The 57,032-nt window shown below is 70.6% G+C and carries 51 protein-coding genes (1 of these 51 cut by a window edge); 27 read left to right on the forward strand and 24 right to left on the reverse strand.

Features of this window, described 5'->3' with window-relative positions; genetic code table 11:
- The 3 genes from ACZ4Z3_RS07435 to ACZ4Z3_RS07445 form a co-directional block, all read right to left on the reverse strand.
- A protein-coding gene (locus ACZ4Z3_RS07435) for a calcium homeostasis/redox stress adaptation protein (protein WP_159767118.1) crosses the window boundary here: on the reverse strand, positions 1-8 show its beginning. It extends 568 nt beyond the left edge of the window; only the first 8 of its 576 coding nucleotides appear in the window; its start codon is at positions 6-8; the stop codon falls past the left edge of the window.
- Between the two features lie 113 nt (positions 9-121).
- Entirely contained in the window at positions 122-580 is a 459-nt protein-coding gene (locus ACZ4Z3_RS07440; protein ID WP_468500101.1) for a peroxiredoxin, read from the reverse strand.
- 189 nt (positions 581-769) lie between these two features.
- Positions 770-1,210 (reverse strand): DUF3052 domain-containing protein, encoded by a 441-nt coding sequence (locus ACZ4Z3_RS07445; protein ID WP_055520217.1) that lies wholly within the window; start codon positions 1,208-1,210, stop codon positions 770-772.
- Between the two features lie 402 nt (positions 1,211-1,612).
- Here ACZ4Z3_RS07445 and aceE point away from each other — a divergent pair, with 402 nt between their 5' ends.
- Together aceE and ACZ4Z3_RS07455 are read left to right on the forward strand one after the other, a co-directional pair.
- Complete coding sequence (gene aceE, locus ACZ4Z3_RS07450; protein WP_468500102.1) at positions 1,613-4,360, forward strand: pyruvate dehydrogenase (acetyl-transferring), homodimeric type; 2,748 nt, start codon at positions 1,613-1,615, stop codon at positions 4,358-4,360.
- 70 nt (positions 4,361-4,430) lie between these two features.
- Positions 4,431-5,195, forward strand: coding sequence for a potassium channel family protein (locus ACZ4Z3_RS07455; RefSeq protein ID WP_468500103.1), 765 nt, complete (start codon positions 4,431-4,433; stop codon positions 5,193-5,195).
- 167 nt (positions 5,196-5,362) lie between these two features.
- Here the strand turns inward: ACZ4Z3_RS07455 and ACZ4Z3_RS07460 are convergent, their stop codons facing one another.
- Together ACZ4Z3_RS07460 and ACZ4Z3_RS07465 are read right to left on the reverse strand one after the other, a co-directional pair.
- Positions 5,363-5,668, reverse strand: a complete 306-nt coding sequence (locus tag ACZ4Z3_RS07460) for a hypothetical protein (protein ID WP_055539647.1) — start codon at positions 5,666-5,668, stop codon at positions 5,363-5,365.
- Positions 5,669-5,949: 281 nt separating this feature from the next.
- Entirely contained in the window at positions 5,950-7,575 is a 1,626-nt protein-coding gene (locus ACZ4Z3_RS07465) for an MFS transporter (protein ID WP_468500104.1), read from the reverse strand.
- A 101-nt stretch (positions 7,576-7,676) separates the two neighbouring features.
- Here ACZ4Z3_RS07465 and ACZ4Z3_RS07470 point away from each other — a divergent pair, with 101 nt between their 5' ends.
- The 3 genes from ACZ4Z3_RS07470 to ACZ4Z3_RS07480 all read left to right on the forward strand — a co-directional run bounded on the left by ACZ4Z3_RS07470 (position 7,677) and on the right by ACZ4Z3_RS07480 (position 10,595).
- Entirely contained in the window at positions 7,677-8,333 is a 657-nt protein-coding gene (locus ACZ4Z3_RS07470; RefSeq protein WP_468500105.1) for a TetR family transcriptional regulator, read from the forward strand.
- Positions 8,334-8,456: 123 nt separating this feature from the next.
- Positions 8,457-9,665: an alpha/beta hydrolase gene (locus ACZ4Z3_RS07475; RefSeq protein ID WP_468500106.1), complete on the forward strand. Its 1,209-nt coding sequence runs from the start codon at positions 8,457-8,459 to the stop codon at positions 9,663-9,665.
- Positions 9,666-9,740: 75 nt separating this feature from the next.
- Entirely contained in the window at positions 9,741-10,595 is an 855-nt protein-coding gene (locus tag ACZ4Z3_RS07480) for a DUF4429 domain-containing protein (protein WP_468500107.1), read from the forward strand.
- 64 nt (positions 10,596-10,659) lie between these two features.
- Here ACZ4Z3_RS07480 and ACZ4Z3_RS07485 read toward each other — a convergent pair whose 3' ends face one another.
- Together ACZ4Z3_RS07485 and ACZ4Z3_RS07490 are read right to left on the reverse strand one after the other, a co-directional pair.
- Positions 10,660-11,691 carry an aldo/keto reductase gene (locus tag ACZ4Z3_RS07485; protein WP_468500108.1) on the reverse strand — a complete coding sequence of 344 codons (1,032 nt, stop codon included), beginning with the start codon at positions 11,689-11,691 and terminating at the stop codon, positions 10,660-10,662.
- On the reverse strand, positions 11,688-12,164 hold the full coding sequence (locus ACZ4Z3_RS07490) for a MerR family transcriptional regulator (protein ID WP_055520201.1): 477 nt from the start codon (positions 12,162-12,164) through the stop codon (positions 11,688-11,690). The genes ACZ4Z3_RS07485 and ACZ4Z3_RS07490 overlap by 4 nt, the downstream gene beginning before the upstream one ends.
- Positions 12,165-12,261: 97 nt before the next feature.
- On the opposite strand from ACZ4Z3_RS07490, the gene ACZ4Z3_RS07495 reads away from it, so the two are divergent.
- From ACZ4Z3_RS07495 to ACZ4Z3_RS07510, 4 genes are all read left to right on the forward strand, one after another.
- On the forward strand, positions 12,262-12,741 hold the full coding sequence (locus ACZ4Z3_RS07495; protein ID WP_468500109.1) for a GNAT family N-acetyltransferase: 480 nt from the start codon (positions 12,262-12,264) through the stop codon (positions 12,739-12,741).
- Positions 12,742-12,750: 9 nt separating this feature from the next.
- Entirely contained in the window at positions 12,751-13,572 is an 822-nt protein-coding gene (locus tag ACZ4Z3_RS07500) for a serine hydrolase domain-containing protein (RefSeq protein WP_468500110.1), read from the forward strand.
- 121 nt (positions 13,573-13,693) lie between these two features.
- Positions 13,694-14,542 carry a helix-turn-helix domain-containing protein gene (locus ACZ4Z3_RS07505; RefSeq protein WP_468500111.1) on the forward strand — a complete coding sequence of 283 codons (849 nt, stop codon included), beginning with the start codon at positions 13,694-13,696 and terminating at the stop codon, positions 14,540-14,542.
- Positions 14,502-14,699: a DUF397 domain-containing protein gene (locus ACZ4Z3_RS07510; protein WP_468500112.1), complete on the forward strand. Its 198-nt coding sequence runs from the start codon at positions 14,502-14,504 to the stop codon at positions 14,697-14,699. Before ACZ4Z3_RS07505 ends, ACZ4Z3_RS07510 begins: the two co-directional genes overlap by 41 nt.
- A gap of 199 nt (positions 14,700-14,898) precedes the next feature.
- Here the strand turns inward: ACZ4Z3_RS07510 and ACZ4Z3_RS07515 are convergent, their stop codons facing one another.
- The gene (locus ACZ4Z3_RS07515; protein WP_468500113.1) at positions 14,899-15,558 is read right to left on the reverse strand and encodes a pirin family protein; all 660 of its coding nucleotides are present in this window, start codon (positions 15,556-15,558) and stop codon (positions 14,899-14,901) included.
- A 63-nt stretch (positions 15,559-15,621) separates the two neighbouring features.
- Between ACZ4Z3_RS07515 and fasR the strand changes: the two genes are divergently transcribed.
- The 5 genes from fasR to ACZ4Z3_RS07540 all read left to right on the forward strand — a co-directional run bounded on the left by fasR (position 15,622) and on the right by ACZ4Z3_RS07540 (position 20,640).
- A complete protein-coding gene (gene fasR / locus ACZ4Z3_RS07520; RefSeq protein WP_055520196.1) occupies positions 15,622-16,824 on the forward strand; it encodes a fatty acid biosynthesis transcriptional regulator FasR in 1,203 nt (400 codons plus the stop codon).
- A gap of 89 nt (positions 16,825-16,913) precedes the next feature.
- Positions 16,914-17,852: an ACP S-malonyltransferase gene (locus ACZ4Z3_RS07525; protein ID WP_468500114.1), complete on the forward strand. Its 939-nt coding sequence runs from the start codon at positions 16,914-16,916 to the stop codon at positions 17,850-17,852.
- A gap of 21 nt (positions 17,853-17,873) precedes the next feature.
- Entirely contained in the window at positions 17,874-18,905 is a 1,032-nt protein-coding gene (locus ACZ4Z3_RS07530; protein ID WP_468500115.1) for a beta-ketoacyl-ACP synthase 3, read from the forward strand.
- 99 nt (positions 18,906-19,004) lie between these two features.
- Positions 19,005-19,253, forward strand: coding sequence for an acyl carrier protein (locus ACZ4Z3_RS07535; RefSeq protein WP_007381745.1), 249 nt, complete (start codon positions 19,005-19,007; stop codon positions 19,251-19,253).
- A 115-nt stretch (positions 19,254-19,368) separates the two neighbouring features.
- Entirely contained in the window at positions 19,369-20,640 is a 1,272-nt protein-coding gene (locus ACZ4Z3_RS07540; protein WP_468500116.1) for a beta-ketoacyl-[acyl-carrier-protein] synthase family protein, read from the forward strand.
- A gap of 95 nt (positions 20,641-20,735) precedes the next feature.
- On the opposite strand, the gene ACZ4Z3_RS07545 is transcribed toward ACZ4Z3_RS07540, so the two are convergent.
- Positions 20,736-21,230: a DUF3145 domain-containing protein gene (locus ACZ4Z3_RS07545; RefSeq protein ID WP_055539650.1), complete on the reverse strand. Its 495-nt coding sequence runs from the start codon at positions 21,228-21,230 to the stop codon at positions 20,736-20,738.
- A gap of 344 nt (positions 21,231-21,574) precedes the next feature.
- On the opposite strand from ACZ4Z3_RS07545, the gene ACZ4Z3_RS07550 reads away from it, so the two are divergent.
- Complete coding sequence (locus ACZ4Z3_RS07550; protein WP_468500117.1) at positions 21,575-22,474, forward strand: SGNH/GDSL hydrolase family protein; 900 nt, start codon at positions 21,575-21,577, stop codon at positions 22,472-22,474.
- A gap of 209 nt (positions 22,475-22,683) precedes the next feature.
- Complete coding sequence (locus ACZ4Z3_RS07555) at positions 22,684-23,928, forward strand: pyroglutamyl-peptidase I (RefSeq protein ID WP_468500118.1); 1,245 nt, start codon at positions 22,684-22,686, stop codon at positions 23,926-23,928.
- 13 nt (positions 23,929-23,941) lie between these two features.
- On the opposite strand, the gene ACZ4Z3_RS07560 is transcribed toward ACZ4Z3_RS07555, so the two are convergent.
- From ACZ4Z3_RS07560 to ACZ4Z3_RS07575, 4 genes are all read right to left on the reverse strand, one after another.
- Positions 23,942-24,805: an EI24 domain-containing protein gene (locus ACZ4Z3_RS07560; protein ID WP_468500119.1), complete on the reverse strand. Its 864-nt coding sequence runs from the start codon at positions 24,803-24,805 to the stop codon at positions 23,942-23,944.
- 53 nt (positions 24,806-24,858) lie between these two features.
- A complete protein-coding gene (locus ACZ4Z3_RS07565; RefSeq protein WP_468500120.1) occupies positions 24,859-26,034 on the reverse strand; it encodes a GDSL-type esterase/lipase family protein in 1,176 nt (391 codons plus the stop codon).
- A gap of 13 nt (positions 26,035-26,047) precedes the next feature.
- Complete coding sequence (locus ACZ4Z3_RS07570) at positions 26,048-26,626, reverse strand: TetR/AcrR family transcriptional regulator (RefSeq protein WP_055515450.1); 579 nt, start codon at positions 26,624-26,626, stop codon at positions 26,048-26,050.
- Between the two features lie 136 nt (positions 26,627-26,762).
- Positions 26,763-27,563, reverse strand: coding sequence for a thioesterase II family protein (locus ACZ4Z3_RS07575; RefSeq protein ID WP_468500121.1), 801 nt, complete (start codon positions 27,561-27,563; stop codon positions 26,763-26,765).
- Positions 27,564-27,908: 345 nt separating this feature from the next.
- Here ACZ4Z3_RS07575 and ACZ4Z3_RS07580 point away from each other — a divergent pair, with 345 nt between their 5' ends.
- Together ACZ4Z3_RS07580 and ACZ4Z3_RS07585 are read left to right on the forward strand one after the other, a co-directional pair.
- On the forward strand, positions 27,909-30,464 hold the full coding sequence (locus ACZ4Z3_RS07580; RefSeq protein ID WP_468500122.1) for a M14 family zinc carboxypeptidase: 2,556 nt from the start codon (positions 27,909-27,911) through the stop codon (positions 30,462-30,464).
- Between the two features lie 91 nt (positions 30,465-30,555).
- Positions 30,556-31,728: a serine hydrolase domain-containing protein gene (locus tag ACZ4Z3_RS07585; protein ID WP_468500123.1), complete on the forward strand. Its 1,173-nt coding sequence runs from the start codon at positions 30,556-30,558 to the stop codon at positions 31,726-31,728.
- Positions 31,729-31,859: 131 nt separating this feature from the next.
- Here the strand turns inward: ACZ4Z3_RS07585 and ACZ4Z3_RS07590 are convergent, their stop codons facing one another.
- A complete protein-coding gene (locus ACZ4Z3_RS07590) occupies positions 31,860-32,882 on the reverse strand; it encodes an NADP-dependent oxidoreductase (protein WP_468500124.1) in 1,023 nt (340 codons plus the stop codon).
- A 137-nt stretch (positions 32,883-33,019) separates the two neighbouring features.
- Here ACZ4Z3_RS07590 and ACZ4Z3_RS07595 point away from each other — a divergent pair, with 137 nt between their 5' ends.
- The gene (locus tag ACZ4Z3_RS07595) at positions 33,020-33,457 is read left to right on the forward strand and encodes a MarR family winged helix-turn-helix transcriptional regulator (RefSeq protein WP_468500125.1); all 438 of its coding nucleotides are present in this window, start codon (positions 33,020-33,022) and stop codon (positions 33,455-33,457) included.
- 83 nt (positions 33,458-33,540) lie between these two features.
- On the opposite strand, the gene yjfF is transcribed toward ACZ4Z3_RS07595, so the two are convergent.
- The 6 genes from yjfF to ACZ4Z3_RS07625 form a co-directional block, all read right to left on the reverse strand.
- Positions 33,541-34,569, reverse strand: a complete 1,029-nt coding sequence (gene yjfF, locus ACZ4Z3_RS07600; protein ID WP_468500126.1) for a galactofuranose ABC transporter, permease protein YjfF — start codon at positions 34,567-34,569, stop codon at positions 33,541-33,543.
- Positions 34,569-35,693, reverse strand: coding sequence for an ABC transporter permease (locus tag ACZ4Z3_RS07605; RefSeq protein ID WP_468500127.1), 1,125 nt, complete (start codon positions 35,691-35,693; stop codon positions 34,569-34,571). The genes yjfF and ACZ4Z3_RS07605 overlap by 1 nt, the downstream gene beginning before the upstream one ends.
- Complete coding sequence (locus ACZ4Z3_RS07610; RefSeq protein ID WP_468500128.1) at positions 35,690-37,228, reverse strand: sugar ABC transporter ATP-binding protein; 1,539 nt, start codon at positions 37,226-37,228, stop codon at positions 35,690-35,692. Before ACZ4Z3_RS07610 ends, ACZ4Z3_RS07605 begins: the two co-directional genes overlap by 4 nt.
- A 92-nt stretch (positions 37,229-37,320) precedes the next feature.
- Positions 37,321-38,331 carry an ABC transporter substrate-binding protein gene (locus tag ACZ4Z3_RS07615; RefSeq protein ID WP_468500129.1) on the reverse strand — a complete coding sequence of 337 codons (1,011 nt, stop codon included), beginning with the start codon at positions 38,329-38,331 and terminating at the stop codon, positions 37,321-37,323.
- A 149-nt stretch (positions 38,332-38,480) separates the two neighbouring features.
- A complete protein-coding gene (locus ACZ4Z3_RS07620) occupies positions 38,481-39,530 on the reverse strand; it encodes a LacI family DNA-binding transcriptional regulator (protein WP_468500130.1) in 1,050 nt (349 codons plus the stop codon).
- 1,389 nt (positions 39,531-40,919) lie between these two features.
- Entirely contained in the window at positions 40,920-41,720 is an 801-nt protein-coding gene (locus ACZ4Z3_RS07625; protein ID WP_468500131.1) for an SCO2400 family protein, read from the reverse strand.
- 249 nt (positions 41,721-41,969) lie between these two features.
- Here ACZ4Z3_RS07625 and ACZ4Z3_RS07630 point away from each other — a divergent pair, with 249 nt between their 5' ends.
- The 8 genes from ACZ4Z3_RS07630 (at position 41,970) to ACZ4Z3_RS07665 (ending at position 52,330) form a co-directional block, all read left to right on the forward strand.
- Complete coding sequence (locus ACZ4Z3_RS07630; RefSeq protein WP_468500132.1) at positions 41,970-43,133, forward strand: mandelate racemase/muconate lactonizing enzyme family protein; 1,164 nt, start codon at positions 41,970-41,972, stop codon at positions 43,131-43,133.
- Entirely contained in the window at positions 43,130-44,152 is a 1,023-nt protein-coding gene (locus ACZ4Z3_RS07635) for a zinc-dependent alcohol dehydrogenase (protein ID WP_468500133.1), read from the forward strand. The genes ACZ4Z3_RS07630 and ACZ4Z3_RS07635 overlap by 4 nt, the downstream gene beginning before the upstream one ends.
- A gap of 122 nt (positions 44,153-44,274) precedes the next feature.
- Positions 44,275-45,243, forward strand: coding sequence for a hypothetical protein (locus tag ACZ4Z3_RS07640; RefSeq protein WP_468500134.1), 969 nt, complete (start codon positions 44,275-44,277; stop codon positions 45,241-45,243).
- 151 nt (positions 45,244-45,394) lie between these two features.
- Positions 45,395-46,507, forward strand: a complete 1,113-nt coding sequence (gene chvE, locus ACZ4Z3_RS07645; RefSeq protein WP_468500135.1) for a multiple monosaccharide ABC transporter substrate-binding protein — start codon at positions 45,395-45,397, stop codon at positions 46,505-46,507.
- A gap of 38 nt (positions 46,508-46,545) precedes the next feature.
- Positions 46,546-48,096, forward strand: a complete 1,551-nt coding sequence (mmsA, locus tag ACZ4Z3_RS07650) for a multiple monosaccharide ABC transporter ATP-binding protein (RefSeq protein ID WP_468500136.1) — start codon at positions 46,546-46,548, stop codon at positions 48,094-48,096.
- Entirely contained in the window at positions 48,093-49,337 is a 1,245-nt protein-coding gene (gene mmsB / locus ACZ4Z3_RS07655; RefSeq protein ID WP_055710840.1) for a multiple monosaccharide ABC transporter permease, read from the forward strand. The genes mmsA and mmsB overlap by 4 nt, the downstream gene beginning before the upstream one ends.
- A complete protein-coding gene (locus tag ACZ4Z3_RS07660) occupies positions 49,334-50,449 on the forward strand; it encodes an aldose epimerase family protein (RefSeq protein ID WP_468500224.1) in 1,116 nt (371 codons plus the stop codon). The genes mmsB and ACZ4Z3_RS07660 overlap by 4 nt, the downstream gene beginning before the upstream one ends.
- 165 nt (positions 50,450-50,614) lie before the next feature.
- The gene (locus tag ACZ4Z3_RS07665) at positions 50,615-52,330 is read left to right on the forward strand and encodes a pyridoxal phosphate-dependent aminotransferase (RefSeq protein ID WP_468500137.1); all 1,716 of its coding nucleotides are present in this window, start codon (positions 50,615-50,617) and stop codon (positions 52,328-52,330) included.
- Positions 52,331-52,462: 132 nt separating this feature from the next.
- Here ACZ4Z3_RS07665 and ACZ4Z3_RS07670 read toward each other — a convergent pair whose 3' ends face one another.
- The 4 genes from ACZ4Z3_RS07670 to arfA all read right to left on the reverse strand — a co-directional run bounded on the left by ACZ4Z3_RS07670 (position 52,463) and on the right by arfA (position 56,979).
- The gene (locus ACZ4Z3_RS07670) at positions 52,463-53,071 is read right to left on the reverse strand and encodes an ATP-binding protein (RefSeq protein ID WP_468500138.1); all 609 of its coding nucleotides are present in this window, start codon (positions 53,069-53,071) and stop codon (positions 52,463-52,465) included.
- A gap of 336 nt (positions 53,072-53,407) precedes the next feature.
- A complete protein-coding gene (locus tag ACZ4Z3_RS07675; RefSeq protein ID WP_468500139.1) occupies positions 53,408-54,676 on the reverse strand; it encodes an ABC transporter substrate-binding protein in 1,269 nt (422 codons plus the stop codon).
- A 244-nt stretch (positions 54,677-54,920) separates the two neighbouring features.
- Complete coding sequence (locus tag ACZ4Z3_RS07680) at positions 54,921-55,379, reverse strand: RrF2 family transcriptional regulator (protein ID WP_468500140.1); 459 nt, start codon at positions 55,377-55,379, stop codon at positions 54,921-54,923.
- 85 nt (positions 55,380-55,464) lie between these two features.
- Positions 55,465-56,979: an arabinosylfuranosidase ArfA gene (arfA, locus tag ACZ4Z3_RS07685; RefSeq protein ID WP_468500141.1), complete on the reverse strand. Its 1,515-nt coding sequence runs from the start codon at positions 56,977-56,979 to the stop codon at positions 55,465-55,467.
- Positions 56,980-57,032 lie beyond the last annotated feature (53 nt).

The raw sequence follows: 57,032 nt of genomic DNA on the forward strand, positions 1-57,032 counted from the left end.
ACTCCCACGAAGTCCTCCCATAGATGTCTGGGGCGGGGAGCCCCGTCGTGCGTTGGTATCGGATCAACGTGTCGATCCTAGTGACGGGTTCCCGAGAACCGCAGGCCTTGGAACCGAAGAATCACAGGGTGTCGAGCGCGGCGACGTACTCGTTCAGGTCACGGGCGTCCGGCAGGGCGTTGACGACCGTCCAGCGGACGACGCCCTCCTTGTCGATGATGAACGTCCCGCGCACCGCGCAGCCCTTGTCCGCGTCGAAGACGCCGTACGCGCGGGAGACCTCGCCGTGCGGCCAGAAGTCCGACAGCAGCGGGTAGTCCAGCCCCTCCTGGTCGGCGAAGACCCGCAGGGTGTGGATGGAGTCGTTCGACACGGCCAGCAGCTGGACGTCGTCGTTGACGAACTTCGGCAGGTTGTCCCGCAGCTCGCACAGCTCACCCGTGCACACCCCGGTGAAGGCGAACGGGTAGAAGAGCAGCACCACGTTCTTCTCGCCGCGGAAGTCCGAGAGCTTCACCGTGGCGCCGTGGTTGTCCTTGAGCTCGAAGTCGGGTGCCTTGTCGCCGACCTGGATCGCCATGATTTCCTGCGTCCCTTCGTGGGGCTGTTCGGGTGACCCAGCCTACGCAGGTGACCGGCCGGGAAAACGGAGCGCCCCTGGACGGGCCCTGGAGGGGCGCCCGTCCAGGGGCGCGGGGAACTGCGCGACCGGCCACGGCGACGCCGCGACCGTCTCGACGCAGAACCCACCGAGTTCTCGGGCGACGCTCTATTTCTTGCCGGACTTCGCCGCCTTCGGCGTCACCAGGCGGCTTCCGCTCCAGTCCTTGCCGACGCTGACGCTCTTCGACGCGGACAACCCCGCGGTCGTCGCGGCTTCCGAGATGTCACTGGGCTCCACATAGCCGTCGCGCCCTGTCTTGGGCGTCAGCAGCAGGATCGAGCCACCCTCCTCGATGTACGTGGTGGCGTCCACCAGCACATCCGTCAGGTCGCCGTCGTCGTCTCGGAACCACAGCACGACGGCATCGGCCACGTCGTCGTAGTCCTCGTCGACGAGATCGCTGCCGATGACTTCCTCGATGGACTCGCGGAGCTCCTGGTCGACATCGTCGTCGTAGCCGATCTCCTGGACCACCTGCTCGGGCTGGAACCCCAGCCTCGCGGCAGGGTTCGTCCGCTCCTCCGCGTGGTCCGCGGTCGCGCTCACGGGTTGCCTCCTGATCATGTTTCGGGTGGGGTCGCCCCCGGGGAATCAGCCACGCGCGTACGCGAAGCGTTGGCCGTAGTCCACACGGGCGGGACGGATCGCGCAAGTACCCAGCCTGCGAGACCGCCGAAACGGTGACGATCCGGGCCGTGTCCACGCAACTCCAGGCATCGAATCCCAGCGCCTCGTGACGCACACCACACCATTCTGTCCGATTTGCGCATTCGGCAACCGCTCGGGGGTACGAGTGCCGCATGCCCTTCCTACTGTGACAGAGCGGATGACCAGCTTGGTTACCTCTCGGTAGAGATGACGTTTGCGCCCGCGAGGTACACGATGGGGGGCGGTGCAGGCACCCACAAGAACCCATGAAGAGTGGCCCTCTGACAGCTAAGGAACAGCGTGGCTTCCGGATCCGATCGCAATCCGATCATCATTGGCGGCCTTCCGAGTCAGGTCCCTGACTTCGATCCCGAGGAGACCCAGGAGTGGCTCGACTCGCTCGACGCCGCCGTGGACCAGCGCGGGCGTGAGCGCGCGCGCTACCTGATGCTCCGGCTCATCGAGCGGGCCCGCGAGAAGCGCGTGGCCGTGCCGGAGATGCGCAGCACGGACTACGTCAACACCATCGCCACCAAGGACGAGCCGTTCTTCCCGGGCAACGAGGAGATCGAGCGGAAGATCCTCAACGCCACACGGTGGAACGCCGCCGTGATGGTGTCCAGGGCCCAGCGCCCGGGCATCGGCGTGGGTGGCCACATCGCGACCTTCGCGTCGTCCGCCTCCCTCTACGACGTGGGCTTCAACCACTTCTTCCGGGGCAAGGAGGAAGGCGACGGCGGCGACCAGATCTTCTTCCAGGGGCACGCCTCCCCCGGTATCTACGCCCGCGCGTTCCTGCTGGACCGGCTCGGCGAGCAGCAGCTCGACGCGTTCCGCCAGGAGAAGTCGAAGGCGCCGTACGGCCTGTCCAGCTATCCGCACCCGCGGCTGATGCCGGACTTCTGGGAGTTCCCGACCGTCTCCATGGGCCTCGGCCCGCTCGGCGCGATCTTCCAGGCGCGGATGAACCGCTACATGGAGGCGCGCGGCATCGCGGACACCTCCAAGTCCCATGTCTGGGCGTTCCTCGGCGACGGCGAGATGGACGAGCCGGAGTCGCTCGGCCAGCTCACGCTCGCCGCCCGCGAGGGCCTCGACAACCTGACCTTCGTCGTCAACTGCAACCTCCAGCGCCTCGACGGCCCGGTGCGCGGCAACGGCAAGGTCATCCAGGAGCTGGAGTCGGTCTTCCGCGGCGCCGGCTGGAACGTGATCAAGCTGGTGTGGGACCGCACCTGGGATCCGCTGCTCGCCCAGGACCGCGACGGTGTGCTCGTCAACAAGATGAACACCACGCCGGACGGCCAGTTCCAGACGTACGCGACCGAGACCGGCGCGTACATCCGCGACCACTTCTTCGGCGGCGACCACCGGCTGCGCGCCATGGTCGAGAACATGTCCGACGACCAGATCCTGCACCTGGGCCGCGGCGGTCACGACCACCGCAAGATCTACGCGGCGTACAAGGCGGCCCACGAGCACAAGGGCCAGCCGACGGTCATCCTGGCCAAGACCATCAAGGGCTGGACGCTGGGGCCGAACTTCGAGGGCCGCAACGCCACGCACCAGATGAAGAAGCTGACCGTCGCCGACCTCAAGGGCTTCCGCGACCGTCTGCACCTGCCGATCTCCGACAAGGAGCTGGAGGGCGGGCTTCCGCCGTACTACCACCCCGGGCGGAACTCGGACGAGATCCAGTACATGCACGACCGCCGCAAGGGGCTCGGCGGGTATGTGCCCACCCGTGTCGTGCGGGCGAAGCCGCTGCCGCTGCCCGAGGACAAGACGTACGCGAGTGTGAAGAAGGGCTCGGGTCAGCAGTCGATCGCCACCACCATGGCGTTCGTACGACTGCTGAAGGACCTCATGCGGGACAAGGAGATCGGCAAGCGGTTCGTGCTGATCGCGCCCGACGAGTACCGCACCTTCGGCATGGACTCATTCTTCCCGAGCGCGAAGATCTACAACCCGCTCGGGCAGCAGTACGAGGCGGTCGACCGGGAACTGCTGCTCGCGTACAAGGAGTCGCCGACGGGGCAGATGCTGCACGACGGCATCTCCGAGGCGGGCTGCACGGCGTCGCTGATCGCGGCCGGTTCGGCGTACGCGACGCACGGCGAGCCGCTGATCCCGGTCTACGTCTTCTACTCGATGTTCGGTTTCCAGCGCACCGGCGACCAGTTCTGGCAGATGTCCGACCAGCTGGCGCGCGGCTTCGTCCTGGGCGCGACCGCGGGGCGTACGACGCTGACCGGTGAGGGTCTCCAGCACGCGGACGGGCACTCGCAGCTGCTGGCCTCCACCAACCCGGGCTGTGTCGCCTACGACCCGGCGTTCGGCTTCGAGATCGCGCACATCGTGAAGGACGGTCTGCGCCGGATGTACGGCGAGACCGCCGACGGCAGGCCCGGCGAGGACGTCTTCTACTACCTCACGGTCTACAACGAGCCGATCCAGCACCCGGCCGAGCCCGCCGACGTCGACGTCGACGGCATCCTCAAGGGCATCTACCGCTTCAAGGCCGGCGAGTCGGGTGCCGTCCCGGCGCAGATCATCGCCTCCGGTGTCGCGGTGCCGTGGGCGGTCGAGGCGCAGCGGATCCTCGCCGCCGAGTGGAACGTCAAGGCGGACGTCTGGTCGGCGACCTCCTGGAACGAGCTGCGCCGTGAGGCGGTCGAGGTGGAGCGGCACAACCTGCTCCACCCGGAGGAGGAGCAGCAGGTTCCGTACGTGACGCGGAAGCTCAGCGTCGCCGAGGGGCCGTTCGTGGCCGTCTCCGACTGGATGCGGTCGGTTCCGGACCAGATCGCGCGGTGGGTGCCCGGCACGTACCAGTCGCTCGGCGCGGACGGCTTCGGCTTCGCGGACACGCGGGGCGCGGCGCGGCGGTACTTCCACATCGACGCCCAGTCGATCGTGGTCGCGGTGCTGACCGAGCTGGCGCGTGAGGGCAAGGTGGACCGTTCGGTGCTCAAGCAGGCCATCGACCGCTACCAGCTGCTGGACGTCTCCGCGGCCGACCCCGGCGCCGCCGGCGGCGACGCATAGCACGGGCGACCCGTCAAGGGGTGGTGAACCTGGGGGTTCACCACCCCTTCACGTTTCCTACGATGCGCCCATGAAGGAGCGAGTCACCTCGGCACAGGTCCGGTGGGAGCACAACACGCAGCGGCCGCTGTTCGGTCTGGCCGCGGTGTTCGCCGTCGCGTACGCCGTGCCGATCGTCCGGCCGGACGCGAGCGCGGACGTGAAGTGGTGGTGCGAGGTCGCCGAGTGGACGGTGTGGGCGGCCTTCGCGCTCGACTACGTGGTAAGGCTCGGCCTCGCCGAGCAGCGGTGGGAGTTCGTGCGGTCGCGCTGGATCGACCTGTGCGCGGTGCTGCTGCCGATGGTCCAGCCGCTGCGGCTGCTGCGGGTGGTGGCGACGCTGCTACTGGTCGGGCAGCGGGCGCGGATGGCCTCGCAGATACGGCTCACGACCTATGTCGGCGGGTCGGTGATCGGGCTGCTGATGTTCGGGTCGCTGGCCGTGCTCTCCGGGGAGCGGGACTCACCGAGCGGGAACATCCACACGCTGGGCGACGCCGTGTGGTGGTCGTTCACGACGATGACGACCGTGGGGTACGGGGACCACGCGCCGACGACCGGGCTCGGGCGGGTGCTGGCCGTGGGGCTGATGCTGTCGGGGATCGCGCTGCTGGGCGTGGTGACCGCGAACATCGCGGCGTGGTTCATAGCGCGGTTCGAGAAGGACGACGCGGAGGAGCGGCGGCAGACCGCGGCGATAGCGGAGCTGACCGAGGAGGTACGGCTGCTGCGGGCCGAGGTGATGGCGCTGCGGTCGGGGAGGGCGGTGCCGGAGCAGCGGCGCGGCTGTTCTTGAGAGCGCCGAGGGCCGTAGGGGTGCCTGTGTCGGGGCGGGTGCGGGTGCGTCGTGGCTGGTCGCGCAGTTCCCCGCGCCCCTGACTCCGCCGTACCTGCGCAACTAGAAAAGGGGCCCTCGGCTTTGGTTGCCGAGGGCCCCTGCCCTTTTCCCCTCACTCCTGTGGGTCAGAAGAGTCCGGCCCCGGGAGTGGCCGTGCCGGCCAGCCAGAGGATGGCCAGGAGTGTGTCTATGGCGCCCAGAACGACCGCGACGAGAGCGGGGACGGAGCGGGTGCCGGACCAGCTGCGGTTCATGGCCAGCCAGCCGCAGACGATCGCGACGGGACCGAGGATGATCCCCAGGACGAAGAATCCCGCGATCGCGCAGATGACTCCGATGATGCCGAGGGTCGCGCGATCCGGCCCGGTCCGTGACCACGTCCGGCCACGTGAGCGGGGGTGCCTGCGCGTACTGTGTCCGAAACCCGCCATCGCCAACAACTCCCTGAACTTCGCCGTCAGTTCGGGTACGAAGTACCGGGTACCCCCCGATGAGGGTTGAAACCACGGGGTGTTGACGGACGTGCCCGAGCGCGCCGCCCCCCTCCGGCAGCGCGACCCGGACCCCACACCCCCCGCCGTCGAACACCCATGCCGTGCGGAGGACTTGACTTACTGTGACCTGTGGCGCGTATCGGGTGGAAGTGATCTTCAGTCTTGTCACCCTGATAGGCGAACGCGGGCGGAAACCCGCGCAGGAGGCACCGGGGGGATCAGATGTGCGCCGCCCCGGCGCCCGCCTCCGCGTTCTCGCCCCGCTTGGTCAGGAACGCGACCAGCACGGCGACGGCGGCCACCCCGGCGGCGACGAGGGACGCCAGCGCCATGCCCGACATGAACGTGTCGTGCGCGACCGTGGCGATCTTGGCGGCGATCTCCGGCGGGGTTCCCGGCGCGACCGGGGGCACACCGACCTGGACGGCCTCGGACGCCTGGTCGAGCTGGGCGCCCTTGAGCGGCGGGAGACCGGCGTCGGCCCAGTTGCCCGGCAGGTCGCCGTCGACCTTGGAGGCCATCACCGCGCCCAGGACGGCCGTACCGAGGCTGCCGCCGATCTGCATGGCGGCCTGCTGGAGACCACCGGCGACACCGGACAGCTCCAGCGGCGCGTTGCCGACGATGACCTCGGTGGCACCGACCATCACCGGGGCGAGGCCGAGGCCGAGCAGCGCGAACCAGAGGGACATCACGGCGCTGCCGGTGTCGGTCTCCAGGGTCGACATGCCGTACATGGCGATCGCGGTGCAGGCCATACCGCCGGCCAGCGGGATACGCGGTCCCGCCTTGGTGATCAGCGCGCCGGCCAGGGGCGAGCCGACGATCATCATGCCGGTGAGCGGCAGCAGGTGCAGACCGGCGTCGATGGGGCTCATCCCGTGCACGTTCTGGAGGTAGAACGTCACGAAGAACAGGCCGCCCATGAAGGCGATGGCCATCAGGACCATCAGGACCACGCCCGCGGAGAGCGGTACGGAGCGGAAGAGGCCCAGCGGGATCAGGGGCTCCTTCACCCTCGTCTCCCAGAGAGCGAACAGGGCGAACAGTGCCAGGGACGCCACGACGAACATCCAGGTCGTACCGGAGCCCCAGCCCCACTCGGGGGCCTTGATGAGCGCCCAGACCAGGCAGAACATGGCCCCGGAGAGCAGGGCTATGCCAAGGACGTCGAAGGAGCGCGGGGCGTTCCCGGCGCGGTGGTCGAGGAGGATCCCCACGCCGAGGGCGACGGCGAGGACGCCGACGGGGACGTTGATCCAGAACACGGACTGCCAGCTGACGTTCTCCACGAGGAAGCCGCCGAGGATCGGGCCGCCCGCGGTGGAGGCGCCGATGACCATGCCCCAGATGCCGATCGCCATGTTGAGCTTCTCGGCGGGGAAGGTGGCGCGGAGCAGACCGAGCGCGGCCGGCATGAGCAGCGCGCCGAACAGGCCCTGGAAGACACGGAAGGTCACCACGAAGGCGACCGAGTTCGACAGGCCGATGGCACCGGAGGCGGCGGCGAAGCCGACGACACCGATGAGGAAGGTCTGGCGGTGGCCGAAGCGGTCGCCGAGCTTGCCCGCGGTGATGAGGGTGACCGCCAGCGCGAGGAAGTACGCGTTGGTGATCCACTGGACCTCGGCGAAGCTCGCCTTGAGGTCGTCCGCGATGGCCGGGTTGGCGATGGCGACGATGGTGCCGTCCAGGGCGACCATCATGACGCCCACGGCCACGGTGAGGAGGGTGAACCACGGGTGGCCGCGCAGGCCCCGCCCCTGGCTCGGTGCCGGGTCCGACGGGGCTCCTGGCGCCTGGCCCCCCGGTCCCGTCTTGTCGACAGTGGTCTGACTAGTCATGCGCGCGAGGCTAGTGTCAGCCACTGACAGTTGACAAATGAGTTCACAAGTCGGTAACTGTCACGTCACTCGGAGCACGGACCGGGTGGAGAAGAGGGTTCATGGAGACGGTGGAGGCGACGGCGGCGGAACGCCCGGGGCTGCGCGAACGGAAGAAGCAGCGCACCCACGACGCGCTGCTGCGGGCCGCCCTGGAGTTGTTCACGACCCAGGGCTACGAGGCGACGACCGTCGACGAGATCGCCGAGGCCGTGGACGTCTCGCAGCGCACCTTCTTCCGCTACTTCGCCGGCAAGGAGGAGGCCGCCCTCGCGGTCATCGACGTCACCCACGAGCACTTCGTCGCGGCGCTGCGGGCCCGGCCCGCGCACGAGGCCCCGCTGGAGGCCCTGCGCAACGCCGTCCTGGAGGGCTGGGACGCCATGGGCGAGGCCGTCGCGCGGATCGTCCCCGTCGACCTCTATCTGCGCGGCTACGGGATGATCGAGTCGACGCCCGCGCTGCTCGCCGCGCATCTGCGCCGCGCGGACGAGGTGGCCCGCGAGATCGAGGCGATCGTCGCCGAGCGCGAGGGACTCGATGTCCGCACGGACCCCCGGCCGCGGGTGGCGGTGGCCGTCTTCGCCGGAGTCATGCGCGTCACCGAACGCCTGTGGGCCATGGGCGGCGACCTGAGCATGGAGGCGATGCGGGAGTTGACCGCCGCCCATCTGGACGCCGTACGGCCCTCACTCGCCGACACGTGGCGAAACGACTGAAATCCCCTCATACACCGCCATCTGCGCGTTCTTTGCGCACCGCATGGAACAGGCGCACTCGAAACGTGATCCCCCTCACTCGGTTAACGCGAGACCCTTCCGTTCTCTTAGTGTGTCCTTTCAGTGACTTCCTTCGACTCCTCCCCGCAACTGAACGTCTGGCGCGCACTGCTGGCGCTGGCCGTCGTTTTCGTGATGCTGGCGACCACCGGCTGGACGGCGATCCGCAGTCATCGAGGGGAGTCACCGCTGCAGGCGTCGCTCTCCGCGTGGCGGCACGGACACCTCGACGGGCGTGAGCTGCCCGACGCGGAATCGGCCCCGCACCGGCTGGCCGCCTTCTTCGCCTCCCTCGACGACCGGCAGCAGCGGCGGCTCGCCCACCGCTACCCGCTCGCGGTCGGGAACATGAACGGCGCCCCCGTCGAGCTGCGCTACCGCGCCAACCGCATCGCGCTCCGGCAGCAGGGCAAGCGCGAACGGGCCCGCACGCACGACGAACGGCTCTCCCCGACCGGCCAGTACGAGGCGACCCGGCGCATGCACCGCTACGCCTCGCTGGCGGACGAGGACCGGCAGATCCTCGCCTTCGACCCCAGTGGCTCGGGCCGGGTCGCCGAGGTCTTCGGCGACCTCGACAAGGCGGAGCGCGTCTCGGTCGTCGTCCCCGGCGTCGACACCGACATCCTCAACTTCCAGCGCACCAACCGCCGGTACTCGGCGCCCGTCGGCATGGCCGAGGCGCTGTACCGGGCGGAGCGCACGGCGAGCACCCGGACGCGTACCGCCGTGATCGCCTGGGCCGACTACACCGCGCCCGACGGCCTCGGCCTGGACTCGGCCACCGCGCTCCGCGCCGAACAGGGCGCGATCCGACTGAACACACTGGTCAGGGCACTGCCCGGCGGGTCCACCGTCGCTCTGGTGTGCCACAGCTACGGCTCGGTGGTGTGCGGGGTCGCCGCGCGCTCCCTGCCGTCTCGGGTGACCGACATCGCCGTCGCCGGCAGCCCCGGCATGCGGACCGAGAAGGTCTCCGCGCTGCGCACGGCGGCCCGGGTGTGGGCCATGCGGGACGCCGACGACTGGGTCCAGGACGTGCCGTACCTGGAGGTCGGCGGGCTCGGCCACGGCACCGACCCGATGTCGGCGGAGTTCGGGGCGCGCCTGCTGTCGGCGTCCAACGCCGAGGGGCACAGCGGCTACTTCGAGCCCGGGACCGTGAGCCTGTACAACTTCGCGGAGATCGGGGTCGGCGCCTACCACCTGGTGGAGTGCGCGCGGAAGAACGACGGGTGCCGGGCGGGTCTACCGGACACCACCGCCGCCTGACGCGCGTAGAGGCCGTAAAAGTGCGGTTCGCCATGGGTCGGGACTTCACCGCCCCGTCCGCATACGATGAGCCGCATGGGTGACGTACTGGCCGGATTTCATGCCGCCTGGGAGTTCGAGTCCGACTCCGTGCTCATCCGCTTCGAACGGGGGATCCGAACACCGAAACTGTTCCAGGCGCTCGGCGAGCGACGCGTCCCCCTGGAGGCGATCGCGGGGGTGACGCTGACACCGGGCAAGCGGGGCACCGTCGTCCTGCGTGCCGCGCCCCGGCCGGGTGCCGACCCGCTGATGGAGGCGGCCGCCGAGCAGCTGAAGGAGGGCTCCGATCCGTACCGGCTGGTGCTGCCGGCCGAGCGGGAGACCCTCGCCGAGTACTACGCGGACGAACTGCGGGCCCGGCTGACCGAGTCGGGACCGGCCGAGCGGTTCCTGGTGGCGGCGCCGGAGGTGCCGTTGCAGTTCAAGGCGTACGACGGGAAGGCGTCGTTCGACGGGCGGTCGGTGTCGTTCCGGTGGTCCTGGACGGGTGCGTCCTCGGCGAAGTGGAAGGCCGGGGACCAGAGTTTCCCGGTGAGCGAGCTGAGCGGCGTCGAGTGGCGGTCGCCGGAGGTCTTCGAGGGGTATCTGCGGCTGCTTCGGCGGGACACCGCCGGTGAGCGCCCGCCCCAGGCGGACCATGATCCGGCCGCCGTGGTGTTCGGGCTGGGGTACGGGCCGGTGCACGAGTCGCTGCCGTTCGCCGCGGCGGTGCTGGCGGCGGCGCGGTCCACGGGCGCCGGGGCCCTGGCTCCGGTCGCGGCCGGGCCCCGACGGGACCCGGCCGACATCGCCGACCGGATCCGGCACCTCGGGGAACTGCACGAGGCGGGGCTGGTCACCGACGAGGAGTTCAGCGCGAAGAAGGCGGAACTCCTCTCGGAACTGTGAGCCTTGACCTGCTCCCCGCCTGTTGCTCCCCGCTGTTGCTCCCCGCTTGTCTCCTACCTGCCCGTTACTCCCTGCCTGCCGACGTGAACCTCATGTCCGGGTAGCGGTCGCCCGCCACCTCGGCCGCTATCGGCTCCAGTACGGCCAGGTCCGCCTCGGTCAGGGCGAGCCTCGTGGCCGCGGCGTTCTCCTCGATCCGGCCCGGCTTGCGGGTGCCCGGGATGGGGACGACCGGGAGGTCGTGCACGGACGCCCGGTGGTGGACCCAGGCGAGGGCGACCTGGCCGAGGGAGGCGCCGTGGGCGTCGGCGACCTGGCGGATCGGCTCCAGCAGGGCCGCGTTCGCGGCGGCGTTGTCGCCGGTGAAGCGGGGCTGATGACGGCGGAAGTCGTCGGCGGTGAGGTCCTCGGCCCTGGCGAAGGAACCGGTGAGGAAGCCCCGGCCGAGCGGGGAGTACGCCACGAGCGCCACGCCGAGGTCGCGGGCCGCGGGGACCACCGTGGCCTCGATGTCCCGGCTGAAGAGGGACCACTCGGACTGGAGGGCGGCGATGGGGTGCACGTCGTGCGCGGCACGGAGTTCCCCGGCCGTGACCTCGCTGAGCCCCAGGTGCTTCACCTTGCCCTCGCGGACCAGTTCGGCCATCACGCCGACGGTCTCCTCGATGGGGACGTCCACGTCCCGGCGGTGCATGTAGTAGAGGTCGATCGCCTCGACGTCGAGTCGGCGCAGACTGCCCTCGACGGACTCGCGGATGTGCGGGGCGTCGTTGCGGATGATCCGCCTGGTCGGGTCGTCCGGGTGCACGGCCAGGCCGAACTTCGTGGCGATGACGACGTCGTCGCGGTGCGCCTTGAGGAACGGGGAGAGGAACCTCTCGTTCTCCCCCGCGCCGTAGGCGTGGGCCGTGTCGTAGAGGGTGACGCCCAGCTCCAGCGCCCGTTCCAGGGTGGCCCGGGACTCCGCCGCGTCCGAGGGGCCGTACGCGAAGCTCATGCCCATGCAGCCGAGGCCCTGTACGCCGACCTCGGGGCCGTGGGCTCCCAGTCGTGCCTTCGCGATCGTGCCGTTCGAGCCGTTCGAGCCGTTCGTCATGAGGCCCTCTCCGACGCCAGGGCCTGCCCGGCGTCCGCGTAGAAATTGATCTTCCGGTCGAGCACGGCCAGGGTGTCCTGGAGCTCGGCGATCCGGGACAGGACGTCGTCCCGGGTCGACTTGAGCAGGTCGAAGCGCTCGGCGTAGGTGTGGTCGCCCTCGCGCACGAGTTCCGCGTACCGGACCATGTCGGCGACCGGCATTCCGGTGAGCCGGAGCTTGCCGACGAGGTCGAGCCAGTCGAGGTCGCGGTTGCGGTAGCGGCGCTGGCCGGTGTGCGAGCGGTCGATGTGCGGCATCAGGCCGATCCGCTCGTACCAGCGCAGGGTGTGCGCTGTCAGACCGGTGAGGGTGACGACCTCGCTGATCGTGTACTTGTCCTGCCCGTCCGGCCGCCGGGGTTGCCGGGGCGGACCCGCACAACTGTCGGTACTGGCAGTGCTGGTGGTACTCGTGGTCTCCATCACCGTCATGCCCTCCACGCTAAAACCTTGGAGTGCGCTCCAAGCAAGCGAATACGGTGAGAAAACATGAGGACGTGACGTGGGCCCGCTGGCTAGCGTGCGGGACATGGGTCTCGTACGACGTGCCACGGACGGGGACGCGGCGGAAGTGCTCCGACTGCGTCAGGTGATGATCGACTCCTTGGCCGGGGCGCCCGGCGCCGCGGACTGGCACGCCGCGTCGCTGCCCACACTGACCGCCGAACTCGCCGAGCCCGGCGGCAGGTTCGCCGCGTTCGTCGTCGACCACCCCGGACGGCCGGGCACGTTGGCCGCGCTGGCGGCGGGGACGCTGGAGTACCGGATCGGGCGGGCCGGCAACCCGCACGGGCTGATCGGGTACGTCTTCAGCGTCGCCACGGACCCGGACGCCCGCCGCAGGGGGTACGCCCGCGCCTGCGTGGAGGAGCTCCTGGACTGGTTCCGGGAACGGGGCGCCGGGTATGTCATGCTCACCGCGTCACCGGACGCGGAGCCGCTGTACGCGTCCATGGGGTTCACCCGCGACACGGACCCCTCGATGCGTCTGCTCCTCGGGCCCGCATAGGCTCGTCGCATGTCCTTGCAGAGCCTCGCCCTGATCGAGAACTGGCCGGTCCCCACGGCCGCCGCGGCCGTCGTCCGGGCGGACGGCACCGTCCTCGGGTCGCACGGCCCCACCGGGCACCGTTTCCCGCTGGCCTCGGTCACCAAGCCGCTCGCCGCGTACGCGGTGCTCGTCGCGTACGAGGAGGGGGCGATCGAGCTGGACGAACCGGCCGGGCCCGCGGGGGCGACCGTACGGCATCTGCTGGCGCACACCTCGGGGCTGGCCTTCGACGAGCACCGGGCGATGTCGGCGCCCGGGGAGCGGCGGCTGTACTCCAACGCCGGGTTCGAGGTGCTCGGCGACCATGTGGCGAAGGCGACGGACATCCCGTTCGCCGAGTATCTGCGGCAGGCGGTGCTCGCGCCGCTGGGGATGACCGCCACCACGCTCGACGGATCACCGGCCAAGGACGGCGTGTCCACCGTCGACGACCTCGTCCGGTTCGCCGCCGAGGTGCAGGCGCCCCGGCTGCTCGACCCGCGGACGGTCGCCGAGGCGATGACCGTGCAGTACCCCGGCACGAAGGGCGTGCTGCCGGGCTACGGGCACCAGAACCCCAACGACTGGGGGCTCGGTTTCGAGATCCGGGACTCCAAGTCACCGCACTGGACCGGGACGGCGTCCTCGCCGGGCACGTTCGGCCACTTCGGCCAGTCGGGCACGTTCCTGTGGATCGACCCCGCGGCGGGCCTCGCGTGCGTCGCGCTGACGGACCGGGCGTTCGGGCCGTGGGCGATCGAGACGTGGACACCGTTCACGGACGCGGTGCTGGCCGAGATCCGGGGCTGAGGCACGTCACCCACCGGCGGACCGGGCACGTGATTCCCACCCCCGCGCCACGACTCCTCGCTTACGCTCGACTACGCAACGAGACGAACGCCGCGAGGCGTTGGAGGCCGGAGGCACCACGGTGGCCCACACCCAACCACTCGATCCCAGCGCGTCCCCGCTCGACTACTACGGCTGGGAACTCCGCCGGCAGCGCGAGGCCCACGGCCTCAGACAGGGCCAGCTCGGCGACATCATCTTCTGCTCGGCCTCGTTGATCGGGCAGATCGAGACGACGAGGAAGGTCCCCACCCGCGACTTCTCCGAGCGCGTGGACGCGGCGCTCGGCACGGACGGTGTCTTCTCCCGGCTGATCGGCCTCGTGCTGCGCAGCCAACTGCCCAGCTGGTTCCAGCCGTACGCGGAGATGGAGGCGAAGGCCACCTACATCTCGACGTACCAGGCGCAGGTGGTGTACGGGCTGTTGCAGACGGAGGAGTACGCGCGGGCGGTCCTGGCCACCGGCATGCCGGACGACCTCGACGGCCTGGTCGCGGCGCGGATGGAGCGCCAGCGCATCCTGGAGAGGGAGCAGCCGCCGCTGGCCTGGGCGATCCTCGACGAGGCGGTGCTGCACCGGCCCATCGGCGGGCCTGAGGTCATGCGGGGCCAACTGGCCCGGCTGTTGGACTTCACCGGGCACCGGTGGATGCGGGTGCAGGTGTTGCCGAACGTGGCGGGTGAACACGCGAGTCTGGCCGGGTCGTTCAACCTCCTGCGATTCGAGGAGGACCCTGATGTCGTCTACACCGAGGACGTCATCGCCGGTCACATGACCGCCAACCCTGAGACCATCAGGGAGGCCGCACGCCGTTACGCTCATCTCCAGGCCGCCGCTCTGTCCATTGAGGCTTCGGCGGCGTTGATCACCCGTGTGATGGAGGAGCGTTATGGAGAACAGCCCCGACCTGACGAAAGCACGGTGGCGTAAGTCCAGCTTCAGCGGAAACACCGGCGGCGACTGCGTCGAGGTGGCCGACGGCTTCCCCGGCGCGGTCCCCGTGCGCGACAGCAAGAACACCGGTGGCCCCGTCCTGCTCGTCGGCCCGGACGCCTGGCGGACCTTCGTGGACGGGCTGCGGCGGTAGAGCGCACGGGAAGCGGATTCGCAGCGGGAACAACAAGATCGTCCTGCTGAACGCCCAGAAGGGGTCCTTGAAGACCTGCCGCGAGGAGACCCGGTTCGCCGAGAGCGTGTCGTTGTCGCAGCTCTCGAAGGGCACGCAGCTCCAGTGCGATGTGTCCGGAGTCGGCGCAACGCGGAGGAGCCGGAGAGCTGAGCGGGTCTCACTCCCCCAGCTCCCACACCAGCACCTCCACCGGGCCCGACACCCCTACCAATTCCAGCCCCTTCTCCTCCTCCACCCGCACCGAGTCGCCGGGCCCCAGCTCATGGGGCCCGAGCCGGACCGTGCCGCGTACGACGTGCACATACGCGCGGGGCGCGTCGGGTACGGCGGTGCGCTCCCCCGGCGCGGTCAGGCGGCGTACATGCAGCATGGCGCCGGCCTCGGGGACGGCGTACGGGGTGGAGTCGGCGATGCCGCGGACGATCTCGTAGGCGGGATCGCCGCCGGGGGCCGCCGGGGCCAGCCACATCTGGACGAAGGTCAGCGGCTCGGTGCCGTCGTTGCGTTCGACGTGGCGGACGCCGCCCGCCGAACTGAGCCGCTGGACGTCGCCAGGGCGGACCACCGTCTCGTGGCCGGTGGTGTCGCGATGGGTCAGCTCGCCCTCGACGACCCAGGTGACGATCTCGGTGTGGCTGTGCGGGTGCTCGTCGAACCCGGCGCCCGGCGCAAGCCGCTCCTCGTTGCACGCGATCATCGCCCCGAACCGGAGGTTGTCCGGGTCGTAGTGGGCCCCGAACGAGAACGCGTGCCGGGAGACGATCCCGGCCTCCGCATCACCACCGGGGTAGCGCGTACCGGCGCGTCTGACGTCCATCACGTACTCCACGGTAGCGACCCGCGCCGCATGTCGGGCCGTTGATGAGGCACTCTAGGTCCCGTGCCCGAACCAGAAGCCAGCAAGTCCGAGACCGCACCGTACGTCCACGCGCACTCCGCGACGTTGAAGCGGCTGGAGAAGTCGTCCGGAAGCCTCGCCGCGCAGGCCATCGCGCGGATGGACGAGACGCTGCCCTGGTACCGGGCGATGCCGCCCGAGAACCGGTCGTGGATCGGACTGGTCGCCCAGGCGGGTATCGCGGCGTTCACGGAGTGGTTCCGGCACCCCGACGCCCCCCAGGCGATCTCGACGGACGTGTTCGGGACCGCGCCGCGCGAACTGACCCGGGCGATCACGCTCCGCCAGACCGTCGAGATGGTGCGCACGACCATCGAGGTCATGGAGTCCGCGATCGACGAGGTCGCGGCCCCCGGCGACGAGAGCGTGCTGCGCGAGGCGCTGCTCGTGTACGCGCGGGAGATCGCGTTCGCCACCGCCCAGGTGTACGCGCAGGCCGCCGAGGCCCGGGGCGCGTGGGACGCCCGCCTGGAGTCCCTGGTCGTGAACGCGGTGCTCAGCGGCGAGGCCGACGAGGGCGCGGTGAGCCGGGCCGCCGCCCTCGGCTGGAACTCGCCCGAGCATGTGTGCGTGGTCCTCGGCACGGCCCCCGACGGTGACAGCGAGCTGACCGTGGAGGCCATCCGCCGGGCGGCCCGGCACGCCAAGCTCCAGGTGCTCACGGGTGTGCTCGGCGACCGGCTCGTGGTGATCGCCGGTGGCAACAACGACCCGTTGCAGGTGGCGAAGTCGCTGATCGGTCCGTATGCGGCGGGCCCGGTCGTGGCGGGGCCGATCGTGCCCGACCTGCTGGCCGCGACCCGGTCCGCGCAGGCGGCGGCCGCGGGCCTCAAGGCCTGTTCCGCCTGGCAGGACGCGCCCCGGCCCGTGCTGGCGGACGATCTGCTTCCGGAGCGGGCGATCGCGGGTGACCCCAATGCGCGCGAGCAGTTGGTGGAGGAGATCTACAGACCACTGGAGGAGGCCGGCTCCGCGCTCCTGGAGACGCTCAGCGTCTATCTCGAACAAGCGTCCAGTCTGGAGGGTGCGGCGCGGATGCTGTTCGTCCATCCCAACACCGTGCGCTACCGGCTTCGACGTGTGACTGACGTCACCGGCTGGTCGCCCTCCGATGTACGCTCTGCGTTCACGTTGCGGATCGCGTTGATCCTGGGGCGTCTGGTCGATGGGGATCACCAGCTCTAGGGTTTTGTCGAAGGGCTACAAAAGGCCCTGCTGTTCTTCGTCCCTGTCCTCACGGGCGGCTTCGGCCGTCCCCAAGAGAGAGTGTGAGAGTGCTCGTACTCGTCGCTCCCGGCCAGGGCGCCCAGACGCCCGGCTTCCTGAACCCCTGGCTCGAACTGCCCGGTGCCGCCGACCGCCTCGCCGCGTGGTCGGACGCCATCGGACTCGACCTCGCCCACTACGGGACGCAGGCCGACGCCGACGACATCCGGGACACCGCCGTCGCCCAGCCGCTGCTGGTCGCCGCGGGACTGCTGTCCGCCACCGCCCTCGGGGAGGTCTCCCCCGGTGCGGTCGCGGGTCACAGCGTCGGTGAGATCACCGCCGCCGCCTTCGCCGGTGTCCTCGACGACACGGCCGCGCTGACCCTCGTGCGCAAGCGGGGTCTGGCGATGGCCGAGGCCGCCGCGATCACCGAGACCGGTATGTCCGCGCTGCTCGGCGGCGACCCGGCGACGACGGTGCCCCACCTGGAGAAGCTGGGGCTGACCCCGGCGAACATGAACGGCGCGGGCCAGATCGTGGCCGCGGGCACCCTGGAGCAGCTGGCCGCCCTGGCGGAGGACAAGCCCGAGGGCGTCCGCAAGGTCGTGGCGCTCAAGGTCGCCGGCGCCTTCCACACGCACCACATGGGTCCGGCCGTGGACGCGCTCGCCAAGGCCGCCGAGGCCCTGGCGCCCGCGGACCCGACCGTCACCTATGTCTCCAACAAGGACGGCAAGGCCGTCGCGACCGGCACCGAGGTGCTGGAGCGGCTGGTCGGACAGGTCGCCAACCCGGTCCGCTGGGACCTGTGCATGGAGACCTTCAAGGAGCTGGGCGTGACCGGCCTGATCGAGGTCTGCCCCGGCGGTACGCTCACCGGTCTCGCCAAGCGCGCACTGCCTGGCGTACGGACGGTGGCCCTCAAGACTCCCGACGACCTCGACGCCGCTCGTGAGCTCATCGCCGAGACATCGACACCTGCCGCTGACGCGGCGGGCGCCTGAGACCTTAGGAGCCAGACAGAAATGTCGAAGATCAGGCCGAGCAAGGGCGCCCCGTACGCACGCATCCTCGGCGTCGGCGGCTACCGCCCGGTCCGAGTGGTGCCCAACGACGTGATCCTGGAGCGGATCGACTCCTCCGACGAGTGGATCCGCTCCCGCTCCGGCATCGAGAGCCGGCACTGGGCGAACGACGAGGAGACCGTCGCCGCCATGTCGATCGAGGCGTCCGGCAAGGCCATCGCGGACGCCGGCATCACCGCCGAGCAGATCGGCGCCGTGGTCGTCTCCACCGTCTCGCACTTCAGCCAGACCCCGGCCGTCGCCACGGAGATCGCCGACAAGCTCGGCACGGCGAAGGCCGCCGCCTTCGACATCTCGGCCGGCTGCGCGGGCTTCGGCTACGGCCTGACCCTCGCCAAGGGCATGGTCGTCGAGGGCTCCGCGGAGTACGTCCTCGTCATCGGCGTGGAGCGGTTGTCGGACCTCACCGACCTGGAGGACCGGGCCACCGCGTTCCTCTTCGGTGACGGCGCCGGCGCGGTCGTCGTCGGCCCCTCCCAGGAGCCGCACATCGGCCCCACGGTCTGGGGCTCCGAGGGCGACAAGGCCGGAACGATCAAGCAGACGGTGCCGTGGACCGAGTTCCGGCTCGGTGACGTCGCCCAGCTCCCGCTGGACAGCGAGGGCAACGTCAAGTTCCCCGCGATCACCCAGGAAGGCCAGGCGGTGTTCCGCTGGGCCGTGTTCGAGATGGCGAAGGTCGCTCAGCAGGCGCTGGACGCGGCCGGGATCAGCCCGGACGACCTGGACGTCTTCATCCCCCACCAGGCCAACGAGCGGATCATCGACTCGATGGTGAAGACACTCAAGCTGCCGGAGCACGTCACGGTCGCCCGTGATGTGCGCACCACCGGCAACACCTCGGCCGCCTCGATCCCGCTCGCCATGGAGCGGCTCCTGGCGACCGGCGAGGCGAAGAGCGGCGACACCGCGCTCGTCATCGGCTTCGGGGCGGGTCTCGTGTACGCAGCGACGGTCGTTACCCTCCCCTAGGCAACCGTTCCGGATCTTGCGGTCCGGCGCGGTACAGCAACACCTGCCGCTGACGCGGCGGACGCCCACCCTCTGGATATCTACGAAGGAGCGCCTGACATGGCCGCCACTCAGGAAGAGATCGTCGCCGGTCTCGCCGACATCGTGAACGAGATCGCCGGCATCCCGGTCGAGGACGTCCAGCTGGACAAGTCCTTCACCGACGACCTGGACGTCGACTCCCTGTCCATGGTCGAGGTCGTCGTCGCCGCCGAAGAGCGCTTCGACGTCAAGATCCCGGACGACGACGTCAAGAACCTCAAGACCGTCGGCGACGCGACCGACTACATCCTCAAGCACCAGGCCTGATCCACCGGGACCGGGTCCGGCCGTCCGGCCGCCCGGTCCCGGGAATCGGTCCCCGCAAGCCCCGCCACCCGGCGGTGGCGCCGCTGAATCCTCGTAACCGTTGGAGAACATTCCCGTGAGTTCGACCAATCGCACCGTGGTCGTCACCGGTATCGGCGCAACCACACCGCTGGGTGGCGACGCGACTTCCACCTGGGAGGGGCTGGTGGCCGGCAGGTCCGGTGTCCGCCCCCTGGAGCAGGACTGGGCCGCCGACCAGGCGGTCCGTATCGCGGCGCAGATCGCCGTCGAGCCGACCGAGGTCATCCCCCGGCCGCAGGCCCGCAAGCTGGACCGTTCGGCGCAGTTCGCGCTGATCGCGGCCAAGGAGGCGTGGGCCGACGCCGGTTACACCGAGACCTCCGCCGACGACGGCACCGTCGACGCCGACCGGGTCGGCGCGGTCATCGCCTCCGGCATCGGTGGTGTGACGACGCTGCTCGACCAGTACGACGTGCTGAAGGACAAGGGCGTACGCCGTGTGTCCCCGCACACCGTGCCCATGCTGATGCCCAACGGCCCGTCCGCCAACGTCGGTCTGTACGTGGGGGCCCGTGCCGGTGTGCACACCCCCGTGTCCGCCTGCGCGTCGGGCGCCGAGGCCATCGGCTACGCCATCGAGATGATCCGCACCGGCCGCGCCGACGTCGTGGTCGCCGGTGGCACCGAGGCGGCGATCCACCCGCTGCCCATCGCCGCGTTCGGCAACATGATGGCGATGTCCAAGAACAACGAGAACCCGCAGGCCGCGTCGCGTCCGTACGACACCGCCCGCGACGGCTTCGTCCTCGGTGAGGGCGCCGGCGTCGTGGTCCTGGAGTCCGCGGAGCACGCCGCCGCCCGTGGCGCCCGGGTCTACGCCGAGGCGGTCGGGCAGGGCATCTCCGCCGACGGCCACGACATCGTGCAGCCCGAGCCGGAGGGGCGGGGCATCGCCCACGCCCTGCAGAACCTGCTGGACCGCACCGACCTGGATCCGGCGGAGATCGTGCACGTCAACGCGCACGCGACGTCGACGCCGGCCGGTGACATCGCCGAACTGAAGGCGCTGCGCAAGGTGTTCGGCGACGACACCGACCACATGGCCGTGTCCGGTACGAAGTCCATGACCGGGCATCTGCTGGGTGGTGCCGGTGGTGTGGAGACCGTCGCGACGGTGCTCGCGCTGTACCACCGGGTGGCTCCGCCGACGATCAACGTCGACGACCTGGACCCGGAGGCCGAGGCCAACGCGGACGTGGTGCGGGGTGAGGCCCGCAAGCTGCCCGTGGAGGGCCGGATCGCCGCGCTGAACGACTCGTTCGGCTTCGGTGGGCACAACGTGGTGCTGGCGTTCAGGACGATCTGACACCGGCGTCGCATGACGATGGCCCGGACTCTGGGAAGAGTCCGGGCCGTTCGCCGTTGTGGGACGAGTACGCCGGCGGTGCGGGCCGGTTCTGGCTACACGACCTGGTGGAGCCAGCGGACGGGGGCACCCTCTCCCGCGTACCTGAAGGGCTCAAGTTCGTCGTCCCACGGCTTGCCGAGGAGCTTGGCGATCTCCGCCTCCAGGTCCGTCTCCCCACCGCGGGATCGCGTCAGGGCCGCGCGCAGGCGGTCCTCCGGGATGAGGATGTCGCCGTGGATGCCGGTGACCGCGTGGAAGATGCCCAGGTCGGGGGTGCAGCTGTAGCGCTCGCCCTCGGCTGTGGGACAGGGCTCGGCGGTGACCTCGAAGCGGAGCAGGTGCCAGCCGCGGAGCGCGGAGGCCAGCTGGGAGGCGGTACCGGCCCGGCCCTGCCAGGAGAACTCCGAGCGCCAGGTGCCCGGCGCGGCCGGCTGGCGGATCCAGTCGAGGTTCACCCGGGTGCCCAGAACGCCCGCGACGGCCCACTCGACGTGCGGGCACAGCGCACGCGGCGCGGAGTGCACGTACAGAACTCCACGTGTCGTCACCGGGGCCTCCACAGAGCGGGACGTCTTGCAGTTTGACGGATCGGCAGTGGCAGAGCGGCCACGGGCCGAGGCTACCGTGCGGCGGGGCGGGGAGTGTGACGTACCGTCGGAGCCGGCGCCGGGAAGCGGCGCGGTTTCACCCGGCGGGACGCGTGTCCGACCCTTCGATTGGGCCATCGGGGGTGGCCCCCCGGAGGAACTAGGCCATCTGAGGGGACGTCCGGAATGGCTGGATCAGTTGCGTCGTCCGTCACATCCGCCCCGGCCGCCGTCCGTGTCGGGAACCTTCGCGCGTTGTGAAGGGTGGGAACTTGCATGGGGATGACCGAAGAGGGGACCAGGGGATGCGGAAGCGACGCCACCGTTCGAGGGCGGTGTCCGGTGCCGTGCTGGCGGCGGCGCTGCTGGCGGTGACCGGCTGCGACGCCACCGGCGGCAGCTCCCCCGGCCCCGAGGGCACCGGCACGCAGGCCCGCCCCTCCGTGTCACCGACCCCCGCCTGGGACAGCACCCCGCGCTCGCTGGTGGCGGTCGGGGACTCCGTCACCCGTGGCTTCGACGCGTGCTCGGTGCTGTCGGACTGCCCCGAGGTGTCGTGGGCGACCGGCAGCGACGCCTCGGTGGACAGTCTCGCCGTACGGCTGCTCGGCCGGACCGGAGCGGCCGAGCGCAGCTGGAACTACGCGGTCACCGGGGCCCGGATGGCCGACCTGCCGAACCAGGTGGCGCGGGCGGTGACCCGGAAGCCGGAGCTGGTCACGGTCATGATCGGCGCGAACGACGCGTGCCGGGCGACCGCCGACGAGATGACCCCGGTCGCGGACTTCCGCGCGGACTTCGAGGACGCGATGGAGACGCTCCGCGACAGCCTGCCCAAGGCGCAGGTGTTCGTGACGAGCGTGCCCGATCTGAAGCGGCTGTGGTCCGAGGGCCGGAGGAACCCGCTCGGCAAGCAGGTGTGGAAGCTCGGCATCTGCCCGTCCATGCTGGCCGACCCGGATGTCCTCACCACGGCGGCGACGGAGCGGCGGGAGGCCGTCCAGGACCGTGTGGAGGCGTACAACGACGTGCTGCGGGAGGTGTGCGCCGAGGACCGGCACTGCCGGTACGACGGGGACGCCGTCTTCGACTACCGCTTCGGGCAGGCCCAGCTCAGCCAGTGGGACTGGTTCCATCCCAGCGTGGACGGCCAGGCGCGGCTGGCGGAGATCGCCTACCGGATCGTCAGCCGGAAGGGCGAGTGACCCAGGGGGACGGGAGGGTCCGGGCGACCGGTCCCTCACGGCGCGCGGCATGGCGCGCGTCCTTCCGTCACGCGATACTGCCGCGGTCCGGGCTACACCCCCACGCGGCGCACTCGCGCCACAGCTACGGAAGGACTCGAACTCCCTTGCATTCCACAGGACTTGGTTTCAGGTTGGGGCGGCGCGGCAGGACCGGAGCGCGGGGAGCGGTGGGGCTGGTGGCCCTGTTCGCGGGGCTCGCCGTGCCCGGGCCCGCCGCGGCTTCCGGTTCCGGTCCGGCCGCGGGGACCGCCGCGTCCCTCACCGTCGAGGAGCAGCGGCTCGACCGTGCGGTGCCCCAGGAGATTCTGCGGCGGTCCGGATTCGACGGGGTGGCACCGGAGTTGGAGCGGGCGCTCGCCGGGGCGCGGTCGTACCAGCAGGCGGAGCGGATCGTCGTCCGTGAGGGGTCGCGGCTGTGGACGCGTGCCGTGGACCGGGCGCAGGGGCGGGGGCCGGCGGGCGGTGACCTGAGCCGGGACGACGACCGGCCGCTGTACTGGGCCCGGTTGGGCATGACGCGGGAAGTCCGCGAGTGGGCACCGGGGTTCGGGCTGAGCGACACCCAACGGGCCGCGCTGCTCGGGAGGCTGGAGCAGGCGTCGCGGGGGCAGGACGCGATCAGTTACCCCAGCTCCGCCGACGGGAAGGCGCTGAAGCGGATCCTCGTCACCGGGTTCGACCCGTTCACCCTGGACCGGGACATCCGGATCTCCAACCCGTCCGGGGCGACGGCGCTCGCGCTCGACGGCACGGTGATCCGTACCGCCGACGGTCCGGCGCGCATCGAGACCGCCGTCTTCCCCGTCCGCTGGCGGGACTTCACCGACGGGACCGTGGAACGTACCCTGCGCGAGCAGCTGCCCCGGGTGGATCTCTTCGCCACCGTCAGCCAGGGCCGGGTCGGACGCTTCGACATCGAGCGCACCAACGGCGCCTGGCGGGGCGGCTTCCCCGACAACGACAACATCGCGCGCACCGAGACCGTCCCGGTGACCGACCCCGCCACACAGCCGCAGTGGACGTCGACGACCCTGCCGTACGCGGCCGTCGTCGCCGCTGCCACGGGGCGCTTCCCGGTGTACGACAACACGAGCGTGACGGAGATACCGGCGGGCGGCACCACGGCGGTCGTACGGCCGGAGGGGCCGACCGCGGGCTCGACCGCCAGGGCCGGGGGCGGCGGGGACTACCTCTCCAACGAGATCGCCTACCGGGCGACGCTGCTGCGGGACCGGCTGGGGCTGCACGCCACCCTGCCGGGCGGGCATGTGCACACGCCGGTGCTCCAGTTCGGGGCGGGCAACACCGACCCGGCGACCGGGAGGGTCACGGACCCCGAGTTCGTGCGGAACCGGCTGGACATCATCGCGCAGGTACGGGCCATCGTGGGGGTGGCCGCGGACGCGTCGTGACCCGCCCCGGCGGTCACCGCACCCGGGGCTTGGTCCAGGGGTCCGCCGGCCGGGGCCGGGGCGCGTGGCCGCCGCCGGGGCCGCCGCTCCGGCCGTCGTTGCCGCCGTGGTCGTCGTCGTCGCCGCCCGTCGTCTCCTCGCCGAGGAGGTCGCGAGCCATGAGGGTGGCGCCGGCGACCGCGCCCGGCATCAGGAAGACGGCGACGAACGGGACGAGGAAGGCGAGGCCGAGCGGGGTGCCGAAGCCCCACACCAGCATCCGGCGGGAGCGGAGCAGCCGGAGCCGGTCGCGGAGTTCGATCCGGCGGCGCTGGAGGGCGACCCCCGTCAGCTCCTCGGTGAGGAAGAAGCCCGTCACGAAGAAGCCGATGACGGGGACGACGGTCTGTCCGACGAACGGGACGAAGCCGAGGCCGAAGAGCAGGACGCCCCACAGGGCCGCCCTGACGACGATGCGGAGGCTGTCGCGGGCCGAGATCCACAGCTCCCGCCAGAACGGCAGACCGGACTCGGGTGCGGTGCCGTCGGGGGACACGTCGCGGTCGACCTTCTCGGAGAGGTTCTCGTAGAAGGGCTGGCCGATGAGAAGGGTCATGGCCGTGAAGGTCACGACGGACAGGAGGAGGGCGAGGGCGAACAGGACGGCGGTGAGGAGACCGCGGAAGAGGCCGGACCAGGGGCTGGACCAGTCGTCGGCGAAGGGGGTGCACCAGGCGACGAAGTCCGGGCCCCACACGGCCAGGGCCGTCAGGGCGGCCAGGTAGAGGACCAGGGTGATCAGGCCGGGGATCAGGCCGAAGCCGTACTGCCTGCCGTGCCGGGCCACCCACTTCTGGCCCTGGACGAGATATTGGAAACCCACCCCTAGATCGCGCATGGGGGCACTTTATCCATGGGGTGGGCGGGGAGGGCCAGGGGGGCCGCGGCCCTTCAGGGTGCGAAGGGGCCCTCGTCGGTGAAGGCGCGGGCGGCGAAGCGGCGGGCCATGAGCCGGTGGGTGGGCGCGTCCGGGTGGAGGTCGTCGGGAAGGGGATGGGCCTCGGCGTCCTTCTCGCCGTACAGGTCCCGGCCGTCCAGGTGGTGGAGGTTCGGGTCGCTCTGGGCCCGGTCCGCGACCAGGCGGGCGAGTTCGGCCCGGATCACCTCCAGGTTGAGCTTGCCCAGGGGCACCTCGGCGGGGTCGCCCATGGCGCGGAACCGCAGGCGGCCCTCCCCGACGCCGGTGAAGTCGGGGGCGCAGGGGCCGGGGGTCGTCTCGTGGATGGGGCACAGGATGGGCGAGACGACGAGGAGGGGCGTTGTGGGGTGGCCGTCGCGGATGGTGTCGAGGAAGCCGTGGACGGCGGGGGCGAAGGCCCTCAGGCGCATGAGGTCGTGGTTGACGATGTTGATGCCGATCTTGAGGCTGATCAGGTCGGCGGGGGTGTCACGGATGGTGCGGGCGGTGAACGGGTCCAGGAGGGCGCCGCCGCTGAAGCCCAGGTTGATGAGTTCGACGCCGCCGAGGGAGGCGGCGACGGCGGGCCAGATACCGGTGGGGCCGGTGGCGTCGGAGCCGTGGCTGATCGAGCTGCCGTGGTGCAGCCAGGTGCGGCGACCGGGATCGGGGGCGGGCTCCACGGGGGCGTCGGTGCGCAGCGCGACCAGTTCGGTGGTCTCGTTGTGCGGGAGCCAGATCTCGACGGTCTTGTCGGTGTCCGGGAGGTCCGTGAAGCGGACGGTGCCCGGGGCACCCGGTTCGCGCTCGGTGGTTCCGGCCGTCATGTCGATGGTGAGCGTGTGGCCCGAGGTGACGCTGCCCCGGCCCGTCGGGACGCCGTCCACGAGCAGTTCGTAGACGCCGTCCGGGCGGGGCGGGACGCCGACGTAGTTCCGCTTGGTGGGCAGGGTGTCGAGTTCGACGAGGGTCGCGCGGGTACGGAACACCAGGCGTACGCCGGACGGCTGGGCCTCCGCCATGGCGAGTTGGGGGTCGGCGCACTGGGCGCGGGCGCGTGCGGGGAGCCGGTGCGGGAGCAGACCGTGCTCGGTGCGCTCCAGGTCGAGGGCGCCGCGCAGCAGGTCGGCCGTGAGGGGGGTGCTGATCCAGTGGTCGTCGGTGTGCATGCCTCACCTGGGGTCAAGGGGCGGAGGGTGCGGGCCAGTTGCGCAGCAGCGCGTCGAGGGCGTCGAGCAGCCGGGTCCAGGTCTCCTCGGAGTCGGGGAGGCTGTGGCTGAACCCGCCGCCGAGTTCCAGGCTGACGTAGCCGTGGAAGAAGCTGCCGAGCAGCCGGACGGCGTGGGTCTGGTCCGGTTCCTCCAGGTCGTAGCCGCGCAGGATCGCCCGGGTCATCCGGGCGTGTCGGACGCCCGCGCTGGCGGCGGCCGTCTCGGGGTCGAGCCGCATCCGGGCGGCGGTGGCGCGGCCGGGGTGTTCGCGGGCGTAGTCGCGGTACACGTTCGCCATGGCGGCCAGGGCGTCCTTCCCGGCACGTCCGGCGAGCGCGGCGGCGCCCCGGTCGGCGAGCTCCTCCAGGGCGAGCAGGGCGATACGGGTCCGCAGGTCGTGGGAGTTCCGCACGTGCGAGTACAGGCTGGCCACCTTGACGTCGAACCGCCGGGCCAGCGCCGAGACGGTCACCTCGTCGAACCCGACCTCGTCGGCCAGCTCCGCGCCCGCCCGGACGAGACGTTCCGGGGTGAGCCCCACCCGCGCCATGGTCTTCCTCCCGCCGACTGAGGTCGATTATGGAGTTGCCTAAAGGTATTAGGCAAGCGGACACGGTGTTTAGGTTGAGTGGGGCGCTTCCACCGGGACGCGCCGGAGCGCGTCGCCGGGAGACAGGCCGGGTCGGTCAGCCGGCGCGGGTCGGCAGCAGTCCGCGGAGCAGCGCGACGACGTCCTCGGGGTGGTCGTTGAGGAAGAAGTGGCCGCCCTCGAACACGCGGGTGCCGAAGTCGCCCGAGGTCTGCTCACCCCAGCCCCGGACCTCCTCGACGGTCGCCTGCGGGTCCCGGTCGCCGGCCAGGGCGACCACGGGGCAGGACAGGGGCCGGCCGGGGGTGTCCTCGTAGGAGGCGAGGGCCCGGTAGTCGCCGCGCAGCGCCGGCAGGATCAGCTCCAGCAGCTCCGCGTCGTCGAGGATCACGGCGTCGGTGCCGCCCAACCCCCGGATGCGGCGGACGAGTTCGGCGTCGTCCACCGGCCAGGTCAGGTTGCGGTTCCGGCCCCGGGCCGCGGAGGGCGCGCGGCGGCCCGACACGACGAGCAGCCGCGGCTCACCGCCGGGCAGCCGGGCGAGCCGTACCGCCACTTCGTACGCCAGGGAGGCCCCCATGCTGTGGCCGAGCAGTGCGCGGGGCCGGTCGCCCGGCGGGCCCAGCGCCTCGGCGATCAGGTCGGCCAGCAGGTGCAGATCCTCGACCGGCGCCTCGGACAGCCGGTCGAGCCGTCCCGGGTACTGCACGGCCGCCACGTCCACGGCCGGGGCGAGGGCGACGGCCAGGGGCCGCCAGTAGGCGGCGGAGCCGCCCGCGTGCGGGAAGCAGACCAGTTCGCAGTCGGCGCCGATGCCAGGGCCGTCACCGGGGCCGGTGGGGGTGTTCCCCGCCTGCGGGAAGCGGCGCAGCCAGAGGTCTGCTCGGCGGTTCACCATCGCCCGCCCTCCGCCCGCGCGCCCAACAACCTTGTCACGGCGCCCACTTCGCGGTGCGTCCGCGCCTCACCAGACATCCAGGGACCTCTCGAACGGGTTCGTGCGTCGTGCGACAGCACCCGCATCGTCGCATCCCCGCGTCCCCCGCCGTCCGGCACTTCCCCACGACGTCCGCTCACCGTGCCGCCCTGCCCGCCCCACACCCCCAACACGCCTACGCGACCGCCCTGTTCGCGACGTCCGTGACACGGGGGCCCTCTTGTTGCGCGGGAGTCGAACATGTAGACCACCTGTGGTCGACACCCGCTCACCGGCCGTCAAGGATCCCCCACTCCAGGAGGTAGTGTGCGTCCGCCCCGACCCGGTCCGAGATCCACGCTGTTCAGTGCCGCCGTCGTCGCCGTCACCGCCGGCGCGCTGCTCATCGCCCCGTATCCCGCGGGCGCCGACCCCCGGCCGACGGTCCGCGAGGGCGACCCGCTCCCCCGGGGCGCGTCCGACGCCCCCGCGAGCGCGGCCCGAAGGGCCCTCACCGCACCCGAGATAGACCTGGCGGACGACGCCGGGCGCGCCGTCCGCGGCTACCCCCGCGAGCAGGTCCTCGCCCCGGACCCGGAGAACCCCGCCGACAAGTCCATCAAGCTGGGCCTCACCCCGTACCACGCCATCGCCCCCAGGCTGAACGCCCTCCAGGCGCTCGGCGACCGGGTGAGCGTCGAGATCGCCGGGCGCTCGGCCGGCGGCCACCGCCTCTACCTGGTCACCGTGACCGCCCCGGAGACCGCACGGCAGGCCCGCGCCCAGGCCCGGATGCGCGAACGCATCGAGAACGCGCCCCGACTCGCGGCCAAGGACCGGACCCTGAAGAAGACGTACAAGACGCCCGTCTTCTTCAACAGCAACATCCACGGCAACGAGTGGGAGGGCACCGACGCGGCTCTGCGGCTCGTCGAGCGGCTGGCGAAGGCGAAGGACACACGGACGAAGGACCTGCTGGCCCACAGCCGGCTGTACTTCAACATCACGGCGAACCCGGACGGCCGGATCGCCGGCACCCGGACCAACGCGAGCGGCTTCGACATGAACCGCGACTTCGTGACCGCCTCACAGCCCGAGGTGCGCGCGATGCGACGGATCCAGATCGGCAAGCAGCCGGCCGTCATGCTCGACCTGCACGGCTACGTCAACGGCACCCTCATCGAGCCGACCACTCCCCCGCACGGCGAGAACTACGAGTACGACCTCTTCCTGAAGAACACCTACGCCAACGCCCTGCGCATGGAGGCCGCCGTCAACGGCCTCGGCTACACCCACGACAAGGACGGCGTGGACCCCGCCCAGATCCCCTTCCGCGACTCGCAGGAGGGCTGGGACGACTGGCCGCCGGTCTTCACCCCGCAGTACGCGGCCTTCCACGGGACGGTCGCCGCGCACACCGTGGAGATCCCGCTCCAGGTCAACAACGCGGCGTACGAATCGCTGCCGGTCGCCGAGCTGCGCCGTCGGTCCGCGATCAACGTGGACGTGGCGGGCGCCGCCATGGAGGCCACCCTCGCCTTCGTACGGGAGAAGCGGTCCTCGCTCCTCGCCGACCAGATCGAGGTGTTCCGCCGCGGCGCCGCGGGCGCCGCCCAGGTGCCGGTGTCCGAGGAGACCGTGCCCGGTGTGCCCGGCATCGGCCCGGAGGACGTGTACACCGCCGATTTCCCCCGCGCGTACGTCGTTCCGGCGGGCCGTACCCAGCGTTCCGCGACGGCCGCCGCGCGCCTCGTCGACCATCTGATCGCCAACGACGTACGCGTCACCCGCGCCACGGCGGGCTTCCGGCTCGGCGGACGGACGTACGCGAAGGGGTCGTACGTCGTCGACATGCGCCAGGCCAAGCGCGGGCTGGCCAACGCGCTGCTGGCGGACGGGCGGGACATCAGCGACAAGGTGTCGGTGATGTACGACATCTCCGGCTGGAGTCTCGGCCGGCTGTGGGGCGCGACCGTCGTGGCGGCCCAGAGCGGCCGGGTGTCGGCGCTGCCCGTGCGCCCGGTGCGGTCCGCGGCCCCCGTCGGCCGGGTGGCGCCGCGCGGGACGCTCCGTCTGCGTCTCGACTCCCCGCAGGAGATCGCCGCCCTCAACTCCCTGCTGAGGGACGGCGTCCGGGTGCGGCAGGCGGCCGACGGCAGCGCCCTCGTTCCGTCCTCGGCCCGCCGGAAGGCGGCGGCGCTCGCCCGCTCGCACGACGTGGTGTTCGCGTCGACGAGGGCGGGCGGCGGCACGGTGCTGCGGCCCGTCCGGGTCGCGGCGGCGGTCTCGGCGGGCGAGCTGTTCGCGCTGCGGGAGATGGGCTTCGACGTGGTCCCGGTGTCGACCGCGGTCCTCAACGGGGGCTTCGACTGGTCGCGGGCCGATGTGCTGTTCGTGTCGTCCGGTCTGTCGTACGACGGCCTGAACGCGTCCGCGCGGACGGCGCTGACCGGCTTCCTCGCCGGTCACGGCCTCGTGGGCGGGGGCGCGGCCGGTGCCGCGCTGAGCAACGCCACCGGGCTGCTGAAGGCGACGGCGGTCGAGGGCAACGGGGACGCCAACGGCGTGGTGCGCGTGGTGAACGCGGGCGGACCGATCACGGGCGGCGCCCCCGACCACGGCTTCGTCTACGCGCCCGTCTGGTTCACCGGCCTCGGCCCCGAGGTCACCGTGGAGCAGTCGTACGGCACGGGGGACCCGCTGGTGTCCGGGCACTGGCGGCCTCAGGGCGACGGGAGCGGCGGCCCGGCAGCGGCGGCGGGGCAGGCGTCCGTGGTCCGCGGCCCGCACGCGGTCCTCTTCGGCACCGAGCCGCTCTTCCGCGCCCACCCGAAGGGGGAATTCCCGCAGGTGGGGCGGGCGTTGCTGACGGTGTCCCGATAGACCGCGCGATCAGTCGAACCGTCGTCGGCGGTCGCCGGCCGTCCGTCGGCGATCGGTCGGCCGCCGTCGGCCGAGCAAGGAGAGCACAGGTATGACCGAGGCGAACCGGACGGTCACCGTCCAGGGCACGGTGGCCGCCGGATTCGAGGAGGTGCGGGAGCGCTTCACCGCGTTCGTGGCGGGCGAACGCTCCGACTACGAGGGCCAGTTGTGTGCCCATGTGCGCGGGCGGCGGGTCGTGGACCTGTGGGTCGGCCCCGACGGGGAGGCGTCCGCGGACGCGCTGCACGGAGTGTTCTCCTCCACCAAGGGGGCCGCCCATCTCGTGGTCGCGCTCCTCGTCCAGGACGGTGTCCTCGACCTGGACCGCGAAGTCGCCCACTACTGGCCCGAGTTCGCGGCCGAGGGCAAGGGTGCGGTGACGCTGCGGCAGCTGCTGGCGCACCGGGCGGGCCTCCTCGGCCCGGACACCGGGTTCACGGCCGAGGAGCTGGCCGACGACCGGGTCATCGCCGAACGCCTTGCCGGGCAGCGCCCGTTCTGGCGTCCGGGCGCGGCCTTCGGCTACCACGCGCTCGTCATCGGCGCACTGACGGGAGAGGTCGTGCGCCGCGCCACGGGGCGTTCGCTCCAGGAGGTGTACGAGGAGCGGATCCGGGCCCCGTACGAGCTGGACTTCCATCTGGGGCTGCCGGCCGGTGACGAGCCGCGCTTCCGCTCCGTCCAGCCGATGCTGCCGACGCCCGCCCAGCAGGCGGAGCAGGACGCGGTGGAGCAGGGCCCGCACACGCTGGCGTCGATCGCCTTCAACGCGAACGTCCCGGGGGCCGACGATCTGACCTCCTTCCCCAACTCCCGTCTCGTGCGGGAGAAGGGCCAGTCGTCGGCGGGCGGCACGGCGTCGGCCCGCGGACTCGCCGGGATGTACGCGGCGGCCGTCGACGGGCTGAACGGCCGCCCGCCGCTGCTGAAGCCGGACACGGTCGCCGAGTTCGGCCAGATCCACTCCGTCGGCCACGACCTGGTCGCCCGCGCCCACAAGGCGTTCGGGCTCGGCTTCCAGGCGACCGCCGAGAACGCCTACCCGTTCCTCGGCGCCGGCGCCTTCGGGCACAGCGGCGCCGGCGGCTCCCAGGCCTTCGCCGACCCCCGCAGCGGCCTCGCCTACGGCTACACCCGCCGCCGCATGGCCTACCCGGGCGGGGCGGCACCGGAGAACGTGGGCCTGGTGCGGGCGGCCCACGCGGCGGCCCTGAAGGTCTGACCCGAGCGGCCGCAACCCGAGCGGCCGGGAACGCGAGCGGCCGGAACGCGACGGAGTCCGCACCCCACGTCCAGGGGTGCGGACTCCGTCGTGTGCAACGAACGCGACCGGGGCGCGTCACGGGGTGGGGATCAGAGCTTGACGATCATCTTGCCCGTGTTGTCGCCGCGCAGGACGCCGAGGAAGGCCTCCAGGTTGTTCTCGATGCCCTCGACGACGGTCTCGCGGTACTTGAGGGCGCCCGAGGCGACCCAGGGCCCGACCTCCTGGACGAACTGCGACTGGAGGTCGTAGTGGTCGCCGACGAGGAAGCCCTGGATGCGGCCGCGGGTCTGGATGAGGCGGGCGAGGTTCTTCGGGCCGGGGGCGGGCTCGGTGTTGTTGTAGACGGAGATCATGCCGCAGACGGCGATCCGGCCGTCGCGGTTGAGCTGCCCGATGGCGGCCTCCAGGTGGTCGCCGCCCACGTTGTCGAAGTAGACGTCGACGCCGTCGGGCGCCGCCTCGCGCAGCTGCTCGGCGACGGAGCCGTTCTTGTAGTTGAAGGCCGCGTCGAAGCCGTACTCCTCGACGAGGAGCTTGACCTTGTCGTCGGAGCCGGCCGAGCCGATGACGCGGGAGGCGCCCTTGAGCCTGGCGATCTGGCCGACCTGGCTGCCGACGGCACCGGCGGCGCCGGAGACGAAGACGGAGTCGCCCTCCTTGAAGGAGGCGGTGCGCAGCAGACCGGCGTAGGCGGTGAGGCCGGTCATGCCGAGGACACCGAGGTAGGTGGACAGGGGCGCGGCGTCGGGGTCGACCTTGACGGCCTGCTTGGCGTCGAAGGTGGCGTACTCGCGCCAGCCGCCGAAGTGCAGCACGTGGTCGCCGACGGCGATGCCGTCCGCGGCGGAGGCGACGACCTCGCCGACGGCGCCGCCCTGCATGGCCTTGCCCAGCTCGAAGGGGGCGACGTACGACTTGGCGGCGCTCATGCGGCCGCGCATGTACGGGTCCACGGAGAGGAACTTGTTCCTCACCAGGACCTCACCGGCGGCGGGCTGCCGGATCTCCGCCTCGACCAGGGCGAAGTCCTCGGACTTCGGCCAGCCGACGGGGCGGCTGAGCAGGTGCCATTCGCGGCTGGTGGCGGGGAGGGCGGAGGTGTCGGACATGGGGGGCCTTCCTGCGGGTGCGTGCGGTGTACGGATCATCGGGGTCGCCCGTACATACCGTGCGGTTACTTCAGTACCTGAAACAACCATGCTCCTGAATATTTCATGCTGTCAAGTAAAGGGGTAGCCTGGAGAGCATGGCCACACAGAGGACGATCCCCCGCGCCGACCCGCTGACCGTCGAGGTCGTCGAACTCATCGGCACCGTCGTGGCCCGCTACCACGCGGAGTACGAGGACGCCGCGGCCGAGCACGCCCTCACCGGAGCGCAGGCTCGCCTCCTCGGGCTCCTTTCCCTCGAACCGCTCCCCATGCGTCAGCTGGCCCAGAAGTTGCGCTGCGAGCCGTCGAACGTGACCGGCATAGTGGACCGGCTGGAGGCCCGGGGCCTGGTCGAGCGCCGCCCCGACCCCAAGGACCGTCGGGTGAAGCTGGCCGCCGCGACGACGGAGGGCCGCCAGGTCGCCCGCGGCCTGCGCGAGTCCCTGAACTTCGCCCGGGAGCCACTGGCCGGCCTGTCGACGAAGGAACGGGAGTCCCTGCGGGACCTGCTGCGGCGCATGCTGGAGGCTTAGGAGGCCCGACAACGGAAGCGGCCCGACGCACGGTCTTCGTGCGTCGGGCCGCTTCCGTTGTCGAGGACGGCTCTCGCCGGCGGTCAGGTCTTCTTGCGGGCCGTCATCGCGCGCTGGATCAGGATGAACGCGCACAGCAGGACACCCGTGGCGATCTTCGTCCACCAGGAGCTGAGGGTGCCCTCGAACTGGATGATGCTCTTGATGAGGCCGAGGACGAGGACGCCGAACAGCGTGCCGATGACATAGCCGGAGCCGCCGGTCAGCAGGGTGCCGCCGATGACGGTCGCGGCGATCGCGTCGAGCTCCATGCCGACGGCGTGCAGCGGGTCACCGGACTGGATGTACAGCATGAACAGCAGGCCGGCCAGGGCCGAGCAGAAGCCGCTCACCGTGTACACGGCGATCTTGGTGCGGCCCTGCGGGAGACCCATCAGCATGGCCGACTGCTCGTTGCCGCCGATGGCGTACACACGGCGTCCGAAGCGTGTGTAGTGCAGCACGTAGAACGCCACGCCGATGACCAGCAGGGCCGCCATCGCGCCGATCGACAGATCTCCCAGGCCGAGCGACACCCGCGTCTGGGCCAGGCTGCTCACCGAGGCGTCGCTGACCGAGATCGACTCCTCGGTGATGACCAGGCACAGTCCACGGAAGAGGAACAATCCGGCGAGGGTCACGATGAACGGCTGGATCTCGAAGTTGTGGATCACATAGCCCATCAGGTAGCCGCCCAACGCTCCGACGCCCAGGGCGAGGAGGACGGCGAGCGGCAGCGGCACCCCCTGGCGCTCCACCATCCAGGCCGTGAACATCGTCGTGAAGCCGATGACGGAGCCGACGGAGAGGTCGATGCCGCCGGACAGGATGACGAAGGTCGCGCCGACGGCGGCCACCAGCAGATAGCCGTTGTCGATGAACAGGTTCAGGAAGACCTGCGGTTCGCCGAAGCCGTAGTTCTGGTAGCGGCTCAGGCCCGCGATGTACATCACGAGGAAGAGCGTGGCGGTCACCAGGACCGGCAGCCGGCGGTCGCCGAGCAGGGTCGTGAGCTTGGACGTCGGCGTCGGGCGGCTGTCCGGGGCCGTCGGGGTCTGGGTGGTCGCGCTCATCACGACACCTCCATCTTGGGGGCGGCCTCGGCGGTCGTGACGGTCTTCGCCGGCTCGGTGGCGGCGCTGCCGCCGCTCGCCGCACCGGACTTGGGCCCGAACTTGGCGCCGAAGACCTTCGCGCGGAACTTCGGGGACTGGAGCAGGCAGACGATGATGACCACCACGGCCTTGAAGACCAGGTTCGTCTGGGTCGGGACGCCGATCGTGTAGATCGTGGTCGTCAGGGTCTGGATGACCAGGGCGCCGATCACCGTGCCGCCGATGGAGAACCGGCCGCCCAGCAGCGACGTACCGCCGATGACGACGGCGAGGATGGCGTCCAGCTCGATCCACAGACCCGCGTTGTTGCCGTCCGCCGCCGAGGTGTTGGAGCTGATCATCAGGCCGGCGATGCCCGCGCACAGGGCGCAGAAGACGTACACCATGATCTTGATGCGGCGGGAGCGGATGCCGACCAGGCGGCTGGCCTCGGCGTTGCCGCCGACGGACTCGACGAGCAGACCGAGGGCCGTGCGGCGGGTCAGCAGGACGGTGACGGCCACGACGACGGCCACCACGAAGATGGAGAACGGCAGGGTCAGCCAGTAGCCGCCACCGATCAGCTTGTACGGCTCGCTGTTGATCGTGATGATCTGGCCGTCGGTGATCAGCTGGGCCACACCGCGCCCGGCGACCATGATGATCAGCGTGGCGATGATCGGCTGGATGCCCATGCGGGCGACCAGGAAGCCGTTCCACAGGCCGCAGACCACCGCCGCGACGAGGCCGATGCCCATGGCCAGGAACACCCCGGACAGCGCGCTCTGGTCGGCCTGGTCACTGATGTACGAGCAGGTCAGGGCGCCGGTGATGGCGACGACCGCGCCCACGGAGAGGTCGATGCCGCCGGTGGCGATCACCAGGGTCATACCGACCGCCACCAGGATGAGGGGCGAGCCGAACAACACGATCGAGACGAGGCTGCCGTAGAGGTGGCCGTCCGTCATCTTGATCGAGAAGAAGTCGGGCGTGAAGGGCACGTTGACGAGCAGCAGGGCCACCAGGACCGCGACCGGCCAGAACAGGTGGTGGTGTGTCAGCGCCCGCCAGCGGGACGTCGTGGCTGCGGATGGGGTGCTCACTGGTGTTCTCCGCTCGCGATGGTCTCCAGGATCTTGCTGGTGGTGATCTCCGGCCCGTTGGTCAGGCGCGCCACCAGCTTGCGGTCGCGCAGCACGCCGATGGTGTGGCTGAGGCGGAGGACCTCCTCCAGTTCGGCCGCGATGTAGAGCACGGACATGCCGTCCTCGGACAGGGACACCACGAGCTTCTGGATCTCCGCCTTCGCGCCGATGTCGATACCGCGCGTGGGCTCGTCGAGGATCAGCAGCCTGGGCTGGGTGATCAGCCAGCGGGCCAGCAGCACCTTCTGCTGGTTGCCGCCGCTGAGCTGGCCGACGCGGGCCTCCGGGTTGGCGGGGCGGATGTCGAGGGCCTTGATGTACTTGGCCACGAGTTCGTCGCGCTGCGCGGCGGGGATGGGCCGGGTCCAGCCCCGGGCCGCCTGGAGGGCGAGGATGATGTTCTCCCGCACCGTCAGGTCCGGTACCAGGCCCTCGGCCTTGCGGTTCTCCGAGCAGAACGCGACCCCGGCGCCGATGGCGTCGTTGGGGGCGTTCATCGGGACCGGCTTGCCGCCCACGGTGACCTTGCCGCTGTCGGGCTGGTCGGCGCCGAAGAGCAGCCGGGCGAGTTCGGTGCGGCCGGAGCCGAGCAGTCCGGCGAGGCCGACGACCTCGCCCTTCTTGATCTCCAGGTCGAAGGGGGCGATACCACCGGTACGACCGAGTCCCTCGGCGTGCAGCAGGGTCTCGCCGACGTCCGCGCGCAGCTGGTGCTCGTGGAGCTCCTCCAGCTTGTCCAGCTCCTTGCCGATCATGAGCTGGATGAGTCCGACCTGGTCGAGGTCGCTCACCATGTGCTCACCGACGAGGGTGCCGTTGCGCAGGACGGTCATGCGGTCGCAGATCTCGTAGATCTGGTCGAGGAAGTGGGAGACGAACAGGATCGCCACGCCGTCGTCCTTCAACCGCCGCATGAGGCGGAAGAGTTCGAGGACCTCGTCCCGGTCGAGGCTGGACGTCGGCTCGTCGAGGACGAGCACCTTGGTGCCCTGGCCCTCACCGTCGCCTTCGCCGGTGCTCACCGACCGTACGATCGCGACCAGTTGCTGCACGGCCAGCGGGTACGCGGACAGCGGCGCGGTGACGTCGATGTCGAGGCCGAGCCGGTCGACGAGCTCCGCGGCCTCCTTGCGCATCCGCTTCCACTGGATGCGGCCGAAGCGGGTGGGCTCCCGGCCGATGAAGATGTTCTCCGCCACCGACAGGTTGGGGCAGAGGTTGACCTCCTGGTAGACCGTGTTGATCCCGGCCTGCTGCGCCTGGAGGGGGCTGGCGAACCGTACGGACTTCCCGTCGAGGGTGATCGTGCCGCCGTCCAGGGAGTAGACCCCGGTCAGCACCTTGATCAGGGTCGACTTGCCGGCGCCGTTCTCGCCCATGAGGGCGTGGATCTCGCCGGGGAAGAGCCGGAAGTCGACGCCCGACAGAGCCCGTACCCCCGGAAACTCCTTGACTATGCCCGTCATCTCCAGGACGGGCCGTGGCTCTGCCATGGCAGCGCTCCTCTTGGATTTCGTTCAGGCCCGCAGGGAGCCCCGGGACCGAGGGGTCGGTCGGCCGGAGGCTCCCTGCCGGAAGGTGCGGGTCAGTACTTGCGGGTGGGGAGGGCGTCCTTGGCCTGGTCCTGCATGAAGTCGCTCTCCTTGGTCTTGATCCAGCGCTCGACCGAGCCGCCGTCCTTGACCGTCTGCACGACCTCCATCAGCTGGGGGCCGAGCAGCGGGTTGCACTCGACGATGGCGTTGATCTTGCCCTCGGACATGGCCACGAAGCCGTCCTTCACACCGTCGATCGAGACGATCAGGATGTCCTTGCCGGGCTTCTTGCCGGCCGCCTCGATGGACTGGATGGCTCCGATGGCCATGTCGTCGTTGTGCGCGAAGAGGACGTTGATGTCCGGGTTGGACTGCAGGAAGGCCGCCATGACCTGCTTGCCGCCGGCGCGGGTGAAGTCACCGGTCTGCGTGACGACGATCTTCCAGTCGTCCTTGTGCTCCGCGTCCATGACCTCCTTGAAGCCCTTGGCGCGCTCGATCGCGGGGGCGGAACCGGTCGTGCCCTCCAGCTGCGCGATCTTCACCTTCCCCTTGTGCCCGGCCTTCTCCAGGACCTTCTCCAGGATCTTGGCCGCGCGACGGCCCTCGTCCGTGAAGTCGGAGCCCACCAGGGTCACGAACAGGGACTCGTCGGAGGTCTCGACGGAGCGGTCGGTGAGGACCACCGGGATCTTCGCGGCCTTGGCCTCCTTGAGCACGGCGTCCCAGCCGGTGACCTTCACCGGCGAGAAGGCGATGACGTCCACCTTCTGCGCGATGAAGCTGCGGATCGCGGAGATCTGGTTCTCCTGCTTCTGCTGGGCGTCGGAGAACTTCAGGTTGTAACCCGCCTCCTTGGCCGCCGACTTGATGGAGTCGGTGTTGGCGCTGCGCCAGCCGCTCTCGGAGCCGACCTGGGAGAAGCCGAGGGTGATCTTCTTGCTGCCGCCGCCGGAGGAGGAGGAACCGCCGGAGCCGCCGTCCTCCTTGGCGCAGGCCGCCAGACCCGTCGCTGCCGCTACGCCGACCGCCGCCGTGAGGAAGTTCCTTCTGTTGAGCATGTGTCTTCTCCTTTGAAGAGCCGGCCCGGGTGGACCTGCTGGTACTGGGTGGACCGGCCGCATGACGTCCAGCCTGTCGATCATCGTTCGAAATGTCGGCCGTACTGAGGGATGCTGAGGGATGGTGAGTTCGGGGTGGGGGCGCCGGGTCAGCCGGGTGGTGCGGTCCCCGGCGGGGATGCGTACGGGTAGGTGCTGGCCCGGACGACGAGTTGGGGTTCGATGGCGATGCGGGTCGGACCCGAGGGGGTCCGGCCCTCGATCAGGTCCAGGAGCAGTGCGATGCTCCGTTGGCCCACCGCGGAGAAGTCCTGTCGGACCGTGGTGAGCGGTGGTGCGAAGAACTCCGACTCGGGGATGTCGTCGTAGCCGACGACCGCGACGTCCTGGGGAGTGCGTACCCCTGCTTCGCGCAGGGCCCGCAACACACCCAGAGCCATCTGGTCGTTGGCCACGAAGACGGCGGTCAGACCGCGGCCGACCCAGCCGGCGAGTTCCTGGCCCGCACGGTAACCCGAGAGCGGGCTCCAGTCACCCCTCAGGGGCATCGGCGGTTCCACGCCTGCCTCTTCGAGGGTCGCCCGCCAGCCGGCGACCCGGTCGGCGGCCTCCTGCCAGTCCTCGGGTCCGGCGAGGTGCCAGACCGTGCGGTGGCCGGCGGCCAGCAGGTGACCGGTGGCGAGCCGGGCACCGAGGTGCTGGTCGACGTTGGCACTCGGGACCGTGGACGCGGAGCCCGTGCCCACGGCCACCACCGGGAAGGGCCGGCGGAGTTCGGCGAGGGCCTCGACCGCCGACCGCTGCGGGGCGATGGCGATCACACCCTCCACCCCGCCGTCGCTGAGATGGTCCAGGGCCTCGGAGAGGGTCTCCACGGTCAGCTTGCGCATACTGACCGTCGAGACCAGGTACCCCTCGGCCCGGGCCGCCTCCTCCAGCGCGAACAGGGTGCTGGCCGGTCCGTAGAGCGTGGTGTTGGAGGCCACCACGCCCAGGGTCCGGGTGCGCCGGGTGGCCAGGGCCCGCGCGGAGGAGTTGCGACGGTAGCCCATCTCCTCGATCGCGCGCTGCACCCTGGCGCGGGTCTCGTCCCGCACGTTGGGGTGGTCCCCCAGGACCCGTGAGACGGTCTGGTGGGACACCCCCGCGAGGCGGGCGACGTCCGCCATGGTGGGCGGCCGGAGCGGTGAGTGTGTCACGGCCGCACCTCCTTGGCGGTCGTCTGCCGATAAGACCTGTGCTGCGGGTAAGACCTGTGCCGCGGGCGGGGAGCTCCGCGTCGTCGGCTTCACGCCGGGGTCCCGGACGTTCCCATGGCACCCGGGGGCAAAGCGGGTTGGAGCGCTGCTGGCACGACGCTCGTACCTCCTCGGGTGCCGTCGGGAACCGACTGGTGAATGCGGAGGTCATTGTGAGCGCTAACAATTCCTGTGGGTCAAGAGGGCTGCGGCAGGGAAGTCGTCACGGTTGAATAACGCGACCTTCCGCCGGGGTCGCCGCGGAGCCCCTCCGGGGCGCACGTTACAGGCGTGAAAAAGCCCCAGGTCCTGCGGTGTTGACACGACGACCCCCCGCTTCCCCGCCCCCGTCGCCGGCCACTCGGGCCACCGCTGTGGACAAGCACCACGGAGGTGTTCGCGACACCATCGGCGAGCCCACGAGGCCCGACGCGGGGCCCTCAAGGGGCCGCCGCGGGCACCGGGATCGAGGCTGGCACCGGGTGCCGTTGAGGGGCGCTCACGGGGGCTTCGGGACGGGGCGCGGAGGCTCGGCCCCGGGCGCGGGGACTTCGGGACGGGGGCGCGGAGGTGGGGCGGGGCGGCGTGCAGGGGGTTGGCGCGCAGGGGGTCGGCGGGCGGGGCTCGGGCTCCGAGGGATGACGCGCGAGTCCCGACGGGTGGCCGGGGGGGGAGGCGCGACGGGCTGCGCCACGCCAGGGGCTGCGCTCGGGCTGCGGGGAGAGCCCGCCGCAGCCGGGGCCGAGCCGACGTCCCGCGCCCGTCGGCGCCGCCGAGAGGTCCGGGCCGAGGGCGGACCGCCCGGCCATGCTGCGGTCAGCTCGGGCTCGCAGCATCGCCGACATCGCCGCCTGCCCCCGCGTCAACGTCCTGACCTGTGCTCATGCCGGCCCGACGGCCACCGTCACCAGCCACGGGGAGAGCCCTCGCGCCCTACGGGCGCACCCGCCGGGAAGCCGCGCTCTGTCGGCATCGCGCAGCAGGAAGTCCGCACCCTGAAGACGCCACCCGGCGAGAACTTTGCGCCCACGAGCGCCAACTGACAAGAATTCCTGCCGCCCCAGCACTACTCGGCAGGATCCCTCACACCACGGCACCACTCAGCTCGACCCACACCTCACGAGCACCCAGCCGGGTCAGGATCCACGCAGCCTCACGGACGCCCGACCGACCGGACCCCGCACCCCCACGGACGCCCGAGCGACCAGACCCGCACCCCCACGGACGCCCGACCGACCGGACCCCGCACCCCCACGAGCACCACCCCGGAGGACAGAGCTCCCCCACCCCCAGGCGCCACCCAGCGGGCACCACCCCTCGAACCACCCGCCCAGCAAGCCCCGCTCAGCCCTACGAGCACCACCACAGGAAGCGCGTGCAGGTTTCCGACGGGGACGGGGTGGGCGTCGGCTTCGGTGTGGTGGGCGCCGGCTTCGGGGTGTCGGGGTTCTGGGGGGCCTCGGTCTCGGCGGGGGGCGCGGCCGTGGGGCGCACCGAGGCGTTCGACGCGGAACGGTCCTTCGGCTTGTCCTCGCCCTCGGCGTCCTCGTCGCCCTTGGACTTCCCGGACTTCGAGGCGGACGGCGAGGGCGAGTCGTCCGGCGACGTACCGTCCGTCCCGTCCGTCCCGTCCGTCCCGTCGGTGCCGGAGTCGCCGGCCGGCCCGCCCTCCGCCGAGTCCGCCGGCGACGGGGTGACCGCGTCGTCCACGGACGCCGCGTTCGGGTGCGTCGGCGGTGCCTCCATGCCGAGTTCGGCGAGGCTCAGCCCGCCCGCGGCGAGCACCAGCCCGGCCCCGACCAACAGCAGGCGCTTGCGCCGGCGGCGGTGCGCGGCCGCCCGCCGGTCCCGCCGGGCGGCACGGTCGCCGCGCTCGCGGCCCGTGGACCGGGACCGGGCGGCGCGGGCGGCCCGGCGCCCGCCGGCGGTCACCTCGCCGTCGCCCTCACGCACTTCACCGTCACCTTCGCGCGCTTCGCCGCACTCATCCGCTTCGTCGCGCTCGTACGCTTCGCCGCGTTCCTCCGGGGCGAAGTCGGCCGGTTCGGGCGATGCGCCCATGTACGACCGGCTCTCTTCGGCCGGTGCGCCGCACCCGGGACAGGCCAGGGCGCCATTGAGGTGCCGTTGGCACGGGTGGCAGTAGTCCATGACGCCGGAAGATTATTTGGCGCGCCGGTGACGTTCCGAGGCGCCCTCGTGAAAGTTGTGTAGGAACCTCGTGTACTGGCGGGTCAGGACGGCTCAAGCCCTGATCATCACCCCTCTTCGGGACCTTCGCGACGAGACCGTTGTGCGTTCGACCCATTGACACTCGGAGCGGGTCGTCCTTACTGTCGCGCCAGCATTTCGAACGAGCTTCGAAATTTCGAACAGAACCGATGAAGGACAGGGAGCACCGTGCGCATCACGGGAATCAGCACACACGTGGTCGGAACGCCGTGGCGGAACCTGACCTACGTCCAGGTGCACACCGACGAGGGACTCACCGGAGTCGGCGAGACCCGCATGCTGGGCCACACCGACGCCCTGCTGGGCTACTTGCGCGAGGCAGAGGTCAACCACATTCTCGGGTCTGACCCGTTCGCTGTCGAGGATCTCGTCAAGCGGATGAAGTACGGCGACTACGGTCGGGCCGGCGAGATCGTGATGTCCGGCATCGCCGTCATCGAGATGGCCTGCTGGGACATCAAGGGCAAGGCCCTCGGCGTCCCGGTGTGGCAGCTGCTGGGCGGCAAGGTCACCGACAAGGTCAAGGCCTACGCGAACGGTTGGTACACCACCGAGCGCACGCCGGAGGCGTACCACAAGGCGGCGCGGGGCGTCATGGAGCGCGGCTACCGGGCGCTCAAGATCGACCCCTTCGGCACCGGCCACTTCGAACTCGACCACCAGCAGAGCCTGTACGCCGTCTCCCTGATCGAGGCCGTGCGGGACGCCATCGGGCCGGACGCCGAGCTGATGCTGGAGATGCACGGCCGGTTCTCCCCGTCCACCGCGGTCCGCCTGGCCAAGGAACTGGCACCCTTCAAGCCCGCGTGGCTGGAGGAGCCGGTGCCGCCGGAGAACCTGAAGGCACTGGAGAAGGTCGCCGCCAAGGTGGACATGCCGATCGCCACGGGCGAGCGCATCCACGACCGGATCGAGTTCCGCGAGCTGTTCGAGAGCCAGGCCGTCGACATCATCCAGCCGGACCTCGGCCACATCGGCGGCATCTGGGAGACCCGCAAGCTGGCCGCGACCGCCGAGACCCACTACATGCTGGTCGCGCCGCACAACGTGGGCGGCCCGGTACTGACCGCCGCCTCGCTCCAGGTCGGCTTCACCGCGCCGAACTTCAAGATCCTGGAGCACTTCAACGACTTCGCGGACGCGGAGATCAAGAAGGTCATCAAGGGCGCCCCGCAGGTGAACCCCGAGGACGGCTGCTTCCACCTTTCGCACGAGCCGGGCCTCGGTGTCGAGCTGGACGTGGACGCGGCGGCGGAGTTCCCGCAGCAGCAGGCCCGGTTCGACCTGTGGGCCGAGGGCTGGGAGCAGCGCAAGCCCAAGGGGACCCAGTGACGACCTCGCCCGACGCGGCCACCGCCGTCGTCATCGAGGCTCCGGGCGAGCACCGGCTCGTCCCGCACGAGCCCCGGCAGCCCGCGGCGGGCGAGGCACTGGTCCGTGTCCACGCCTCCGGGATCTGTGGCAGCGACCGCGAGGTCTACCAGGGCAACCGGCCGGAGGGGTACGTCCGTTACCCCCTCGTCCCCGGCCACGAGTGGTCCGGGACGGTGGTCTCCGTCGGTGACGGCGTGCCTTCAAGTCTTGTAGGCCGCAAGGTCGTGGGCGAGGGCTTCCGGAACTGCCAGGTGTGCGACCGCTGCCACGCGGGCGAGACCACGCTGTGTTCGGCGGGGTACGAGGAGACCGGCTTCACCCAGCCGGGCGCCATGGCCACCACGCTGACGCTTCCCGCCCGCTTGCTGCACGTTCTCCCGGACGACTGCGATCTGACGGCGGCGGCACTGCTGGAGCCGGCCGCGTGCATCGCGGCGGCCGCGCTCAAGGCCAACGCGGTCCCCGGGGAGCGGGTGGCCGTCGTGGGCACCGGCACCCTCGGAATGTTCGCCGTTCAGTTCTTGAAGGCGGCATCCCCGGCCGAGCTGCTCGTCGTGGGCACCCGTCCGGACCGTGCGGAACTGTCCAGGCGGTTCGGCGCCTCGGACTTCCGTACGAAGGAAGAGGAGCTGCCCGACGACTTCGACGTCGTCATCGAGACCGCCGGTTCCGCGGACGCGGCGGTCACCGCCGCCGCGCTGCTGCGGCGCGGCGGGCGGCTGGTCCTGACGGGCATCCCGGCGTCGGGCGCGGACGGCCTCGACCCGACGGACCTCGTCGTACGGCAACTGGAGGTGCACACCGTGTTCGGGGCGCCGCCGGACGCCTGGGCGCACACGGTCCGCGTCTTCGGGGCCGGGCTCCTCGACCCGCTGCCGCTCGTCACGCACGAGCTGCCACTGCACGAGTTCCCGGAAGCCATCGAGTTGGTGGGTTCCGGCGATCCGAAGGTCGGAAAGGTACTCCTGCGGCCGTGACCCAACCCTGAGCCGTACGCCGGTACGGACGTACCTGACTACTCCGTACCGGCGTACACCCCAAGATCTCTGTGCGATGAGCCGCGAACCTCGTCCGAAATATCGAACCTGAAGGACTCCTTGTGACCGACACCAACGCTTCGGCGCCCCGTCGGCCCGGCGAGCAGGCGCTCGCCGCGCTCGGCCTGGACGCGCCCGCTCTCGACCCCGCCGACGCCTCTCCGCACACCTTCCCTGGCGGCGGCCGCTGGCGCACCGAGGTTCCCTCCGTGGAGGGGCCGGAGGCGCTCGCCGTGGTCCTCAAGGAGGCCTCGCGGCTCGACGTGCCGATCCACCGGATCAGCCAGGGCAGCGGTGTCTGGATGCTCACCGACGCCGAGATCACCGAGATGGTGGAGGCGACGGCCGAGCGGGACATCGAGCTCTGCCTGTTCACCGGCCCGCGCGGCACCTGGGACATCGGCGGCTCCACCCGTACCGACTCCAAGGGCGGCGGGCTGCGCGCCCGGGGCCACGACGCGGTCGCCGGCTGCGTCGAGGACGCCGTGCGCGCGACCGAGCTGGGCGTGAAGTGCCTGCTCGTCGCCGACGAGGGCGTGCTCTGGACGCTGCACCGCGCCCGTGAGGCGGGCATCCTGCCGGCCGACACCACCTTCAAGGTCTCGGCGCTCATCGGCCCGGTGAACCCGACCGCGTACGCCGTGTACGAGAACCTCGGCGGCGACTCGATCAATGTGCCGAGCGACCTGACGCTCGATCACCTCACCGAGATCCGGCGGGTGTCCGGTGCTCCGATGGACATGTACATCGAGGCGCCCGACGACCTCGGCGGCTACGTGCGGATGTACGAGGTCGCCGAGCTGATCCGGCGCGGCGCGCCGATCTACCTGAAGTTCGGCCTCTCGAAGGCGCCCGGGATCTACCCCTACGGGCACCACATGCGCGACCTGACGCTGTCCACCGCCAAGGAGCGGGTGCGGCGCGGTCGGCTCGCTCTGGATCTTCTGGCGCGGCACGGGGCGGACGGCGACATGGCGCCGCTCGGCACGCGCCTGCCGGGGAACCTGAAGCGTTTTTGTAATCCCGCATAACGAACCGGCCAACTGTCTTCACAGAAGAAGACGCGGTCACACAGAATCCCCCACATCTTCTTCTGGCGTCCTTTCGGCTCCTCCCTCGCTCGCGAAGCGCCGTCCTCATCGCCAGAACGTTCCAGGCACCAAGACATCAAGGATGATGATCATGCGCACTCGTCGAGCCGCTCTCACCGCCATAGCCTCCGCCGCCTCCCTCGCCCTGACCCTGTCCGCCTGTGGACAGAGCGGTGAGGGCGGCAGCAAGGAGGAGGGTGGCAGCACCAAGGGCGCCACCATCGGCATCGCGATGCCGACCAAGTCCTCCGAGCGGTGGATCGCCGACGGCAACAACGTCGTCTCCAACCTGGAGAAGATGGGCTACAAGACCAAGCTGGTCTACGGCGAGGACGACCCCGACCAGCAGGTCGGCCAGATCGAGAACCTGATCACCCAGGGTGTGAAGGCCCTCATCGTCGCCGCCATCGACAACAAGTCGATGAACAACGTGCTCCAGCAGGCCAAGGACGCGAACATCCCGGTCATCTCCTACGACCGCCTGATCCTCGGCACGCCCAACGTCGACTACTACGCCTCCTTCGACAACGAGAAGGTCGGCGAGCTCCAGGGCGACTACATCGTCAGCAAGCTCGGTCTGAAGGACGGCTCCAAGAAGGGCCCGTTCAACATCGAGCTGTTCGCCGGCTCCAACGACGACAACAACACCCGCTACTTCTTCCAGGGCGCGATGAACGTCCTGCAGCCCTACATCGACAAGAAGCAGCTCGTCGTCAAGTCCGGACAGACCAAGCTCACCCAGGTCACCACCCTGCGCTGGGACGGCGGCACCGCCCAGAAGCGCATGGACGACATCCTGACCTCCACGTACAAGAGCGGCCGGGTCGACGCGGTCCTCTCCCCCTACGACGGCATCTCCATCGGCATCCTCTCGGCGCTGAAGTCGGACGACTACGGCTCCAAGAGCAAGCCGCTGCCGATCGTCACCGGCCAGGACGCCGAGGTCGCCTCGGTGAAGTCGATCATCGCCGACCAGCAGTCCATGACCGTCTACAAGGACACCCGCGAGCTCGCCAAGGTGGCCTCGAACATGGTCGACGCGCTGCTGAACAAGAAGAAGCCCGAGGTCAACGACACCAAGACCTACGACAACGGCTCCAAGGTCGTCCCGGCGTACCTGCTGGAGCCGGTCAGCGTGGACAAGGCCAACTACAAGGAGGCCGTCGTCGACTCCGGCTACATCAAGGAGAGCGACCTCAAGTAATCCGGCGGAACCCGAACCACTGATTGGAAGGCACGACCATGGCGGGACCCGTCCTGGAAATGCGCTCGATCGTCAAGACCTTTCCCGGCGTCAAAGCGCTGTCGGACGTCACCCTGACCGTCCAGCAGGGCGAGGTCCATGCCATCTGCGGTGAGAACGGCGCCGGCAAGTCGACCCTCATGAAGGTCCTCTCCGGCGTCCACCCGCACGGCAGCTACGAGGGGGACATCCTCTTCGAGGGCGAGACCTGCGAGTTCAAGGACATCAGGGCCAGCGAGCAGCACGGCATCGTGATCATCCACCAGGAGCTGGCCCTGGTGCCCTACCTCTCCATCGCGGAGAACATCTTCCTCGGCAACGAGCACGCCACCCGCGGGTTCATCAGCTGGACCGAGACGCTGAGGCACGCGACCGAGCTGCTGCGCCGCGTCGGCCTCGACGAGCACCCGGACACCCGGGTCGCCGACATCGGGGTGGGCAAGCAGCAGCTCGTCGAGATCGCCAAGGCACTGTCGAAGGAGGTGAAGCTGCTCATCCTGGATGAGCCGACCGCCGCCCTGAACGACGAGGACAGCGGCAAGCTCCTGGATCTGATCCTGGAACTGAAGAAGCAGGGCATCACCTCGATCATCATCTCGCACAAGCTGAACGAGATCCGCAAGGTCGCCGACTCGGTGACGATCATCCGGGACGGCCAGACCATCGAGACCCTCGATGTGAAGTCCCCGGAGACCACCGAGGACCGGATCATCAGCGGGATGGTCGGCCGGGACCTGGAGCACCGCTTCCCCGAGCGCACGCCGCACGAGCCCGAGGAGGGCGCGGCCCCCGCGCTGGAGATCCGCGACTGGACCGTCCACCACCCGATCGACCAGCAGCGCAAGGTGGTCGACAGCGTCTCGCTGCACGTGCGGCGCGGCGAGATCGTCGGGATCGCCGGCCTCATGGGCGCCGGCCGCACCGAACTCGCGATGAGCGTCTTCGGGCGGACGTACGGCCGGTACACGGCCGGCACGGTCCTCAAGGACGGCCGGGAGATCCGGACGAAGACCGTCCCCGAGGCGGTGAAGAACGGCATCGCCTACGTCACCGAGGACCGCAAGCACTACGGCCTCAACCTCATCGACACCATCAACCGGAACATCTCGCTCAGCGCGCTGGGCAAGGTCGCCAAGCGGGGTGTGGTCGACGAGCACGGGGAGCGGCAGGTCGCCGAGGGCTTCCGTACATCCATGAACATCAAGGCGCCGACCGTCTTCGAGCCGGTGGGCAAGCTGTCCGGCGGCAACCAGCAGAAGGTCGTCCTCAGCAAGTGGATCTTCGCGGGGCCGGATGTGCTGATCCTTGACGAGCCGACGCGCGGTATCGACGTCGGCGCCAAGTACGAGATCTACACGGTCATCGACAAACTGGCCGCCGAGGGCAAAGCGGTCGTCTTCATCTCCTCCGAGCTGCCGGAACTGCTCGGGATGTGCGACCGCATCTACACCATGGCCGCGGGGCGGCTGACAGGTGAGTTCCCGCGTGCCGAGGCCACGCAGGAGTCGCTGATGCGTCAGATGACTAAGGACAAAGAGGTAACCCGATGAGCACGGAAGTGACCGCCAAGAGCCCGGCCCCCGCGCCGCCCGGCAAGAGCGGGGCGGCGGCGGGCGGGGGTCTGCTCCAGCTGATGCTGGACGGCATGCGCCGCAACATGCGCCAGTACGGCATGCTGATCGCCCTCGGCCTGATCGTGGCGCTGTTCGCGGTGTGGACCGACGGCGACCTGCTGCTGCCGCGCAACGTCTCGAACCTGGTGCTGCAGAACAGCTACATCCTGATCCTCGCGATCGGCATGATGCTGGTCATCATCTCCGGGCACATCGATCTCTCCGTGGGTTCGCTGACCGCGTTCATCGGGTCGATCGCCGCGGTGTTCATGGTCAACAACGACATACCGTGGCCGCTGGCCGTGGTGCTCTGTCTGGCCGTGGGCGCCGTCGCGGGTGCCGCGCAAGGGTTCTTCATCGCGTATCTCGGGATACCGTCGTTCATCGTGACCCTGGCGGGCATGCTCGTCTTCCGCGGTCTCACCGAGATCTTCCTGGAGGGCCAGACCCTCGGCCCGTTCCCGGAGGGCCTGCAGAAGGTCGCCAACGGCTTCCTCCCGGAGGTCGGCCCGCAGACCAACTACCACAACCTGACGCTGCTGATGGGCTTCGCCGTCATCGCGTTCGTGGTGATCCAGGAGTTCCGCGACCGGCGCCGGCAGCAGGAGTTCGCGCTCGACGTGCCGCCGATGAACCTGTTCGTCCTCAAGCTCGTCGCGATCTCCGCCGCCCTGCTCGTCGTCACCATGCTGCTCGCCAGCTACAAGGGCGCCCCCATCGTGCTGCTGATCCTCGGCGCGCTGGTCGTCGGCTTCGGCTACGTGATGCGCAACGCGATCATCGGCCGGCACATCTACGCCATCGGCGGCAACCTGCCCGCAGCGAAGCTGTCCGGTGTGAAGGACAAGAAGGTCGTCTTCCTGATCTTCCTCAACATGGGCATGCTGGCGGCCCTCGCGGGTCTGGTCTTCGCCGCCCGCTTCAACGCCGCCTCGCCGAAGGCGGGCCTCAACTTCGAGCTGGAGGCGATCGCGGCCTCGTTCATCGGCGGCGCGTCGATGAGCGGCGGTGTCGGCACCGTCCTCGGCGCGATCATCGGCGGTGTCGTCCTCGGTGTGCTCAACAACGGTATGAACCTGGTCGGCATCGGTACCGACTGGCAGCAGGTCATCAAGGGCATGGTGCTGCTGGCGGCGGTCGGCTTCGACGTGTGGAACAAGCGCAAGGGCGGTTCCTGACGGAACCGGCAAGGGGGGCCTCGCCTGCGGGCGGGGCCCCCTTTTCCCGTGAGAGGAGCAATCCGGTGAAGGAAGTCTTCGGCAAGCTCGCCGACGGCACCGAGATCCACCGCTGGTCGCTGGAGAACGGCGGCACACGGCTGCGGGTCCTGTCGTACGGCGGGATCGTGCAGTCCCTGGAGGTCCCGGACCGCGAGGGCCGGTACGCGAACGTCTCCCTCGGCTTCGACTCCGTCGAGGAGTACGTCGCCGACTCCCCCTACTTCGGCGCCCTGATCGGCCGCTACGGCAACCGCGTCGGCGGGGGCAGGTTCACCCTGGACGACACGGCGTACGAGCTGTCCGTGAACGACGGCGGCAACAGCCTGCACGGCGGTGCCGACGGCTTCGACAAGACGGTGTGGGACGTCGAGCCGTTCGTTCAGGACTCGAACGTGGGTCTGCGTCTCACCCGCACCAGCCCCGACGGCGAGATGGGCTACCCCGGCACCCTGCGGACCGCGGTCACCTACACCCTCACCGAGGAGGGCGACTGGCGCATCGACTACGAGGCCACCACCGACCGGCCGACCGTCGTCAACCTCACCAGCCACGTCTACTGGAACCTCGCGGGCGAGGGCAGCGGCTCCGCCCACGACCACGAGCTGGAGATCGCCGCCTCCCGCTACACGCCCGTCGACGCCGGACTCATCCCCACAGGCGAACCGGCCGAGGTGGCGGGCACGCCCTTCGACTTCCGCCGGGCCAAGCCGATCGGCGCGGACGTCCGCACGCGTGACCAGCAGCTTCTGTACGCCAAGGGGTTCGACCACAACTGGGTGCTCGACAAGGGGAGGACGGATCTCCCGGAGCGGGCCGCGACTCTGCGCGACCCTTCCTCGGGCCGCACCCTGACGATCTCCACGACCGAGCCGGGGCTCCAGTTCTACTCGGGCAACTTCCTCGACGGCACGCTCGCCGGGCCGTCGGGGCGGATCTACCGCCAGGGCGACGCCGTGTGCCTGGAGACCCAGCACTTCCCGGACTCCCCGAACAAGCCGTCGTACCCGTCGACGGTGCTCCGGCCGGGGGAGACCTACCGCTCGACGACGGTCCACTCGTTCGGAGCCTGAACACGAGGGTGCACAGGTCCTTCACAATTTCCGGCCAACTTCCCAGTGGTTGAACAGCGTCACGCCGTTCTCCGTATGTAGGGGCGGCCCGTGCTCCCCCGCACGGGCCGCCCTTAGTCGTCGGACCCGGTTCGTCCCCACGGGTCCGCCCCCTACGGAGGTTCCATGGCCGACAACGTCACCTCGTTGTTCCGCAGCACGACGGCGCACAGCCCCTCGATGGCGGCGCTGACGCGTGAGGGCGGCGACGGGGTCGGCCCGGTGGACTTCTGCATACCGTGCAACCCGTACTTCCCCACCCCGGCCATGTTCGACGAGATGGCGAGCAGGCTGAAGGACATCATCACGTACTACCCGAGCAGCGCCGACACCATCACCGCGGAGCTGTGCAACCTGCTGCAACTGCCGCCGCAGTGCGTGGCGATGGGCAACGGCTCGACCGAACTCATCACCTGGATCGACCATCTGCTGGTCCGGGAGTCCCTCGCCGTCCCCGTCCCCACCTTCGGCCGCTGGACCGACCAGCCGATGGAGACCGGCAAGCGCGTCGACATGTTCCCGCTCCAGGAGTCCAGCGGCTTCGCCCTGGACCTCGCGCAGTACGCCGAGTTCATCCGGGCCCGCGGCACGAAGGTCGCCGTCATCTGCAACCCGAACAACCCCGACGGCGGCTTCCTGCACCGGCACGCGCTGGTGCAGTTCATGGACGCGATGGCCGACCTGGACCTGATCGTCATCGACGAGTCGTTCCTGGAGTTCGCCGACGCCGAGTCCGAGCCGAGCACGGTGCAGGACGCGGTGATGCGGCCCAACGTCGTCGTGCTGCGGTCGCTCGGCAAGAACTTCGGGCTGCACGGCATCCGCTTCGGCTATCTGGTCGCCAACCCGGCGCTCGCCGGGAAGATCCGCTCGATGCTGCCGAAGTGGAACCTCAACTCCTTCGCCGAGCACGTGGTGTTCATGCTGAAGAACCACGGCCCCGAGTACATGGAGAGCCTGCACCAGGTGCGGCGCGACCGCCTGGACATGGCCCGTCAGCTCTCCGCCCTCCCCGGTCTGACGGTGTATCCGTCCCAGGGCAACTTCCTCTTCGTGCGCCTGCCCGTGGGCGCCGAGGGCACCGTGGTCCGTGACCGGCTGCTCACCGAGCACCGGATCCTGGTCCGCGAGTGCGGCAACAAGGTCGGCTCGTCCAGTCGCTTCCTGCGACTCGTGGTCCGGCCCCAGGTGGACGTGCGTCGCCTGGTGTCCGGCCTGGAGTCGGTTCTCTACGGGTCCAGGAGGGGAGCCGCCGTACCCGAGCTGGGCACCGGGACCAGCTACAGCTCGGGTACGGCGGCCGTGGACCGGCTGATGAGCGAGACCAACGGCGCCGGCATGGCGGGGCTCGCCGCGCAGGCCACCGGCCCGGTCGGCATGCCGGGCATGAACCCGGCCCCGGCCCCGGCCCCCATGCCCACCCCGGCCCCGGCCCCTATGCCCACCCCGGTCGTCGCCCAGATGCCGACCCCGGTCCCCGCCCCCATGCCGACCCCGGCACCCGCTCCGGCGCCGGCGCCCATGCCGGCCCCGATGCCGGCGCCCGTTCCGGCGGCCGCCGCTCCCATGCCGCAGGGGCCGTCGATCCCCTCCATGCCGAACGTGGCCTCCATGCCGGGCATGCCGGGCATCCCGGGCATGACGCCCGCGCCCGCCACCGGGCTGGAGCCGGTCGCCCAGACCGGGATGCCCGGCATGGCCACCGCGGCCGCCAACCGCCGCGCCATGGGCGCCGCCCAGGGACTCACCGCCGCCCAGGTACGCGGCCGTACGGCCCCCGAGGAACAGCCGGAGCCGCTGGGCTGGCCGGCGGCGGGGGCGGTCTACAACCAGGTGGGCTGACCCCCACCGCCGAGAAACCCCATGGGGCGACGCCCCCGACAGACCCTCGTGGCCCTGTCGGGGGCGTCGCCCTGTGTCTCGGGTGCCGCGTCGCCCGGTACGGGGATGCCGGGGCCTGGGCCCCTGTTGTTCTCAGGTGAGTCGGAGGGCGAGGGTGACCTCGGCGCCTGTTCCTGTCGTGTCGGCGGTGACCGTCAGGCGGTCGGTGACCAGGTGGGCGAGCCAGAGGCCGCGGCCCCGGCAGCCTTCGGTGAGGCCGGGGAGGAGTTCGGGGATGGCGGGGACGAAGCCGGGGCCGTCGTCGGTGATGCGGCACTCCAGTTCGTCCGGGAGCCGGCGCAGCTCCAGCCGGCCGCGGCCGCCGGCGTGCTCCACCGCGTTGGCGGCGATCTCGCTGACGGCGAGGGTGAACTCGCCGAGCCGTACGCCCCCGAGGCCCGCGGCGGCCGCCGCGTCCTCGACCTGGGCCCGCACCTGGGGCAGGTTCTCTCCGGTGAAGTGCCGTTTCAGCAGGAGTGTGCCGCGGCGGTTCGGAGCGGCGCCGACAGGGGTGCCGACCGGTGTGGCGGCAGGAGTGCCGACCGGTGGGCCCACGGGAGTGCCGAGGACGCCGCCGCTCGGGCCGCCGGTGCCGCCGGCTTTGCCGTCTGTCTCCCCGCCCGGCATCGCAGCCGCCTCCTCTCGATGGGGGTCGAAGTGCCCGGGCACGGGGCGCTGGGCGTCAAAGGCGAACTGCCGCACGCCGCCCACGCTAGCCGTGCTCGCCCGATGAGTACCCAGGAGATCGAGAGGGCATTGTGCCTGGTCGGAACCGTACGAATTCGACCGAACCTCGATCACTTCCGCTCGACCTCGGCTGATCGGTTGCCGTCCGTCGATCAGGGCGGCACACCGCTCCGCCGATCGGGGCAGTGCGGCTCCGGCTCCGCCGAACACGACGGCACCGGCCCCCTCCCGCACGGTACGGAAGGGGGCCGGTGAAAGGGGTGCCGGTCATACGCGACGAGCCGTACGCGCCGGGCCGGGTCGTACGCGCCGCGTCGTACGCGCCCTGTCGGGACGCGCCCGGTCAGTCGCTCACTCGGCCGTCTTCGCGACCGTCGCTATCGACTCCAGGACCGTCCGCGGATTGCCGTTCGCCTTGACCGCCCCGCCGATCTGCTTGCGGATGGCGGCGGCCACCTGGGACCAGTTGGTCTCGGCTACGGGGTAGAGCCGCAGGTTCTGCAGGGTGTCCAGTCCGCTCCACAGGGCCTTGTGGCGCTTGTCGGCGCGCATCGCGTCGGCGGCGGTCGTGGTGACGGGCAGCAGCTCGTACTCGGCGGCCTGTTCGATCACGTACTTGTCGCTGTAGAGGAAGTCGAGGAACTGCCCCATCGCCTCGCGGTGGTCGTCGTTCTTGAAGGCGACGATCCAGTCCGCGGTGCCCATGGTCGGTGTGGCCCGGCCGTCGCGGCTCGGCAGCGGGACCGACCCGTAGGGCACGGAGTCGGAGGAGTCCTCGATCTGGCGGATCAGCGACAACGGGCCGTTGACCATGGCCGCTTCACCGCGCAGGAAGGTCTGCACGGCGTCGTCACGGTTGAGCTGGCCGGGCGGTATCGGGCCGGCGAGGCCCTCGCCGACCAGCTTGTCCCGCAGCCAGGTCAGCGTCCGCACATTGGCGGGGGACGCGAGGTCGTAGCTGTTGGAGTCGTCGGTGTAGCCGCCGTCACCGGCCAGCAGCCACATCAGCGTCTCGGCCTCCGCCTCCTCCGGGCCGAGCGGCACGGCGATCGGGGACTCCACCCCCTGGGCCTTCAGCTTCCGCGCCGCCGTGAGGAGGCCGTCCCAGCTCTTGGGGGGCTGCAGGCCCGCCGCGGCGAACAGGTCCTTGTTGTAGTAGAGCAGCCGGGTGCTCGCGGTGAACGGCAGCCCGTACTGCACCCGGCCCATCTCGCCGGCGTCGGCGAGGCTCGGTACGAAGGATGCCTGGACCGGCACCGACAGCACCTCGTCGGCGCTGTAGAGGAGGCCCTGGGCGGCGTACTGCGAGTAGCCGTCGGCCTGCACGATGTCGGGCGTCTCGCCCCGCTCGACCAGCTCGGCGACCTTCTCGTCGACCTCGTCCGGGGCGTACACCTCGACGTTCACGTCTACGTCGGGGTGCTCGGCGTTGAAGGCGAGGACGACTCGGTCCCAGTAACCCTCCGAGTTCTTGTGGACGTTGTCGCCGTAGTTGGTGGCGACGACGGTCAGGGAGACCCGGCCGGACTCGGCGTCCGCGTCCCCGCCGCAGCCGGACAGCCCCGCCGCGAGCGTCAGCGCGGCCGTGGCCGCCACGATCATCCGGGCCTTGTGGCGCACGGTTTCCCCACTTCCAGCTTCCGGCACTTCTCCCAGGTCGAGCACGCCGGGCACGTCCCGTCGCCCGTCGGCGCCGCCCGTGCCCGGCCGATGCCGCCTGCCGGGCCCGGGACGCGTCTGTACGTATATACGGATCTCGCCCGTACGTGCTCACGTTCGGGCTTGATCGTATGGCGCGTGCCCGCACCGCACGGTCCGGGGGCGTTGCGTTTTGATTCCAACGATGTGACGGGCGTTCAGGGCCCTAGGGGTTCTCCCAGGCCGCCGGTTCCGCCGCCAGTCGCCGGACCGGTTCGGGCAGCGCGCCGGCCGCGATGTCGGCGACGGTCACGCCCTCCAGGATGCGGCGCACGTTGGCGCGCAGCGCGATCCACAGGGGCAGCAGCGGTTCGGCGGAGCCGGTGTAGGTGAGGCCGGTGGGCCGCTCGCCCCGTACGGACACGATCGGCCCGTCCACCGCGCGGATGATGTCGGCGACGGTGATCGCGGCGGGGTCCCGGGCCAGCCGGTACCCGCCGCTGCCGCCGCGGCGGCTCGTCACGAGGCCGCCGCGCCGCAGGTCCCCGAGGATGCCCTCCAGGAACTTGTGGGGGATCTCCTGCACCGTCGCGATGACCTCGGACTTCACCGGATCGTCGTCCTTCCGTACGGCGAGCTCCAGTACCGCGCGTACGGCGTAGTCCGCTCGTGCAGAGATCCTCATGGGCCACATTGTCGGCCACGCGGGGCGGGCCGGGAGACCCGCCCCGAGTCCGCGCGGCCTGGCGCGCCGGTGGGGCCGCCCGGCGTCAGGCGAGACGGATCACGTTCCAGGAGAGCGGTTCGAGGGCCGCCTTCAGCACCCCGCCCTCCAGCGTCGTCCCCTCGCCCGCGTGCGGACCGACCCGCTCGGGCTCCGCGAGGGTGTTCCGGGCGTCGGGGTCGGCGTCGGCCAGCACGCTGTGCTCCACGACCCGGCTCAGGTCGAGCCCGCCCAGCGCGACCTCCAGCGGAAGCGCCTCCGTACGGCTCCGGTTGACCGCGAAGACGGTCACCGACCCGTCCTCGGCCCGCACGGCGGTCGCGTGCAGCAGGTCCACCTCCCCGTACTTCTGCGTCGCGTACGTCGGCGAGTCCACCCGTACGTCGAGGACCCGGCCGCGGCCGTACCGCGCGGCCTGGGCGAAGGGGAAGAACGTCGTCTGCCGCCAGGCGGGACCGCCGGGCTCGGTCATGATCGGGGCGATGACGTTGACGAGCTGGGCGAGGCAGGCGACGGTGACGCGGTCGGCGTGCCGGAGCAGCGCGATGAGGAGGGAGCCGAAGACGACGGCGTCGGTGACGCTGTAGTTGTCCTCCAGGAGGCGGGGGGCCTCCGCCCAGTCCCTGGTCTCGGAGTTCTCGATCTCGTGCCACTTCGAGATGTACCAGACGTTCCACTCGTCGAAGGAGAGGTTGATCTTCTTCTTCGACTTGAGCTTCGCGCCCACGTGGTCGGCGGTGGCGATCACGTTCTCGATGAAGGACTCCATGTCGACGGCGGAGGCCAGGAAGGAGTCGATGTCGCCGTTCTCGGGCTGGTAGTAGGCGTGCAGGGAGATGTGGTCGACGAGGTCGTACGTCTCCTCCAGGACCGTCGCCTCCCAGGCGGCGAAGGTCGGCATGGACTGGCTGGAGGATCCGCAGGCGACGAGTTCGACGCCCGGGTCGATCTGGCGCATCGCGCGGGCGGTCTCGGCGGCGATCCGGCCGTACTCGGTGGCGGTCTTGTGGCCGGTCTGCCAGGGGCCGTCCATCTCGTTGCCGAGGCACCAGAGTTTGATGCCGAAGGGGTCCTTGTCGCCGTGCGCGGCACGGAGGTCGGACAGGGCGGTGCCGGCGGGGTGGTTGGCGTACTCCTGGAGTTCGAGGGCCTCGGCGACGCCTCGGGTGCCGAGGTTGAGGGCCATCATGGGCTCGGCCTGCGGGCCGAGCTTCTTCAGGAAGGCGATGTACTCGGAGAGGCCGAAGCGGTTGGTCTCGGTGGAGCGCCAGGCGAGGTCGAGGCGGCGGGGGCGGTCCTCGACGGGGCCGACGGAGTCCTCCCACTTGTAGCCGGAGACGAAGTTGCCGCCGGGGTAGCGGATCGTGGTGACGCCCAGCTCGCGGACCAGCTCCAGGACGTCGGTGCGCAGGCCCGCCTCGTCGGCCGCCGGATGGTCCGGCTCGAAGATCCCGGTGTAGACGCAGCGGCCGAGGTGCTCGACGAAGGAGCCGAACAGTCGGGGGTTGACCTCACCGACCTGGAAGGCGGGGTCGAGGGTGAAGCGGGCTGTGCGGGCCATGGACGTCCTTCGCGTTCGATATCACGAATGGTGCTCGTTTGGTCGAACGGGAC

It is taken from the genome of Streptomyces sp. NPDC030296, from assembly GCF_055572815.1.

Coding starts and splice junctions, on each gene's coding strand:
- ACZ4Z3_RS07440 (WP_468500101.1), bottom strand. CDS start 580: ATGGCGATCCAGGTCGGCGACAAGGCACCCGACTTCGAGCTCAAGGAC.
- ACZ4Z3_RS07455 (WP_468500103.1), top strand. CDS start 4,431: ATGAAGGAGCGAGTCACCTCGGCACAGGTCCGGTGGGAGCACAACACG.
- ACZ4Z3_RS07460 (WP_055539647.1), bottom strand. CDS start 5,668: ATGGCGGGTTTCGGACACAGTACGCGCAGGCACCCCCGCTCACGTGGC.
- ACZ4Z3_RS07465 (WP_468500104.1), bottom strand. CDS start 7,575: ATGACTAGTCAGACCACTGTCGACAAGACGGGACCGGGGGGCCAGGCG.
- ACZ4Z3_RS07470 (WP_468500105.1), top strand. CDS start 7,677: ATGGAGACGGTGGAGGCGACGGCGGCGGAACGCCCGGGGCTGCGCGAA.
- ACZ4Z3_RS07480 (WP_468500107.1), top strand. CDS start 9,741: ATGGGTGACGTACTGGCCGGATTTCATGCCGCCTGGGAGTTCGAGTCC.
- ACZ4Z3_RS07485 (WP_468500108.1), bottom strand. CDS start 11,691: ATGACGAACGGCTCGAACGGCTCGAACGGCACGATCGCGAAGGCACGA.
- ACZ4Z3_RS07490 (WP_055520201.1), bottom strand. CDS start 12,164: ATGACGGTGATGGAGACCACGAGTACCACCAGCACTGCCAGTACCGAC.
- ACZ4Z3_RS07495 (WP_468500109.1), top strand. CDS start 12,262: ATGGGTCTCGTACGACGTGCCACGGACGGGGACGCGGCGGAAGTGCTC.
- ACZ4Z3_RS07500 (WP_468500110.1), top strand. CDS start 12,751: ATGTCCTTGCAGAGCCTCGCCCTGATCGAGAACTGGCCGGTCCCCACG.
- ACZ4Z3_RS07510 (WP_468500112.1), top strand. CDS start 14,502: ATGGAGAACAGCCCCGACCTGACGAAAGCACGGTGGCGTAAGTCCAGC.
- ACZ4Z3_RS07515 (WP_468500113.1), bottom strand. CDS start 15,558: ATGGACGTCAGACGCGCCGGTACGCGCTACCCCGGTGGTGATGCGGAG.
- ACZ4Z3_RS07530 (WP_468500115.1), top strand. CDS start 17,874: ATGTCGAAGATCAGGCCGAGCAAGGGCGCCCCGTACGCACGCATCCTC.
- ACZ4Z3_RS07535 (WP_007381745.1), top strand. CDS start 19,005: ATGGCCGCCACTCAGGAAGAGATCGTCGCCGGTCTCGCCGACATCGTG.
- ACZ4Z3_RS07550 (WP_468500117.1), top strand. CDS start 21,575: ATGCGGAAGCGACGCCACCGTTCGAGGGCGGTGTCCGGTGCCGTGCTG.
- ACZ4Z3_RS07560 (WP_468500119.1), bottom strand. CDS start 24,805: ATGCGCGATCTAGGGGTGGGTTTCCAATATCTCGTCCAGGGCCAGAAG.
- ACZ4Z3_RS07565 (WP_468500120.1), bottom strand. CDS start 26,034: ATGCACACCGACGACCACTGGATCAGCACCCCCCTCACGGCCGACCTG.
- ACZ4Z3_RS07570 (WP_055515450.1), bottom strand. CDS start 26,626: ATGGCGCGGGTGGGGCTCACCCCGGAACGTCTCGTCCGGGCGGGCGCG.
- ACZ4Z3_RS07575 (WP_468500121.1), bottom strand. CDS start 27,563: ATGGTGAACCGCCGAGCAGACCTCTGGCTGCGCCGCTTCCCGCAGGCG.
- ACZ4Z3_RS07585 (WP_468500123.1), top strand. CDS start 30,556: ATGACCGAGGCGAACCGGACGGTCACCGTCCAGGGCACGGTGGCCGCC.
- ACZ4Z3_RS07590 (WP_468500124.1), bottom strand. CDS start 32,882: ATGTCCGACACCTCCGCCCTCCCCGCCACCAGCCGCGAATGGCACCTG.
- ACZ4Z3_RS07595 (WP_468500125.1), top strand. CDS start 33,020: ATGGCCACACAGAGGACGATCCCCCGCGCCGACCCGCTGACCGTCGAG.
- yjfF (WP_468500126.1), bottom strand. CDS start 34,569: ATGAGCGCGACCACCCAGACCCCGACGGCCCCGGACAGCCGCCCGACG.
- ACZ4Z3_RS07610 (WP_468500128.1), bottom strand. CDS start 37,228: ATGGCAGAGCCACGGCCCGTCCTGGAGATGACGGGCATAGTCAAGGAG.
- ACZ4Z3_RS07615 (WP_468500129.1), bottom strand. CDS start 38,331: ATGCTCAACAGAAGGAACTTCCTCACGGCGGCGGTCGGCGTAGCGGCA.
- ACZ4Z3_RS07625 (WP_468500131.1), bottom strand. CDS start 41,720: ATGGACTACTGCCACCCGTGCCAACGGCACCTCAATGGCGCCCTGGCC.
- chvE (WP_468500135.1), top strand. CDS start 45,395: ATGCGCACTCGTCGAGCCGCTCTCACCGCCATAGCCTCCGCCGCCTCC.
- mmsA (WP_468500136.1), top strand. CDS start 46,546: ATGGCGGGACCCGTCCTGGAAATGCGCTCGATCGTCAAGACCTTTCCC.
- mmsB (WP_055710840.1), top strand. CDS start 48,093: ATGAGCACGGAAGTGACCGCCAAGAGCCCGGCCCCCGCGCCGCCCGGC.
- ACZ4Z3_RS07665 (WP_468500137.1), top strand. CDS start 50,615: ATGGCCGACAACGTCACCTCGTTGTTCCGCAGCACGACGGCGCACAGC.
- ACZ4Z3_RS07680 (WP_468500140.1), bottom strand. CDS start 55,379: ATGAGGATCTCTGCACGAGCGGACTACGCCGTACGCGCGGTACTGGAG.
- arfA (WP_468500141.1), bottom strand. CDS start 56,979: ATGGCCCGCACAGCCCGCTTCACCCTCGACCCCGCCTTCCAGGTCGGT.